Here is a 43,064-nt window from a genome sequence, read left to right as displayed (position 1 = left end):
CAATACAAGAAACTCGAATAGTGTCTTGTCGTCTGTTACCGTTTTTCCCCACTCTTCATCGTGGTATTTCATATACAGCTCGTCGGTTCCGCACCAGCCGCAACGTCCGTTTGTTATGTCTTGCATAAGCGTAATTAATATATGTAATGAAGTGCTAAGATATTGTTTTCATTGCGAACAAACAAATCTATCCATTCAGAATGGACAGTTCTCATATTCTTTCTTACTTTTGCAAAAAGGTAACGGGTCGTTTGAACGCCTGAAAAACAAGAAAATTAATAATAAAGAATGGAAAAGACTTGGAGATGGTTTGGCAAGAAAGACAAGATAACCCTTGCCATGTTGCAACAGATAGGAGTGGAAGGCGTTGTCACTGCCTTGCATGAAGTTCCCAACGGTGAAATATGGACGTTGGAAGCCATTGAAGATTTGAGGGATTATATTGAATCCTTCGGATTGCGCTGGTCTGTAGTAGAAAGTCTGCCGGTGTGCGAGGCTGTCAAATATGCGGGGAGTGAGCGTGACCGATTGATAGAGAACTATAAGATAAGCCTTGCCAATCTCGGCAAGGCAGGCATCCGGACGGTATGCTACAACTTCATGCCGGTGATTGACTGGATTCGCACGGACTTGCAACATCCCTGGGAAGACGGGACATCTTCTCTTTATTTCGACAGAATCCGTTTTGCCTACTTCGACCTGATGATATTGGAACGGGAGAATGCGGAAGCCGATTATTCTCCGGAAGAGCTGGACAAGGTGGCAGAACTGGATAAGGTGATTACGGAGTTTGAAAAGGCAGAGCTGGTAGATACGATTATCGTAAAGACACAAGGATTCGTAAATGGCAACATCAAGGAAGGTGACAAGGAGCCGGTAACCCTGTTCAAGCGTTTGCTGGCGCTATACAAAGGGATAGACCGGGAGGCTCTGCGCGAGAATATGCGTTATTTCTTGTCTGCCATCATGCCGGTATGCGAGGAATATGGGGTGAATATGTGTGTACACCCCGATGACCCTCCTTTTCAGGTATTGGGGTTGCCGCGCATTGTGACAGACGAGGCAGATATTGCCTGGATACTGAGTGCAGTGGACAATCCCCATAATGGCCTGACTTTTTGCGCCGGTTCATTGAGTGCGGGTGAACAGAATGATACCCGTGAACTGGCAAGGAAGTTTGCCAGGCGTACCCACTTTGTGCATTTGCGCAGTACGAAGGCAATACCGGGTGGAAACTTTATCGAAAGTTCCCATCTGGAGGGAAGGGGACACCTCATTGATTTGATTCGTATCTTTGAGAAAGAAAATCCGGGATTGCCGATGCGTGTGGACCACGGTCGCATGATGTTGGGCGACGAGGATAAAGGGTACAATACAGGTTATTCTTTTCATGGCCGTATGCTGGCATTGGCTCAAGTGGAGGGAATGCTGGCTGTGGTAGACGATGAATTGTACGGAAAATCTGTTTGATTGATTTTAAGTTAGGCACGGATTACGCGAAAAATCATGGATATTCTTCATTTATTATCCATGATTTTTCATGTAATCCGTGTCTAAAGAATCTATTAGTGTTGTAAATCCGGCTTAATAGTTGAAAGCCCTGGATTTTACGTAAACCTTGAAGTCTTTGATTCCACCCGGTACCTCGCTTTCCATTCTGGGTAGATATTGTATGCCGGTCAGGGTGCGGGTACTACCCAAGTCAATCACGACAGAATGCGGGTATGGAGTGTCTTTTGTTGTGCTCCAATAGGTTGATTCCTGGAGGTCGAAGATTTTGTCCGCAGAACAGTTGACGTGGGATACGTCTTCGCTGTCGGCATAATTGACAATCCAGGGTTCGCGTGACAGACGTTCCCCATTCTCATCCAGCAGATACATTTCGGCAATGCAAGCCAGGTCTTTTCCATCTTGTGCACTCAAGGCTTCCAGGCAGACATAACGTCCGGTGACGGGTTGGTCGAATTTGCGTTCCTGCCAACCGTTGCCGGGATTGAAGCTGCCGGAGAGGACGGGCTGCTCACCGGACAAGTCGAGATTTTCACCCTCATTGCGGTGCGTCAGCGGTTTGGTGACGAGCAACTGGTCCAGTAATGGCTCGCTCAGTCCTTCGGACTTAACTTCTTTGGGACCGATGATGTCGAAGACAATCACTTCATTCTCACCTTTCTTCAACCAGCATCCCGGGATGTAGAGGGTCTGTTGCGGGCCGATTTCCCAAATGCGTCCCATGGCGTGCCCGTTGACGTAGACAAGTCCCTTGCCCCAAGTCTCGAAGTTTAGGAATGTGTCGCTGGGCTTGTTCACCTTAAAGGTGGCACGGTAGCAACCCGGAATGCGTTGTCCTAACTCATCTTTCAGTGAGCCGATGGGCTGGAACTTCATGTTCTTATAGAAATCGTATGTATCTTCGAGATTATAGACTTCCCAATCCTTCAGGTTGCAGGTGAAAGGACGGCCGTCGATGTCTACGGTAAGTTCTACGCTTTGGGTGATACCCTTGAAGTCCTTGATGGCACGTCCAAAGTTGATGCGGCCCATGGCTTCTACCAGAATGTCGAGGCGTGCACCTTTGGGGCAGGCGGGGAATTCCAGTTGCTTTTCACCGTTGCGGCGGTCCAGTTTGCCGATGTATTTGCCATCCAGGAAAACTTGGGCATAATCGTGCGCATCGTTCACAGTGAGCAGGGACGGGGTTTTCATCTCGGGCAGTGTGGTGCGGTAGAGAATACTTCCGAATCCCTGGTTATATTCCTCCATGGTACGGATATTGCGGTCTTTCTTGGCAGCAGGAAGATTGTCGAACAAAGGAGCCATCTCTGTAAATTGGAAAGACGGAATACGGATGGGCTTGATTAAAGCGGGAACTTTAGCCTGCTTCTCGCCGTTCATGTATTTGGACAATGCTTTTCGCAATTCCCAGTATTTGGGAGTGGTCTGTCCCGATTCGCTGATGGGGGCGTCGTAGTCGTAAGAGGTTACGTCAGGGGCGAATCCGGGTGAGTTGGCTCCTGCCCAGTGTCCCCAGTTGGTCCCTCCGTGGGTCATGTAGAGGCTGAAGGAGATGCCTTTGGACAACATCTCGTCAATGCCGGCAATCATGTCGGCAGCCGGACGGGTTTCGTGGTTGGCTCCCCACTTGTCGAACCAGCCGCTCCAGAATTCGGAGCACATCAGCGGGCTATCAGGACGGAGTTTCTTCAGCGGTGCAAATTGTTGGTCGATGTTGGCTCCTGTACCGAAGTTCATGGTCCATACCAGGTCGTGGAGTCCGTTCTTGGTGAAGTTGGACGCCCAGTCGCATTGGAACAGTGCTACGCCGGGGTAGTTGGCGCGTACGATGTCGCGGATTTGCGATACGTAGCCTTTGTCTTCCCCGTAGGAGCCGTATTCGTTCTCTACTTGTACCATGATGATGGGACCTCCGTTCTGTATGGTCATACCAGCTACCTGCTCGGCAACGGCTTTTTCGAAGATACCTACACGCTCCATAAAGTAGGGGTCGGATTCGCGCAGGCGGATATCTTTTTTCTTGAGTAACCACCAGGGCAGTCCGCCCATTTCCCATTCGGCACAGACATACGGTCCCGGGCGCAGGATGACATACATGTCATTCTGCTGGCATAGGCGGCAGAATTCCGCCAGGTCATTCTGTCCGGTGAAGTCGAACACTCCCGGCTGAGACTCGTGGGAGTTCCAGAATACATAAAGGCAGATGGTGTTCATGCCCAGTGCCTTGCATAGCTTGATGCGTTGGTCCCAATAGGCTTTGGGGATACGTGGATAGTGCAGCTCTGCGGCTTTGATGACAAACGGCTTGCCATTCAATAGGAATGTTCCTTTGCCGGCAGAGAAGTCGCCTTGTTCTTCCCATTGGGTACGCGGGTCCCAGCTGTCGCGCCAGGGTATCGTGATTGTGCCGTCCTTGCCGAATTCAAGCGGGAGCCATACGTAGCGTGAGTCCTCAAGGTTTTTCTTTTTCCAGCGGTCGAACATGGCAATGTAGGCATTTCCTTTTCCGTATACTTGCTGCACGTAAGTGCTTTGTGCATAGAAGGTCTTATCTGCATCAGGACCGGTACACGGATTGCCGATGGTAGTCCATTGCCCCATGATGGAGTCGGCCACAGCCAGTTCGGCAACATTGGGATCCCAGCCGGTACAACCGGAAGAGAGCATATAGTACTTGCCGTTATACTTGAATACGGCGGGTGCTTCGCGGCTTTGCTTCACGAAATTGCGTGTATAGCGACCAGTGGGCTTCAGGTAGTCATCCGTTAGTTCGCTTATATATAAGGTAGCGTTGTTTTCCGACGAGTAGAACTGATATGCCTTGCCGTTATCATCAACGAACACTGTTTGGTCGCGGCTCATCGCACCGTTGGGACGGAAGCTGCCTACATAGGTGAATGTCCCGGTAGGAGAATCGCTGACCGCTACGCCGGCACATGCCTTACTGTAGTCGGCGCTTTCCACATGCGCCCACATGACGAATTTCTTTGTCTTTTCGTTGTAAATCACTTTGGGACGTTCCAACACCTTGCTGGGGTGCAGGTCGTGTTTCTCGTCATCTTTCACGGCAGGAAGTACAATACCCTCGAACTTCCAGTTCAGCAGGTCTTTTGAAGAGTAGCAGCTGACACCGGTTACGTCGGTGCGGTAGCATTCCCACGTAGCCCATTCGGGCAGGATGGTTCCCCCTTTTTTGTATTCGCCATACCAATAGTAGGTCCCTTCGTGGTAAAGAAGGCCGCCGCCATGGGCGTTGATGGGATTGCCGTCGGTGTCTTTCCATACTTCCCCGGGTATGATTGCGGCATTTTTCGTTTGTGCTTTTGTTTTTGCAGATGGCAGGCAGCAAAGGCAGGCCAGCAATGCAAAACTCCAAATAATTTTCCTTTTCATTTAAGAATTCGGTATTAGATAATTAATAAATCGTTTATGTTTTGGGCAAAGATATGCGAAAGTTGAGAAATGGAGGGTATGTAAATGTGTCAAAAAGGAGAGATTATAGCTCTAATCTCTCCTTTTTGTGATGTTTTTCGGTCTTTTCTATTTGGTTTGTACTTGTTTCATCACCCGGAGGAAATTTCCACCCCATATCTTGGCGATGTCTGTTTCTGTAAATCCATGTTCCAGCAGACGGACGGTGATATTGATGAAATCATTGTCCCCATTGCATCCTTTGACCCCGCCTCCACCGTCGAAGTCCGAGCCAATGCCCACGTGGTCTATGCCTGCCACTTCAACCATGTGCAGCAGGTGTTTCATGAAGTCCGTAAGGTTGGTTTTCTTGGCATCCGGGTTCAGGAACTCGTCTACCAGGCAGGCTTGAGCCACACCGCCATGTGCGGCAAGGGCGCGTAGCTGTTCGTCGGTCAGATTGCGGTCGTGTCTGTAGATGGCGCTTGCAGAGGAGTGGGAGACTATGACCGGTGCTTTTGAATATTTCAGTACATCCCAGAAGGTGCTTTCGGCTGCATGGGAAAGGTCTATCATTATTCCCAGCCGGTTCATTTCTTTCACCACTTTTCTACCGTAAGGACTTAAGCCGTTCCAACGGGCAGTCGTGTCCGAAGAACTGTCGCAGATGTCATTGTTGCGGGTGTGGCAAAGGGTGATGTAGGTAACGCCTGCATCATGGAAACGGGTGATATTCTTCAAATCCTTGCCGATGCCGTATCCGTTTTCGATGCCAATATAAAAAGCTTTCTTTCCTTCGGTCTTGAGCCTGGACAAATCATCGGGCGTGCGGGCTATGGCACATTGCTCCCCGTTCATCTCCACTTGTCGGTAGATGTGGCGTATCAACTCATCCACTCGGTCAATGGCTTTCAGACTGTTCTCTTCATCGCACGGGCCTTGGCGCACCCAGCATGCCAGGTATTGTCCATCCAATTTTCCTTCTCGCATCTTGGGCAGGCAAACCTGCGTTTTTTCGCGCGTACCTATATTATAGGAAACGTCAAAATCAAGTGGGGTGTCTGTATGCGTGTCGAGGGAGAGGATGCGGCGGTGAATCTCTTTGGCATGCCGGTAGGTAGCTGCCTTTTGAACCAGAAAATAGAAGAATCTGGCAGAGATGCTGTCGCCTGCCGTAGCCAGAGCTTCGGGATGGAATTGCACACCCCATATCGGATATTCGTGGGAAGACTCTATAGCTTCGGGAATACTGTCTGACGACCAACCCGTTACGCTGAATCCCGGGGCAACTTGCTTGACCGCCTGGTGATGGTGAGTATTGGTGAAAAGTTGTGTCTGTCCGGTTATGGATGCCATGGCAGAACCGGGAGTGAGGTGGACGGTATGAGTTGGTATACTGCTCGGTTCCTGCTGCTGGTGGCAGACAGTGGTGTCGGGATGCTGGGTAGGGATATCCTGATAAAGGGTTCCACCGAAAGCTACATTGATTAACTGTTCTCCCCGGCAGATGCCAAACATCGGAATGTTACGCCGGGTAGCCAGGCGGATGAGTGCCATGTCGTATACATCACGCAGGGAGTCCACCTCTCCCAGCTGTTCGATGGGCGATTCATTGAAATAGGAAGGGTGGATGTCTCCTCCTCCTATCAGAATGATACCGTCCAGCCGGTTGGCAATGTCTGTCAAGACAAGGCTATCGGTAGTGATGGAAATCAGTATAGGTGTTCCACCTGCCTGGATTACAGACTCGGTATACGTCATCTGTGTAGATGAGCTTCGGCCCGGATGTGAGCAGGAAATGCCGATGAGAGGGGCTTTCCTGGTTGTTTTTTGGTTGGACTGTCCCATTGCCCAATATGGACATAGAACGAGCAGTGCTGTTAACAGTAGTTTGTTCATGGTTTTCGGGGGGGATTCTTTTTCCTGCAAAGTTATAAGAAATATTTAAGCCGTCCAAGAAGTTGGATGACTTGTGAATTCGGGCAGTTTATTGGCAGAAGAACATTATATTCTTTGTTGGTGGAGGAAGTGTGTTATATAACATGCTTCCCGATGTTGCTTTTCTTTGAATTAATGCCTAATTTGCGCCTCACAAAAAGTTAACGGCATCATCGTATGTCAGGTTATTCACTTAAAATCTTAATATATCATGAAAGTATATCAGACGAATGAAATTAAGAACATTGCCCTCCTTGGCAATGACGGCTCGGGTAAAACCACTCTCACGGAAGCGCTGCTCTTTGAGAGTGGTATTATAAAACGTCGCGGCAGGATTACTGCCAAGAATACAGTCAGCGATTACTTCCCGGTGGAGCAGGAATACGGCTATTCTGTGTTTTCCACCGTTTTCCATGTGGAGTGGAACGGCAAGAAACTGAATATCATTGACTGCCCGGGTAGTGATGACTTTGTAGGGGCTGCCATGACGGCGCTCAACGTTACAGATACTGCCATTCTGCTGCTGAACGGGCAATACGGTCCCGAGGTAGGTACGCAGAACCATTTCCGCTACACCGAGAAACTGGGCAAACCGGTTATTTTCCTGGTAAACCAGCTCGATAATGAAAAGTGCGATTATGATATGGTGCTTGAGCAGTTGCAAACCATATACGGTCCGAAGGTGGTGCCCGTGCAATATCCGCTGGCTACCGGACCGAACTTCAATTCGTTGATCGATGTACTTTTGATGAAAAAATATTCGTGGGGACCCGAAGGTGGCGCTCCCATTATTGAAGAAATTCCGGCCGAAGAAATGGAAAAGGCTACAGAACTGCACAAGGCTTTGGTAGAAGCTGCAGCCGAACATGACGAAGGCCTGATGGAAAAATTCTTTGAGCAGGACTCTTTGACAGAAGACGAAATGCGCGAAGGTATCCGCAAGGGACTGGCTTCACGAGGTATGTTCCCGGTATTCTGCGTCTGTGCCGGCAAGGATATGGGTGTACGCCGTCTGATGGAGTTCCTGGGTAATGTGGTGCCGTTTGTGGACGAAATGCCACCGGTGCACAATACACGCGGTGAGGTGGTGAAGCCGGATTCTAACGGACCGACTTCCTTGTATTTCTTCAAGACTGCCGTTGAGCCGCATATCGGTGATGTTCAATACTTCAAGGTTATGAGTGGTAAAGTGCACGAAGGTGATGATTTTGCCAATGCAGACCGCGGTTCCAAGGAACGCATCGCGCAGATTTATGCTTGTGCCGGTGCCAACCGTATCAAGGTAGAGGAAATGGTAGCCGGTGACATCGGCTGTACAGTGAAACTGAAGGATGTACATACCGGCAATACATTGAACGGTAAGGGCTCTGAAAACCGTTTCAACTTCATTAAATATCCGAACTCCAAATACTCACGTGCTATCAAGCCGTTGAACGAGTCGGATACAGAAAAGATGATGGTTGCTTTGAACCGTATGCGAGAGGAAGACCCGACGTGGGTGATAGACCAGTCTAAAGAATTGCGTCAGACTATTGTACACGGACAAGGTGAATTCCATTTGCGTACCTTGAAGTGGCGTCTGGAAAACAATGAAAAACTGCAAATCAAGTTTGAAGAACCGAGAATACCGTATCGCGAAACGATTACCAAAGCTGCCCGTGCGGATTATCGCCATAAGAAGCAGTCGGGTGGTGCAGGCCAGTTCGGTGAAGTTCATCTGATTGTTGAGCCTTACTACGAAGGCATGCCGTTGCCCGAAACCTATAAATTCAATGGTCAGGAGTTCAAGATGAACGTCAAGGGTACTGAAGAAGTTCCATTGGAATGGGGTGGCAAGCTGGTATTCGTCAATAGTATTGTGGGTGGTTCCATTGATGCACGTTTCATGCCGGCCATCTTGAAGGGTATCATGTCACGTATGGAGCAGGGACCGTTGACTGGTTCGTATGCTCGCGATGTACGTGTCATCGTATATGACGGAAAAATGCATCCGGTTGACTCCAATGAAATCTCCTTTATGCTGGCGGGACGGAATGCGTTCAGCGAAGCGTTCAAGAATGCAGGCCCGAAGATTCTAGAACCCATTTATGACGTGGAAGTATTTGTTCCGTCGGACAAGATGGGTGATGTGATGGGGGACTTGCAGGGACGCCGTGCCATGATTATGGGTATGAGCAGCGAGGCCGGTTACGAAAAACTGAGTGCTAAGGTGCCTTTGAAGGAAATGTCATCCTACTCTACGGCACTTAGCTCACTGACCGGTGGACGTGCTTCGTTCATCATGAAGTTTGCCAGCTATGAACTCGTTCCGAGTGATGTGCAGGATAAACTGATTAAGGAATTTGAGGCAAAGCAAGCTGAAGAATGATTTTCAGGGGTTGGTAGTTTGGCTGTTGTAACTACCGGCTGCTAATATAACAATTGTTAAAGCCGTTGTTACTTCATGGCAAGTAATAACGGCTTTTTTCATTAACGTAGATTAAGAACATGCAGAATTGTGAATTGAATGATTAATTTTTTATTAAATTTGCAAACCAAAGGCTTGTGTTTTTGTTATAATGCTCATAATACAACCTAAAAAATGGTCTTCGGTTAATTTACGAGAACGTCCGGTTAAATCAGGTTAATTGGTTAGGAGTGTTAATTAGGGAGTGTTAATTTTGTGACTATGAAAAAGTCAACTATATGGATATTAGGTGTTGTTATGGGGCTTTCCTTCCTTAGTTTGCTGTATCTGCAGATAAGCTATATTGAGGAAATGGTGAAGATGCGTAACGGACAATTTGATGAATCGGTGAAGCGTGCGTTGATGGCTGCTTCGAAAGAGGCAGAGTCCGCAGAGGTTGTGCGTTGGCTGAATGAGGATATCTCCGAGGCAGAAAAGAAGGCGTGGGAACAATCGCAAAGCAGTAGCGGAGTGATGCGTACCCAGCGGTTTGTGATGACAGCTCCGGATGGCAGTGTCCGTTCTTCGGTGGAATTGAAAACTTTCAGTAACGAGCCTTCTGAATTGCCAAGAGCAATGATTTCACGCAAACACGGAGCAAAAACCATTCCTCAGACTTCACGCTCGCAGATAGAGATGCTTAAAAACCGCTATCTTTACCAGCGTGCATTGGTAGACGAGGTGGTGTTGCAGATGGTATACAATGCCAGCGACAAGCCGATTGAGGAGCGTGTTAATTTCAAAAGTCTGGACCAGTATCTAAAAGCAGGTCTGATAGAGAATGGTCTCGGTGATATGGATTATCACTTCAAGGTGATAGACCGGGAAGGTCGGGAGGTATACCGTTGTGCGGATTATAGCGATGCAGGGAGTGAAAGCTCTTATTCGCAGCCATTGTTTTTGAATGACCCACCAGCCCGTATGAGTATCGTCAAGATACATTTTCCGGGAAAGAAGGATTATATCTTCGATTCGGTCAGGTTTATGATACCGTCGATGATATTTACTTTTGTACTGCTGGTGACGTTCATCTTTACGATTTACATCGTATTCCGCCAGAAGAAGCTGACGGAGATGAAGAATGATTTCATCAACAATATGACGCACGAGTTCAAGACGCCGATATCGACGATTTCTCTGGCGGCACAGATGTTGAAAGACCCGGCTGTGGGCAAGTCTCCGACTATGTTCCAGCATATATCGGGTGTCATCAACGATGAAACGAAGCGCTTGAGGTTCCAGGTAGAAAAAGTGCTTCAGATGTCGATGTTTGACCGTCAGAAGGCTACTTTGAAGAATAAGGAACTGGATGCCAACGAGCTGATAGCGGGTGTTATCAACACGTTTACACTGAAAGTGGAGCGTTATAATGGAAAGATTGAATCGGAGCTTAAAGCTACCAACTCTGCCATTTTTGCCGATGAGATGCATATCACCAATGTGATTTTCAATCTCATGGATAATGCAGTGAAGTATAAACGTCCGGATGCGGATCTGCAACTGACGGTGAAGACTTGGAATGAGCCTGGCAAACTGATGATTTCCATCCAAGATAACGGCATCGGCATCAAGAAGGAGAATTTGAAAAAGATATTCGAGAAGTTCTATCGCGTGCATACAGGTAATCTGCACGATGTGAAAGGCTTCGGCTTGGGACTGGCTTATGTGAAGAAGATTATCATGGATCATAAGGGAACTATCCGGGCAGAAAGTGAACTGAACGTAGGAACTAAATTTATTATTGCATTACCTTTATTAAAAAATTGATTGATATGGACGAGAAACTGCGTATTTTATTGTGCGAAGATGATGAAAATCTTGGCATGCTTTTAAGAGAATATTTACAGGCAAAAGGTTACGCTGCCGAGTTATATCCCGATGGAGAAGCAGGATACAAGGCTTTCCTGAAGAATAAATATGACTTGTGTGTGTTTGATGTGATGATGCCGAAGAAAGACGGATTCACACTGGCACAAGAAGTGCGTGCGGCCAATGCCGAAATACCTATTATCTTCTTGACGGCAAAAACATTGAAGGAAGATATTCTGGAAGGTTTCAAGATTGGTGCCGATGACTACATCACCAAGCCCTTCAGTATGGAAGAGCTGACTTTCAGAATTGAAGCTATCCTGAGACGTGTTCGCGGAAAGAAGAACAAGGAGAGCAACATCTATAAGATTGGTAAGTTTACATTCGACACGCAGAAACAGATTCTGGCGACTGCCGAGAAGCAGACTAAACTGACCACCAAAGAATCCGAACTGCTGGGCTTGCTTTGTGCACATGCCAACGAAATTCTGCAGCGTGACTTTGCGTTGAAGACTATTTGGATTGATGACAACTATTTCAATGCACGTAGTATGGATGTATATATCACAAAGCTGCGTAAGCACCTGAAAGAAGATGATTCGATTGAAATCATCAACATTCACGGAAAAGGATATAAACTGATTACTCCGGAAGCTGAGTCTTGATGAGACTCGGCTCCTCTGGGGGAGAGAAAATAAAAAAGGCGGTTTGCATGTATATGCTAACCGCCTTCTTTATTTCTTTTCTTTTGATATTAGTCGACAATTCTCTTGTTGATGACAATGTAGGAAATCAATCCCACTACAACCAAAACGGCAGAACTGCCCAAGATGGCATTGTTGTTAACATTGCCGGTAAAAGAACATGCAACCAGGATTACAGCTCCTATTACGACTAATATCAATCCCAGATTTTTTAATAAGCCTTTCATGTGTGTGTATTTTAATTAGATTATTATATTCTTTCGTATTCTTGTCACAAAGAAAAGCATAATTCTTTAACAAGCGAAATTATTTTTGCAAAAAATCCATATTTTAATAAAGAATGGAAGATGAGGAATGAAAAATGACGCTTCATCCCCTTGTTTTCTCCTCCCTTAATCTCTAATCCTTAACCCCTCCTCCCTATATCTTAGTCCTTCGTATTGAAGAAAATCTTCCTCAGCACCTCCTGGCTCACACTGAGCTCTTCGATGGTGATGCCTTTCAAGGCTTCTTTGAGGGTCTGGTTGGCAATGACGCGCGCGCGTTCTTCCAGCTCCTTGCCGTCCTTGGTCAGATGTATCAGATTGGTTCGGCGGTCTTTCTTGTCCGATATGCGCACGACGAGATGCTGACGCTCCATATTGTCTATCAAGCGCGTCATGCTGGGCTTGTCTTTGAAAGTTGCATTACACAACTCTTGTTGCGTCACCCCGTCCTTTTCCCATAAGAAGATGAGGACGGTCCACTGTTCCGGAGTAATCTCCAAACCGTTCTGGCGGAAGTTGCGGGACAGCTTTCGGTTAATGGCAGCCGACACTTTACCGTTCAGTATGGCAAAGATAAGGCGGATATCAAAGTTGAATTGCTCTATCATGAAATTATTGTTTAAACAACTTTGCAAAGATAGTGCAAGCCGAAGACAATTCCTATATCCCTACACAAAAAAACATTAAATGTTTGTAGTTCAAAATAAAATGTCTACCTTTGCACCGCATTTTTAAAACGAATAATTTATTTATTTAATTAAACGAGTATGAATCAATACGAAACCGTTTTCATTTTGACTCCCGTTTTGTCTGATGTTCAGATGAAGGAAGCGGTAGAAAAATTCAAAGGCATCCTTACTGCTGAAGGTGCTGAGATTGTAAATGAAGAAAACTGGGGACTGAAGAAGCTGGCATATCCTATCCAGAAGAAGTCAACCGGTTTCTATCAGCTGATTGAGTTCAATGCAGAACCTACTGTCATTGAGAAATTGGAAATAAACTTCCGTCGTGATGAGCGCGTTATCCGTTTCTTGACTTTCAAGCAAGACAAGTACGCTGCTGAATATGCTGCGAAGAGAAGAAGTGTTAAATCAACTAAAAAGGAGGATTAATCATGGCACAACAAGTTCAATCAGAAATCAGATATTTAACTCCGCCCTCAGTAGACGTTAAGAAGAAAAAATACTGCCGTTTCAAAAAGAGCGGTATTAAGTACATCGACTACAAAGATCCCGAATTCTTGAAGAAATTCTTGAATGAGCAAGGTAAAATCCTTCCGCGTCGTATTACCGGTACTTCTTTGAAGTTCCAACGTCGTGTAGCTCAAGCTGTGAAGAGAGCACGTCACTTGGCGTTGCTGCCCTATGTAACTGACATGATGAAATAATAGGAGGAGGAAAGTATGGAAATTATATTGAAAGAAGACATCGTAAACTTGGGTTATAAGAACGACATCGTAACAGTAAAGTCTGGTTACGGTCGTAACTACCTCATCCCGACTGGTAAAGCTGTCATCGCTTCACCGGCTGCAAAGAAAATGTTGGCTGAAGAGCTGAAACAACGCGCTCACAAGCTGGAGAAAATCAAAAAGGATGCTGAAGAACTGGCTGCTAAGCTGGAAGGCGTATCATTGAAGATTGCTACTAAGGTTAGCTCTACTGGTACTATCTTCGGTTCTGTTGGTAATATCCAGATAGCTGAAGAGCTGGCTAAATTGGGTCACAACATCGATCGTAAGATTATCGTTGTTAAGGACGCAGTGAAAGAAGTGGGTAACTACAAGGCTATCGTTAAGCTGCACAAGGAAGTTTCTGTAGAAATTCCTTTCGAAGTAGTTGCTGAAGAAGCATAAGAAAAGACTTCATAATGATAAGGAAGCCCGGTTCTGATAAAGGACCGGGCTTTTCTATGTTCGGAGCGTATGTGTGTGGGCTTATTGAGGGATACGTAAAGCTGCGGTTTACGCATGCTGACATAGAGGTTTACGCGCGCGGTATAGAGGTTTGGCAAGAATACTCTTGTGTCTCTTTACGAGGTTACTAATGCAAAAAAGAGCATACCCACTCAGGGGTATGCTCTTTGCCTTATTGTCAGTCAACAATTTTTTAGTTTCTTGGCAATGCTTCTTTCACTACCATCTGGCGGCCTACATATTCTGCTCCATTCAGTTTGTTGATTGCTTGTTGGGCTTCAGCAGCTTCGGGCATCTCTACGAAGGCAAAACCTTTTGATCTGTTTGTATTACGGTCCATAATCAGTTTTACTGACTCTACTGTTCCATACTCTTCCATTACTTGTCTCAAATCTGATTCCCTAACGTTGTAGCTAAGGTTTCCAATGTACATATTCATAAAATACAAAAATAAAAAATTAATAATTCAATAAAGGAGTCTTAGGAAGTTGTAGTCAGAAATGAAAATTCTCAATGTGGCTAATCGAGGAGAAACATAGTGAAACGTAGATCGTAATAAACCTCTTATTGTTTTGTTGATGCAAAGTAACGGCTTTTATTTGGTATATGCACTATACTTTATCATTTATCTGCCATATAATACCCTTTTTTGTGAAATAAGACCAAGACTTAACAATTGGAAGGGAACAGAAGGAGAGGATAAGACATAAAAAAAGTCTGGTGTGCTTGTATGCACGTCAGACTTTCAATTCTCTCGAGTGTTGTACTGAAATTATTCAGCTACAACAGCTGCGCTATCTACTGCTACAGTGTCAGCTGCTGCGGCTGCTGCTGCGGCTTCAGCTGCTGCTGCTTCTACAGCTGCGATTGAGTCAGCGATACGGATAGAATCTGCAGTTGCTTGTTCAGCGTTAGCTGCTTTGTTGCCACAAGATGCGAAAGATACTGCTACGATAGCTGCAGCCATCAAAACTAATTTTTTCATTTTCTTTACTTTTAAAACGTAATACAATCAATTGCTTTATTAAAACGTTGCAAAGGTATGTACTTTTTGAATATGTTGTTCTCGAAACCCCAACTTTTTTTATATTTTTTTTGGAGCTTCGGCTGTTTTTACCCCTATCTATATGTTTTACAACATATTAATCTTCGGCAATGCTGTTGTATAAGTATCTCTTGATACTTCTTTTGGGCGTTTTCTCAAATTCAGTCGGATAAAGTTGGATTTGGCTTACTTTTTCGTAGGCTGCCACGCTGTTATTCAGATTTTTGAGATTCTCATCCATGATGGTTTTAAGGTTATCCGGCTGGTTTAGTCCCAAGGAATCCAGGGCTTCATAGTCGGCATAAACCAGTGCTACCAGTCTTTTATTCCGTTCGATGACAAGACTTTCCAGGACGAAAGGCATGTTGTTGAGCCGTGCTTCTATCTCTTCGGGGAAGATATTCTGTCCACTGGAACTGAGAATCATGGTCTTGCTGCGTCCGCGTATGTATAGGTTGTTGTCGTCGTCCAGTGTACCCAAGTCGCCGGTGCGAAGCCATCCGTCTTCGGTGAAGACTTCTTTGGTGGCTTCGGGGTTTTTGTAATAACCCGTCATCACGTTCTCGCCACGTACTTGTATTTCGCCGAGTTTGTCGTCCGGGTTTTCCTTGCAGATACGGGCTTCCATGATGTCGAGTACCCGTCCGGAGGAAGTCGGGACGAATTCATTCCAGGGAGCATAGCTGATGAGAGGGGCACATTCAGTCATGCCGTAGCCGATGGTGAAGGGGAACTTGATGCGGTGGAAGAATTCTTCCACTTCCGGGTTCATGGCCGCGCCTCCTATGATGACTTCCTTGAAACGTCCGCCCAGTGCGTCAATCAGTTTCTTGCGGATTTGCCCGTATATCTGTCCGTCGAGCAAGGGAATGCTGAGTGCCCATTTCATGGTCTTTTTGTTGATGATGGGCTGTATGACATTCTTGTATATCTTTTCAATGACAAGGGGTACGGTGATAATCAGGTTGGGTTTCACTTCCTCGAAAGCTTTCATCAGAATCTTTGGGGAAGGCACTTTTCCCAACAGTGTGACGTGTGTGCCGACGGCCGTGGCGGTAAGGAAATCGAATGCGCAGCCGTATGCATGTGCCAAAGGCAGGAAAGAGAGCACTTTGTCCCCTTTCTTCAGCAGCTCGGTACGTATGCCGAAGGTGACGTTGCCGGCCAGGTTGTTTCCCGTCAGCATGACGCCCTTACTGAATCCGGTGGTGCCCGAGGTATAATTCAGCAGCATGACCTTGTCGTTGGAAAGGTCCGTGTAAACGATGTCTTCCTTGCGGAACCCGTTCGGGTAGGTCGCTTCCATTTCATCGCCCAGATGCTTGAGGAAACGCTGGATGGTTTCGCCGTCCCGCTGATACAGACAGCGGAAGTCGCTCAGCGAGAACACACCGCGAATTCCGGTAAGCCGTTCTTCTTCCAGATGTTCCCAAATGGCATCGCTGGTGAAGAGGAACGTCGATTCGGAGTGGTTTACGATATGATGGACATCATTGGGGTTGAAGTCTTGCAGAATGGGGACTACGATACCGCCGTAGGTGATGGTGGCCATATAGGCGATGCACCAGCGGGCATTGTTCTTGCCGATGACGGCTATCTTGTCGCCGCGGCGCAGTTGGCAGTACTTGAAAATAAGGTGCAGTCTGGCTATTTCTTGTGCCACTTCGCCATAAGTATAGCTCTCGTTTTCTCCATAGTTGGTATAGCAGGGGAGGTCCCAATTCTCGCGGAAACTATGCTCGTATAGTTTGATAAAGTTCTCTTGTATCATTGCACAAATTTTAGTTGAGTGTGCAAAAGTAGGAAAAATAGATTAATAATGTATATATTTGCAGCATAAATGTGTTTATAAGCTCATGATAGATACCAATATATTTCAAGATAAGACGGCGGTTTACTATACGTTGGGGTGCAAACTGAACTTCTCGGAGACCTCTACTATCGGTAAAATTTTGCGGGAAGCGGGCGTACGTACGGCGCGCAAGGGTGAGAAAGCGGATATTTGTGTAGTGAATACCTGCTCGGTGACGGAAGTGGCAGACAAGAAGTGCCGCCAGGCCATCCACAAACTGGTGAAGCAACATCCGGGTGCATTTGTCGTGGTGACCGGTTGCTATGCCCAGCTGAAACCGGAGACGGTGGCAAAGATAGAAGGTGTGGACGTCGTGCTGGGAGCCGAGCAGAAGAAGGACCTGCTCCACTACCTGGGCAATCTACAGAAGCACGAGACCGGCGAGGCCTACACTTCCGCTTTGAAGGATATACGTTCGTTTGCCCCGTCTTGTTCGCGTGGCGACCGGACACGCTTCTTCCTGAAAGTGCAGGACGGCTGCGATTATTATTGTTCCTATTGCACCATTCCCTTTGCCCGCGGACGTAGCCGTAACGGCAGCATTGCTTCTATGGTGGAGCAGGCCAGCCAGGCGGCTGCCGAAGGTGGAAAGGAAATTGTATTGACCGGCGTCAATATCGGAGACTTCGGCAAGTCTACCGGTGAGACTTTCTTCGACTTGGTGAAGGCGCTGGACGAGGTGAAAGGCATTGAGCGTTACCGCATATCCTCCATCGAGCCGAATCTGCTGACAGATGAAATCATAGAATACGTGTCCCGTTCCCGGCGTTTCATGCCTCATTTCCATATACCGCTGCAGTCGGGCAGTGACGAGGTGCTGAAGCTGATGCGACGCCGTTACGATACCGCCTTGTTTGCCTCGAAGATAAAGAAGATAAAGGAAGTGATGCCCGATTCCTTTATAGGGGTAGACGTGATTGTGGGTACCCGTGGAGAGACGGAGGAGTATTTCGGGCAGGCTTATGAGTTTATCAAGAGCCTGGACGTGACGCAGCTCCATGTCTTCAGCTATTCGGAGCGTCCCGGCACGCAGGCCTTGAAGATAGACCACGTGGTGGCACCCGAAGAAAAGCACCGCAGGAGCCAGCAATTGCTGGAGCTTTCGGACGAAAAGACCCGTGCTTTTTATGCGCGCCATATCGGGCAGACGATGCCGGTGTTGCTGGAACGTCCCAAACCCGGACTGCCGATGCACGGCTTCACTCCCAATTATATCCGTGTGGAAGTCCCTCATGATGCTGCCTTGGACAACCAGCTCGTGTCTGTGCGCCTGGGCGATTTCAATGCCGACGGCACCGCACTCTTGGGAGTAATGGAATGAGGAATGCCGCCTTTGCAACAAATAACTCATAACTTATAACTCATAACTGACGAAGTGAAATCAAAAATTGTCTATTGGTTGACTTATGCGGGCATGTGGCTTGTGGCACTTCTGCCTTTCCGGGCGCTTTATGCATTGTCCGACGGGCTGTACTTCCTGATGCGCCACGTCGTGCATTATCGGAAGAAAGTCGTTCGCCGCAACCTTCGCAATTCCTTTCCGGAGAAGTCGGAAACCGAATTGATGGAGATAGAGCGCAAGTTCTACCATTATATCTGCGACTATATGCTGGAAGAGGTGAAGATGCTGCGCATGTCTTTCGAGGAGCTCTGCCGCCGGATGAAGTATGATAATAAGGAAGAATACCTTGCCATGATAGAGAAGCATGGAGGCATTGTACTGTTGATTCCCCATTATGCCAATTTTGAGTGGATTATAGGCATGGGGGCCATCATGCATCCGGGCGACATCCCGGTGCAGGTGTACAAACCGCTAAGCAATAAGTATCTGGACGAGATGTTTAAGCATATCCGCGCCCGGTTCGGAGGATACAATGTGGCGAAACATTCCACGGCACGCGAAGTGATAAAGCTTCGCCGTGAAGGCAGGCGGATAGCCATCGGCCTGATTACAGACCAGTCGCCCAACCGCAGCGAGGCCCATTATTGGACCACTTTCTTGAATCAGGACACCGTGTTCATGGATGGCGCCGAGCGCATTGCCAAGCTGATGGACTTCCCCGTCTTTTATTGTGAATTGGAACGGACATCCAGGGGATATTGCAAAGTGCTCTTCGATTTGGTTACCGAAACTCCCAAGCAGACGGCGGATGGCGAGATAACCGAGTGCTTCGCCCGTCGTCTGGAGCAGACCATCCGGCGCGAACCGGCTTATTGGTTCTGGTCTCATAAACGCTGGAAAAATAAACGAAAAGAATCTGTGCAACATGGATAAGATTGCTGTTGTCATATTGAATTGGAACGGATGTGATATGCTCCGTTCCTTCCTTCCCTCTGTTGTGCGTTTTTCGGGGGCGGATGGTGCTGTGGTGTATGTGGCGGACAATGGCTCTACGGATGCTTCTGTGGCAATGCTCCGTCGCGAGTTTCCTTCTGTGCACTTGATTCTGCTGGAAGAGAACCACGGTTTTGCCGACGGATACAATCTAGCATTGAAGCAAGTGGAGGCAGAATATGTAGTGCTGCTCAATTCCGATGTAGAGGTCACCGAGCACTGGCTTGTCCCGTTGGCAGAGTATATGGATGCCTATCCGGAGACGGCCGCTTGCCAGCCGAAGATACGCAGTTGGCGTAACAAGGGGCAGTTTGAGTATGCCGGAGCTGCGGGAGGTTTCATCGACCGCTATGGCTATCCCTTCTGCCGCGGCCGTATTATGGGCGTGGTAGAAGAGGACAAGGGGCAATACGACACGGTGATACCCATTTTCTGGGCTACGGGGGCGGCTCTGTTCATCCGTCTGGCAGACTACCGGAAAGCGGGTGGGCTGGACGGACGTTTTTTTGCCCACATGGAGGAGATAGATTTATGTTGGCGGCTTCGTGCCCGTGGCAGACAGTTGGCATGTATACCGCAGAGTGTGGTATTTCATGTGGGAGGGGCCACTTTGAAGAAGGAGAATCCGCGCAAGACCTTCCTCAATTTTCGTAATAACCTTGTCATGCTTTATAAGAATCTGCCGCAGGAGGACTTGGCGTCCGTGATGCGTGTACGTGCGGTGCTCGATTATGTGGCTGCGTTCAGTTTCATGCTGAAAGGCCAGTTACCCAATGCTTTGGCCGTATTCCGTGCGCGCCGTGCCTACCACTCCCTCCGCACTTCATTAGCAGCGTCCCGCAAAGAGAATCTGAAAAAAACTACGCTTGCCGTAATACCGGAACGGACAAAAAACAGTATATTGGCGCAGTTTTATCTGCATGGAAAGAAATTCTTTTCCCAATTGTAGGAACTGTTGCCTTTTATAATTGTTCAATCTATTAAAGGTTTTGAATTATGGAAAAACTAGTTAGAAAAATCGGATTAGTGGCACACGACGCCATGAAGAAAGACCTCATCGAGTGGGTACTGTGGAACTCGGAATTGCTGATGGGGCATAAATTCTATTGTACGGGTACCACGGGTACCCTTATCCTCGAAGCCCTCCGGGAGAAACATCCTGATGTGGAGTGGGATTTCACTATCCTTAAATCCGGTCCTTTGGGCGGTGACCAGCAGATGGGCTCGCGCATTGTGGACGGAGAGATTGACTATCTTTTCTTTTTCACCGACCCGATGACCCTTCAGCCGCACGATACGGATGTGAAGGCGTTGACCCGCCTTGCCGGTGTGGAGAACATCGTGTTCTGCTGCAACCGCAGTACGGCAGACCATATCATTTCCAGCCCGTTGTTTGTCGACCCGACGTATGAACGCACTGTTCCCGATTACAGCAACTACACCAAGCGGTTTGCAAATAAGCCGGTGGTGGCCGAAGCGGTGGAATCGGCAAAGAAGCGGAAACGGCAAAAATAAGGATGAAACTCGGTTCTACTGGGCATTCTTAATCTATCGCTACCCTTCGTTCATGGACAGCCCACACTGGTGCGATAGCCCACCCTTGCCGTTTGAAGTCATAGAGTTGCACAATAATGGTGTTGGTGAATCTGCCCATTCTATGTCGTTGAGGTATTGGTAGGGGAAGCGGAACTCTGTGAGGTTTATTTTCAATAGTTCATTCCTTCTGAAGTCTGCATAGTTGTATGGGTTTGTAAAGTCGTAAGGGGTGGGCAGGTAGAGGGCATTTCTCCAATGAAACTCGGAGCTGTATTTGATAGCAAGCGGCCGGTAGCAGGAAGAGAGCGACGATGGGGAGTAATGCCAGTCGTTGTATAGCGTTTCTCATTGACTTTTTGTTGATGATGGGGCAAAGGTACGGAATATTGGTATCAATGGTTGTATTCTACGGCAGAAAAGTTGCTGCATGCTCACTGCAGAACTTCTGTATACATTTTGCAGTGCTACTGCATATCTGTTGCAGCGTTACTGCAAAGCTGTTGCAGTACTACTGCAAATATATGTGCAGTGTTACTGCAAACCGTTTGCAGCGCCACTGCAAAAAGCATGCAGTGTCTTTGCAGTGGGAAGTGTCTGTGTATCAATAGTGAATGGGGTGATTCGGCAATCTGTCATTCTCCGCGGCGTTGGCATATTTCCACTCCTGCAGCCTCTATATCCGTGCCCATCGGTGGATTGCGCTTTGCCAGCTTGAGGGTTATTTCTTCTATCTGTGGGAAGTCGTGGAACAATCGGTTTATAATTCGCCCGCATACATGTTCCAATAGTTTGGAAGGAATGTCCATCTCTGCCTTCACAGCTGTATGTACATCGGCATAGCTCACGGTGTCGGCTACGTCGTCCGTTTCTGCCGCACGCCGGATATCAACTTGCAGGCGCAGGCTGACGGTAAACTCATTGCCTACCACGGTTTCTTGTTCACCCACGCCGTGATGGGCGAAGAAGCGAAGCGTGTCAAGGAAAATATAACTGGTCATTACTTGTAGATTGTTTTCTGCAAACTTACTGATATTTTGTGGTACGGGCAAATCAGTATCCGGTTATTACGATTCAGGTTGCGGATTGTATTCTGTAAAATATAAAAATAGCGCGAAATTGTTTTTTATAGAATACAATTATGTGAGGGTCGGAATAAACTTATCGAACTATTTTAGGCACGGAATTATACGGGTTATCACGGTTGCTTTCAATATTATCCGTGATTGTCCATGTAATCCGTGCCTAAAATAACCCTTTGTTAAGAATCCTTTCTTATCTTCCGGTGCTTTCTATCATGCTCCTTATTTTCTCGTTCAGGCTTTCTGCCTTCATCAGTTGTTCCAGTGTCAGGTGCATGCGCCAGCGCCAGTAGTGCCGCGGGTTGGCAGGAATATTGATGCGTTCTTCCTGCACGTTCGGGTTGCGCCATTTGCCGTCCATGGACATCCAGTCTTGCAGGGAGAGGATGCAGAGGATGGAGTTGCTATGGAGGTGATTGCGAACCACTTCTTCGCAGAGCTCCGGCGTGGCCGTTGCCGGTGCGGCACCGTAGTGCCCGAGCATGGTGTTGTAGTAACGCTGCGTCTGTTGGAAGTCTTCTTCCCACCAGCCGCGCAGGGTAGACATGTCGTGCGTGGAGATGGTGCAGACCGAACGGTATGGATACCAGTCTGTGTGGCCGAATTCTTGTTTCGGGTCTTTCGGCATACGTTGTATCTCCAGGGAAAGGATACGCAGGTCGTTCATCACCCATGCCACGCAATCGGGAATCATGCCTAAGTCCTCACCGCATACCAGCATGCGCGTGGACTGTGTCAGTTGCGGCAGTTTCTTCATGGCTTGCTGTCCCCAGAAGTCGTTGTGGCGGTGATAGTAGTACTGGTCATACAGCCGGTTGAAGGCAGCCTTTTCCCAATCGTTCAGTGCGCGGTAGATGTAGTCGTGCTGCACGCCGATGCGCGGATGGTATTCGTGCGGATTGTTGCGGTCGGGTACGAACAGCACATCGCTGATAAGGGCGTAAAGCCCGTCACGAATCCAGATGCTGTCATCGTCCGTTTTTCCGGCAAAGTAGGCTTCCACCTTGCGCTGGGTGTCGAACTCGGGACGCATGCGGTAAACCTCCCACGTGTCTGTCGGCTCTATGAAGGTCTGTTTCACATAGTCTGTATGCGGGCCGAAGATTTGTCCGAGGAAGTACTCATGGATATAGGGCTTCAGGAAGAAGTCTTCGCGGAATGCCAGCCCGTAGCTTTCTATCTCCTCGCGCGTCATGGGCAGGGCGGGGACGAATTGTCCCAACAGCCCGTGTACGGCGTGCATCGGTATCTCCCAAATGCGGAAGAAGCCGAGGATGTGGTCTATGCGGTAGGCATCGAAGTATTCTGCCATTTTGTGGAAACGTTTCATCCACCAGGCATAACCGTCTTTTTCCATGACATCCCAGTTGTAGGTGGGGAGGCCCCAGTTCTGTCCGTTCACGGAGAAGTCGTCGGGCGGTGCACCGGCTTGGCCGTTCAGGTTGAAGTAGTGGGGTTCCTTCCAGGCTTCCACACTGTTGCGGCTGATGCCGATGGGGATGTCGCCTTTCAGCACTACGCCGTTGGTGCGCGCATGTTCGGTGGCGGCAAGCAGTTGCAGGTGCAGATTGAACTGGATGTAGTAGTAGATGGCAATATGCGGATAGTCGGCAGAGTCCGGCCGGCACAATGTCTCTATCTCCTTGGCATCGTAGGTGGCATACTTGGGCCACTCGCGGAAATTCGGGGTCTTGTAGGCATCACGCAGGTAGCTGAAGACGGCATATGGCTGCAACCATTCCTTGTTGGCTTCGTAGAAATTACGGAAAGCATCCGATGCCAGCACCTTTTCCCCTTCCTGCTTGAAGATGAGGTGGAAGTATTCCCACTTTGTCTTGTTCACAGCTTCGTAGTCCACGGCGGGCAGGGCATTCAGTTCCTTCTGGCGTTTGTTGAATTCGGCCATCACCTTCTTGTCCTTCAAGCTGCCCAACTGCTTCAGGTCGGCGTACATGGGATGGAAGGCATAGATGGAGATGCTACTGTAAGGGTAGGAGTCTGTCCAGGTATGCGTCATGGTAGTGTCGTTGATGGGCAGAATCTGCACCGCCTTCTGATTGGTGGCAACTGCCCAGTCAATCATGCGCTTCAAGTCGCCGAAATCGCCTACACCGAAGCTTTTCTCGGAGCGCAGGGAGAATACGGGTACGGCTACTCCGGAACCTTTCCATGCAGGAAGATTGAAGTATACATAACGGTCGCCGACAGCCAGCGTTTCGTTGGCGGCTATCTGCGGGTCGGCCATATAACGGTTGGGATTGTTCTCCCAGGCCACGGCACGGCGCTCTTTCTTGTTGTAAAGGACGAATTTATACTCCAGCGGGAAGCTGATTTTACCGGCATCCACTTCTACCTGCCATTCGGGGAAGTCGATGTCGCTCATAAGGGCAGCTTTGTCCGGGTTCCAGTCACCCAGCGCCTTCTGGTTTCCGCAGAGTGCCAGGCAATGGTCGCTGTCTATGCAGGGGGCGTACGCCTTTATCAGCAACCCCTTTTTGTAGCTTTTCGGGGCGGCACTGCGTTCGCGATGCGCCAGCAGGGATTCTGTGAAAGCGGATGTATAAAAATACTGCTGCTCGGGCAGATTCTTCCAACAATCTTCTATGCGGTAAACTTTCTTCGGATTGTCTGCAACGTGCAGGATGCGTGGCAGGCTGTTCCACTCTGTCCGTATGGTTCTGCCATCTCGATAGATGTGGTAACTGTATTCGACGCTTCCATTACCGGGAATCTGGATATCCACTTCCGCGGTCCAGTGAATGCCGTCTACAGTGTGCAGGGGGGTGGCTTTGTTGGGCTGGTTGTTGCCAAGTTCCGGGATGGAACCCAGGACTCTGACTTCTTCACCCCAGCTGGTGCGATACTCGATATTGAATATTAGTGTCATATTATATTAGATTTAGAAATAGCAATAGCTGCAATGATTATGCAAGTATAGAAATTATTCCTCATAATCATGCAGCTACCGTTATCTAAGTCATTTAAATTCCTATGCAAACGTTTGTGCTTGCCGTGGGATTATCCACAGCGAGAAGCTCCGCACGTCTTGCAGATGAGGCAACCTTCTTGGTAAACCAGTGTTTCGTTACCGCAGTTGGGGCATTTCTTGCCTTTGGCTTCCGTGCCGTCCTGGATGTATTTCTTCAGGGCGCGTTCCACACCGTTCTTCCAGGTGTTGATGTTTTCGCTGTCCAGTTGCAGTGAACCTACCAGCTTGATGACCTGCTCGATAGGCATGCGGTAGCGCAATACACCGGAAATCAGCTTGGCATAGTTCCAATACTCTTTGTTGAACTTCTCGGACAGACCCTCGATGGTGACTTTGTATCCGCGCTTGTTCTCGAACTGGAAGTCGTAACGCTTGTTTCCGTGCTCATCCACATTCTTGATGATGTGGCCCGACACCACATTCTTCGGCAGGATGATGCCTTCATCATCATCCAGCACACCGGTGAATATTTCGTAGGGATGATTGTCCAGCAAGCCGACGAATGCCACCCATTTCTCCTTGTTGTTCTGGAAGCGGACAACGTCTGCATCCAATATTCTGGGACGTGTTTCAACGACCGTAGGCGGTTTGCACGGGGGAAGTTCGGACTTCTTGTCACTCTTGGTAGAGATGAGCACGCCGGAACGCGAACCGTCGCGGTAAACCGTACAGCCCTTGCAGCCGGATTTCCATGCTTCTACATACAGACGGTTCACGAGGTCTTCGTCTACGTCGTTCGGCAGGTTGATGGTTACGCTGATAGAGTGATCCACCCATTTTTGGATACGTCCCTGCATCTTGACTTTCATCAGCCAGTCCACGTCGTTGGAGGTTGCTTTATAATAAGGTGATTTCTCTACCAGGGCATCCACTTCTTCCTGCGTGTAGCGTTTGGCGGGGTTGTATCCTTGTGCTTCCATCCAAGTCACGAACTTGGGGTGGAACACGATATATTCTTCAAAGGCATCTCCGGTTTCGTCGATGAAGTCCACATGGACGTTCGTATCGTTGGGATTCACTTTGCGGCGGCGCTTGTACACGGGCAGGAATACGGGCTCGATACCGGAGGTGGTTTGAGTCATCAGGCTGGTGGTGCCGGTCGGGGCGATGGTCAGACAGGCAATGTTGCGGCGTCCGTACTTCTTCATCTCCTCGTACATTTCCGGGTCAGCTTCACGCAGGCGGTTGATGAACGGGTTGTTCTTTTCGCGTTCTGTATCGTACACCTCGAATGCGCCGCGTTCTTTGGCCATTTCTATGGAGGAGCGATAGGCGTTGAGTGCCACCGTCTTGTGTACTTGCTCCGAGAATTCGGTTGCCTCTTCAGTGCCATAACGCAATCCCAGGGCGGCAAGCATGTCGCCTTCTGCCGTGATGCCTACACCGGTACGGCGGCCTTGGGCGCTTTTCTTGTAAATCTTCTGCCACAAAACGCGTTCTGTATGTTTCACGTCTTCACTTTCGGGGTCGGCATCTATCTTGCTCATGATGCGCTCTATCTTCTCCAGTTCAAGGTCGATGATATCGTCCATGATGCGTTGGGCCAAAGCTACATGCTTCTTGAATAGCTCAAAGTCAAAGTAGGCGTCCGGCTTGAACGGATTGACCACGTATGAGTAAAGGTTGATGGCGAGCAGACGGCAGGAGTCGTACGGGCACAGTGGAATTTCGCCGCATGGATTGGTGGATACGGTACGGTAGCCCAGGTCTGCATAGCAGTCGGGCACGGATTCCTTTAATATGGTATCCCAGAACAATACACCGGGTTCTGCCGATTTCCATGCATTGTGCACAATCTTTTTCCATAATGCGGATGCGTCAATGTCTTTTTGAAATGCCGGCTCTGTGGCGTCAATCGGATATTGCTGTGTATATGGTTTGCCTTCGATAGCGGCCTGCATGAAGTCGTCGGTCAGTTTTACGGAAACGTTGGCTCCGGTCACTTTGCCCTCAGTCATCTTGGCATCGATGAAGGCTTCCGAGTCGGGGTGTTTGATGGATACGCTGAGCATCAGTGCGCCGCGGCGTCCATCTTGAGCTACTTCGCGTGTAGAGTTTGAATAGCGTTCCATGAAGGGGACCAAGCCAGTGGAGGTCAGTGCCGAGTTCTTTACCGGTGAACCTTTCGGACGGATATGGGATAAGTCGTGTCCCACGCCGCCACGGCGTTTCATCAGCTGTACTTGTTCTTCGTCTATCTTGAAGATGGCACCATAAGAATCCGCTTCGCCGTCCACACCGATAACAAAGCAGTTGGACAGAGAGGCTACCTGATAGTTGTTCCCGATTCCGGTCATCGGGCTTCCTTGCGGAACAATGTACTTGAAGTGGTCGAGTAAGCCGAAAAGTTCCTCTGAACTTAATGGATTGGGGTACTTGGCCTCAATGCGGGCTACCTCATTGGCTATTCGCCAATGCATGTCTTCCGGAGACTTTTCGTAAATATTTCCGAAAGAATCTTTGACTGCATATTTGTTTACCCAAACTCTGGCAGCCAACTCGTCGCCTTGGAAGTATTTTAAAGATTCTCCGTAGGCTTCGTCATAAGAATAATTTTTCTTTTCCACAATGTTGTATCTCTTAGGATTAGTTACAAATAAGTAAAGTTGTAGAAGTTGTACTTATCGTTAACAAATGCATTTGCAAAGCTATGAATGTTTTTCAACTTGGCAAAATTAAAATGAATGTTTTTATCAACCGATGTATAGTTTTCTATTGATTGCTATTAATTTATTGGTTTATAATGTTTTAATGATTTGAGTAAACGAATAAGTTTTCCAAAATGGAATTTATTAACAACTTGTTGGGCTGAAAGGTTCTCGGTTTAGTCGAACATAAGGTTACTTTTATCTGCTCGTAGAGATAATAATTGTTCATTTCTTGTTGAAAAGATGTATTTTATTCCGGATATATGATGATAAAAAAAGTGTGAACTCTTGAATGAATTGTTCGTGGATTACATTATCTTTGCAAAAAAAGAAAGAATGGAAAGCTTGAAACAAAGGAGAACAATCCGAAAATACCAGCAGAAGGATATTTCTGCTGATTTGTTAAATGATTTGCTTGAAACCTCTTTCCGGGCTTCTACAGTCGGGAACATGCAGGTTTATAGTGTGATTGTGACGCGTGATGCAGAGCGTAAAGCCAAACTGGCGCCTGCACATTTCAATCAGCCGATGGTTCGGACGGCGCCGGTAGTGCTTACTTTCTGCATAGATTTGCGCCGCTTCAGCAAGTGGTGTGAGCAACGTAAGGCTGAGCCGGGATACAACAACTTTGAGTGGTTTGTGACGGGGGCTGTCGATACCTTGCTGGTGGCACAGACTTTTTGTGTGGCTGCCGAGGAGAAGGGGTTGGGCATTTGCTATCTGGGAACTACCACTTACAACCCTCAGATGATTGTCGAAGCGTTGGAGTTACCGGAATTGGTGTTTCCCATCACGACAGTCACAGTGGGATGGCCTGCCGAACAGCCGGAACAAGTGGACCGTTTGCCGCTGGAGGCCATTGTACACGAAGAGGTTTATCATGATTATACTCCTCAGGACATTGACCGGTTGTATGCCTATAAAGAATCGCTTCCTGAGAACAAGCAGTTCATCTTGGAGAACAATAAGGAAACGCTGGCGCAGGTCTTTACAGATGTGCGTTATACGAAGAAAGACAGTGAGGCAATGTCGGAGAATCTTTGGAAGATAATGAAAAAGCAGGGATTTTGAAAATTAAGGATTAGGGATAAGGGATAAGGGATAAGGGGTTAAGCTAATGCATACTTAGCTGCATTTAATCCCTTATCCTTTATTCTTATCCTTTTTTCAGTGCGGCTTGAATCTCGTCGATTTCCGCACGGAATGATTTGTCCACCTCTTTCAGTTCTTTGATGGTTTTACATGCATGCAATACGGTGGCATGGTCTTTATGTCCAATTAGCGCACCGATTTTTGCAGTAGAGAAGTCTGTATGGTTTTTGGCTAAATACATGGCTATTTGTCGTGCTTGCACCACTTCCCGCTTTCTGGATTTTGTGTGGATGGTGGCAGTTTCCAATCCGAAGTGCTTGCATACGGTGTTGATGATTTCATCGACAGTCACTGCCTTGCTTTCGCTGTTCACTACCTTGCGGACGATACGTTGCGTCAGTTCCAGGTCTATTTCTTTATTGTATATGGTGGAATGCGCCATAATGGAAATGACGATGCCCTCCAGGTCACGTACACTGTCGCCCACGTTCTCTGCAATATAGTCAATCACTTCCTGGGGGAACTGCAGGCCGTCACGGTGTATCTTGTTGCGCAGAATGTTCTTGCGGAGTTCTACGGTAGGTTTCTCCAGCTCAGCCACCATTCCCCATTTAAAACGTGTAATCAGACGCTCTTCCATGCCCTGCAGCAATACCGGTGCACGGTCGGAAGTGAGGATGAGCTGCTTGCCGTTCTGATGCAGATGGTTGAAGATATGGAAGAATGTATTCTGCGTTTTGGTCACGCCGGCAAATTCCTGAATATCATCAATGATTAGAATATCAATGGTCTGGTAGAAGTTGATGAAGTCGTTAGTCGTATTGTTACGTACGGAATCGGTGTATTGCACTTGGAATAGGTGTGCAGATACATACAATACCCTTTTCTCCGGGTATAGTTCCTTGATTTTGGTTCCGATAGCATTGGCAAGATGGGTTTTGCCTACACCTGATGCTCCGTATAGGAACAGCGGATTGAAGATTGTTTTAGCCGGATTGAGAGCGACAGCTTCTGCAACGCTGCGCGACAGCTTGTTGCTGTAACCTTCGATGAAGGTTTCAAAGTTGTATTCTGGATTAAGGTGCGGGTCAAGTTCGGGGACGGGAATCTGCGGAATCCTTTTGTCCATCACTTGTTTTTGCGGTATGATGGTACGCTGTGTAGACTCCAGGTCGACGGTTTTCCGCGAGCTCTTGTCCACCATTACGTTGTACATCAATTTAGTTCCCTCACCAATGACCTTATAGAGAGTCTTGCGCAACAAATCAACAAATTTGTCCTCCAAAAACTCATAGAAGAACTGGCTGGGCACTTGTACGACCAGCGTTTTGTCTTCATATTTTAAAGGTATGATGGGAAGAAACCATGTTTTGTATGTCTGCTCCGGAACATTGTCTCTGATGATTTCAAGACAGCGGTTCCACAGCCCGACATGATCTATTTCACTCATAACGGCTATAAATACATTTATTAATTAAGCATAACTTCTACGATTGCAAAATTGGCAATCTTATTCGAGAAAAACAAATCCTTTTTTTCTTGCGTTTTTAGGGAAAGTAATAAGCTCTTTACTTTCAGCTACTTATCGGTTACTATGAGTATACTCCTTATATAAGGTGTCTTGCATTTATCTAATACTTTGTCATATAGTGGTTTATGTAGCTTTGCGTCTCTTGTTTTCCTTCTGTGCCCAGAGCAGGAAAAAGCCCTTTTTCGCTCCTTGTATAGAGCAAATGAGGGCTTTCCTTTTAATTCCTTTATAGACTTATTATTTAGACAAAATCTATATAACGTCCATCTTTTACTTATCTTTCTTGCCGAATAGGGAGAAATGGACGTATCGTTTCGGATGCGATTTCAAGTCTTCCAATAAACTTGCTGCGTTGGCAGTGGTGGCGTTCAGATTATTATATAGAGAAGGGTCGTTTAGCAAAAGTCCGACGGTATTGTCTTTCTGGTTCAATTTGTCTGTAATCATTTTTACATTGTTCAAAGTTGCGTCTACCTTTTGCATGGCGGCAGCATAATCTATCTCCTTTAAGTTGTTGGAAATGAGTGCAAAGTTGTCTCCAATGGTATTGAGCTTGCCGGTCAGTTGTGGAATATCATCCTTCATTAGAGTTTGCAATTGGCGGCTTGTGACGGCCATACTTGCTGTTAAATCTTGTACGTTATGCAAGGTTGCAGGGATGGCGGGGTCGGCTAGTATGACATTTAAGGATGCGAGGATGGAATCCAGCTTGGGCAGCATCTTCTCTACTTGCGGCATCATGGTGGCAACTTTTTCCATCATTCCGTTGTTCAGCACGCCGGGGATTGTGTCTCCAATCTGGTATTTCTCCCGTGGGTTATTGGCAAGCAGCAGGTTCATCTTTACGCCGCCAAGCATTTCGGCTGCCAGTTCTGCCGTACTTCCTTTGGGAATGCGCAGCTCTGGGTCAACATCTATTTCGGCAACGACTTTGCCCGGTTGGGTATAGTCGTAGTACAAGTCGCGGACAATACCCACACGAAAGCCGTCGGCAAAGACCGGGCTGGATTTTGTCAGCCCATTGACATTCTGGAATTTTACGTAGAAATAGCTGGAGGGCTTGAACATATTTATCCCTTTCAGGTAGTTGATGCCGTATACCAATATGCAAAGTGCAGCTATGCCTGCTATTCCTATTCTAACTTCTTTTGTAATATACTTCATGATGTATCTTTTGTTATTTATTTCTGTTCTTTTTAAATTCGCTGATGGCTGTGTTGACGTTTATCTTTTCTCCATTCTTGAACGCAATGATGAATGCGTCCTTGAATTTGTCCGTAATGCTACGTTTGCTGCGTAACACCTTGTTGTAATCGGGTGATGCGCCGTACGTATATTTGTAGATTCCGCCTTCTTTATAATAATCCACGTGTTTCAGCCCTTTCAGCCTTTTGTCATTCTTGGCCAGAGGACGTGAAGAAGTGAGTATCTGTATCTTAAACACGATGCCGCTCTGTTCTGTTTGGGAAACGGCTGCATTTTCTGACCTTTGCGGGCGTTGGGCAGCTTGGTTACTCTCTGCTTGAGGTACATTTTTCTTTTCCGGTGTCGCTGTAGTTGCGTTGCCTTCTTCTTGAACGGGCTCGGGTACATCCTCCGGAAGAATGGTATTGCTGCTTCCGTTCAACCGGATTTCCTGCTCGCGCTTGTAGGTGAGGAAAGCGCGGAAGATACCGTTGGCAAGTGAGGTGGTTCCTGCTTCAGTGTTCAGGTACCGTTCCTCTTCCGGTGTGGAGATGAATCCGAGTTCCACCAGTATGCTTGGCATGGCACTGGCCTTCAATACCAGAAAACCTGCCTGGTGCACGCCCCGGTCTGTACGTTTGCAGGTTTGGCGGAAATGCTTTTGTACGAGGGAGGCGAGGTGCACACTCTGTGACATGTATTTGTCTTGCATGAATTCGAAGATGATGTAGGACTCCGCCGAGTTGGGATTGAAGCCGGCATACCGCGTCTTGTAGTCGCTTTCGTAGAGGATAACGGCATTTTCGCGCTTGGCTACTTCCAGGTTGGCATCCGATTTTGCCAGACCCAGTGTCCAGGTGGAGGCTCCTTTGGCCGTCCGGTTTTTGGCCAGGGCATTGGTATGTATGGAGATGAACAAATCAGCTTTGGCGTTATTGGCAATTTCAGCGCGCCGGTCCAGGGGGATGAATATGTCCCGGTCCCGCGTATAGATAACTTTTACATCAGGGCAGTTCTTCTTGATTTGTTTGCCAAGTTTGAGTGCTACATTCAGGTTGATATTCTTCTCTTTGGAAATTTTTCCCACTGCACCCGGGTCGTGTCCACCGTGTCCGGGGTCTATAACGACAACAAAGTCTTTCGCTTCAGCGCTGCCACTGCAAAAGGGGGAGATAAGCAGCCCTAAGCATATACTTATATATAATATGTATCGTCTGTATAGTTTCATATAATTGTAGCAAAGACAATGCTTCCTTTTCGCTTGGCAAATGTAGTGGAAATTTATAGAAAACTAATGGATTATGTTCAGTTTTATTGTTCTTCTTCTCATTTTTAGTGTAATTAATGTCTGTGTTTGAGTAATTAGTGGCTCAATGTATTGATAATATGCGTAACTTTGCGGCAGATAATTAAAATAGCAAATCAAGTATGCTGGTTCGTTTTATAAAGAACTGGACGTTGCCTTTGGCAATGCTTGCCGGTACTTTGGGATATTTCTTTTTTGCAGACATTCCTTTTGTGGCGCCTGCCAAACCTTATGTGAATGGGTTAGTGGCTTTCTTGACTCCGCTTTTGATTTTTTCCCAACTTCTGCTCACTTTTTGCAAGGTGGAGGTGCATGAACTGAAACCCAAATCGTGGCATGGATGGTTACTGCTGTTCCAGACGGTTTCTTGCTTGATTGTTGCGGTATTGTTGGTGTGTTGCCCTATGGAGGAGGTCTACCGGGAAGTGTTTGAAGGTGCAATGGTCTGTCTCATTTGTCCCACTGCAACCGCTGCGGCTGTCATTACCGGTAAACTGGGTGGAAGTGCATCCAGCCTGACGACCTATACGTTGTTGTCCAATCTTTTGGCGGCTGTGGCTGTTCCTTTGGTTTTCCCGTTGGTGGAGCCTCATGCTGACATTACTTTTTTTGTTGCATTCTTGAAAATTCTGAGTAAAGTCTTTCCATTGCTGCTTTGTCCTTTCTTGCTGGCATGGTTTCTGCGTGCGTTTGTGCCGAAGGTGCATCATTTTCTGTTGGGTTTCCATGATGCAGCCTTCTATTTGTGGGCGGTAGCTCTTGCCATTGTCTCAGGGCAGACGGTACGTTCATTGGTCAATAGTGATGCACCGGTATTTGTTGAACTGCTGATAGCCCTGGCGGGACTGATAACCTGCTGTATACAATTCTATTTGGGAAAGAGAATCGGCGGTCATTATGGTGAGCGCATTAGCGGAGGGCAGGCGCTGGGGCAAAAGAATACGGTGCTTGCCATCTGGATGGCATATACTTATCTTAATCCGTTATCTTCCGTCGGTCCGGGATCGTATGTGCTGTGGCAGAATATAATCAATAGTTATCAGCTGTGGAAGAAAAGGAAAAATGAGACGGAATAACTACTGAGTATTTTACATCTTATTTGCTTTATGGACATAGAGGGTGGTTGCAACAATTATCAGTACAAATGCCATAATGAGGAATATTATCCGGATAAGACGATGTTTTGAAAATAGGTTGGCCATGCAGGCAGAAGCCACGCTGAAACGGGCTATTATAGAATCAATTGTGACGTTTTCGAAAAAGACTGATGCAATACTCCATAGTGCAATAATGGTTAATATTGCATTGGCTGATAAACAAAGAATTTTATCAAGTGGCATTCTAAATACTTTTCTTGTTCTCATATATAGGACTCTATGTTTAACTCCTTTCATTCTTGCCTTTCGCTGAATCAGCCAAAGGATAGGGCAAAAATAAAAGAGAACTTCCTGACAGAATCAATATTATCTTGGAATATTGTTAAAAGGTTGAATTTCTAAACCTATGTTTATTCTTTGCTGTCAAAACTCAGTTTGTGTCTGATGCGGCTCATGTGAATAGGGGTTATTTTCAAGTAAGACGCAATTTCTTTTAGGGGTACCATTTGTAGGATTTCTGGACATTTTTTAAGAAGTTGGAGATAGCGTTCTTCCGATGTAAATCTGAACAAATCCAAGTAACGTGAATACGACTGAAAAAATAATTGTTCGGCTGCAATACGGGCTATTCGTTGATTTTCTTTGTTCTCTTCAAATTCTTGTAGAAGTAATTCGGAAGAACAGATGTAGATTCTACATGGGGTTATTGCTTGTATATTCAATTCAGATTTTATGTTATATAAACAATTGGGATAATCAGAGATAAATTCATTGGCAAAAGAAAAACCTACATTATATGTTTTGTTTTCAGTTTGGTTGATGCAGGTATATTTGATTACACCGGATACAATAAACCCGAAGAAAGAACCGACTTCTCCCTCTCGGAGGATAAACTCATTTCTTTTATAATACCGTAGTTCTCCGTTTCTTAAACACAGTTCCCTAAAAAAATCAGTGTCTATATTGCCCATGTATGAATTAAAATCTGTCATTTACAACACATGTTTTTCGAAAGGTACAAAATTATTGTTTTATTCCTGATTTTCTGTCATTGTTGGTAAGCTGGTCGTGGACTCTCTCATTATAATACTTTAAAAATTTAACTTCACCTACGTTTTTTAAAAGCTTTTGGTTTTCAATGAAGTTTTGTCCGTATTTTAGCCAACGTTTGGTAAATCTTTTGAATTTAGTACATGGGAAATCAGAACATTGGAAACAATGTGTTATTCCTTTTTCCAAGCAACATAAATGGAATGTTTTACATTTTTCACAGCGAGAGCCATTCTGTTCTGCTCCTTTGCAGGGACTTTTTTCTCTTGTGTATATGGGACAACCACCACAAAAGACACCACAAGCAGGAATACGTCCGTTATACGATTTCATTCAGCCAGCCTTTTCTCCATCCAAAAATTGGTGAGATAAAGTTGGTTGGCTTTGCGTTTCTGTTCCACTTCTACTATATAGCCTCTTTTCTCAAAGAATGGACGGGCTGTCAGGCTTACTTCTGATGTAATTCGCATGATTCCTCTTGTGGTTGCATACCGTTCTATCTCATTTAGAAGTATGGTAGCAATGCCTTTACCTTGAAAATCTTTATGAACAAACATAGAATGCAAATATCCTTGGTGGGTAATGGATGAAAAGCCGACAATCTGTGACTGTTGATTGGTTGCCACAATAAAATAATGTGTCTTAATCATGTCTTTTATGCGGGAGAGGTCGTTTCCACACGATGCCCAATCTGCCACTTCTGCTTCTGAATAGTCACGCTTGTTTATATGGAGGACTGTCTCTTGAAACAAACTCATAAGTTCAAGGGCATCAGACCGTTGGGCAATTCTAATTGTAAAATCTGTATTCATGTTTTTAAGTGCTAAAATGTATGCTTTTAGATGTTCCATGTTCTAACAGAAAGTCTTTCAATGTATTTATTGTGTTTGCAAAGATAATCTTTTCATTTCTAATTTATTGGTTTAGGAAAATCAAGTTGTTGATTCTCTGCTTCGAATATAAAAAGCATGCGAATTTTTTATGAAGCATGGAAATCTGCTTTCAATCGCCAGCCAATGGCTGATGAGTTTAACCGGGTAGATTTCTTGCCAATTGGTTTCAGACCTGCTTATAAGAACAATTTATAACAAAGTACTCCCAATAAAAGCAAGACTAAAGCACATGCTGCAAGAATCGTCTTTGCCCTGAATAGATGTTCTTTATCTGACAATTCCTTTTCAGTAGTATTTCTTCGGATTTTTTCTATTTCCTCAATGGTTACATCGGCTCTCTCAGGACCTTTTCTGTCTACAAGGTATTTGTAGTGTTCCCGCATCCGTCCTCTGCTCAGCTTGCGAAGAGCACGGTTCTCTTTATCCCTTTGTAGCATGTCATTGATGCAGCCTAATGTTCCCATAAGCAGATTTTTATCATGTGTAAGCAAAATGGTTTGCTTGCACGTGTACTAAGATACGGCATTTATGTCGCTTTCGCAAGCGATTTGGTGTCTTTTTGATGTAAACTGATGTGACGATACGATTTTGATGGTTATGTTAACTCATTGTCTGCTAGAGAGTAATTTTGCCAACCCATTGCCATGCTTTTGGCAAACTTTTGCCATGCCTATGGCAAAGTTTTGCCAACGCGGTGGCAAATCTCTGGAATAGTCGCAGAAAAAGGGAGAAAATGCACTGAATGGCTTAGTATAAAAGCGTTTATGAAGCCAAACAGTGCCAAACGAAAAAATGAGGTAACGCAAAGGAAAGCGGAATATTGAAAGAGAACGGTCTCCAAATCATTACCCGCCGGAAAGTTATTTTTAACACATGGCACTGAAAGTTTCTCCGTATGGCTTCGATTGGCTTACATGGTCTAACTCGTTGAGTAATAACTTTGCAAACAAAAAACGAGTATGGCAAGAAGTACATTCAAGGTGCTGTTCTACGTGAACGGTAGCAAGGAGAAAAACGGCATTGTCCCCATCATGGGACGAGTGACAATCAACGGGACTGTGGCGCAGTTCAGTTGCAAGCAGAGTGTCCCGAAAACGCTTTGGGACATCAAGGGCAACCGAGCCAAAGGCAAGAGCAAGGAGGCACGGGACATCAACCTCGCTTTGGACAACATCAAGGCGCAAATCATCAAGCACTACCAACGCCTGTCCGACCGTGAAGCGTTCGTTACGGCAGAAATGGTGCGCAATGCCTATCAGGGTATCGGTACGGAATATGAGACTTTGCTCGGTGCATTCGACCGTGAAAACGAGGTGTTCAAGAAGCGTGTCGGCAAAGACAGGGTAATGGCAACCTACCACTCAAGAGTGAGGGCAAGAAACCATGTGGCAGCGTTCATCAAGTCTTTCTACAGACGGACGGATATGTCCATGCTGGAGATTACGCCCGACTTCATCAAGGAGTTCGCAGCCTACCTCTCAACGGAAGCAGGACTGCACAACGGGACGATATGGGAAAAGTGCATGTGGCTGAAAGGTGTAGTCATGCGTGCGCACTTCAACGGACTGATACCGAGAAATCCGTTTGCCCAATTCCACATCAGCCCGAATGTAAAGGAGCGTGAATATCTGACGGAAGACGAACTGAAAGCGTTGATGACGCACGAGTTCGGGGATGCCAAACTGTCCTATATCCGTGATATTTTCGTTTTCGCCAGCTTCACCGCCCTCTCTTTCGTGGACATCAAGGAACTGACCACCGATGACATCGTGGAAGTGAACGGAGAGAAGTGGATATTATCGAAACGGCACAAGACGAAAGTGCCGTTCCAAGTGAAACTGCTGGATATACCCTTGCAGATAATAGAGCGTTACCGCCCCTTGCAGGTAGATAATCTCGTATTCCCCAATCTCAACTACTGGTCTATCTGCAAACCGCTGAAAAAGGTGATGAAAGAGTGCGGGATAACAAAAGACATCTCGTTCCATTGCTCAAGACATGGGTTCGCGACCCTTGCTTTGAGTATGGGTATGCCGATTGAAAGCGTGAGCCGTGTTTTGGGGCATACGAACATAGTCACGACCCAAATCTATGCCAAAATCACAACACAGAAATTGGATAACGACCTTACCATGCTCGGCAACAGGCTGAACCAATCGTTTATCAATGTATCAATGGCAGGACAATGAAAAGGAATATCATCAAAATCACAGAACACGGTACGATAACTATACCGAGTGAAACGGTATGGATGAGCGAAGCGGAACTTGTCAGCCTGTTCGGTGTCATTGCTCCATCCATCCGTGCAGCAATTAAAGCAGTATATAAAAGCGGAATACTGAAAGAGCATAAAGCGCAACGGCATATCCATCTATCGGACAAAATCGGTGTGGATGTTTACAGCCTTGAAATGGTTGTCGCTCTCGCTTTCCGCATCCACTCATACGGAGCGGAACGGGTGCGCAATGCCATACTTGAAAGGCTGTACTTGCGAAAAGAGAAAACAAGCATCTTCTTTTCGCTGGTTAAGAGCATAAAATCATCTGAATATCAAGCGTGAAGTGTATTGATATGGCGACATGAAGTAATGAAACCGATGTGTATTCCCATTGCCGACAATGTAGCTATACACATAATTGAGTAGGCGTATTGCCATTCATACGAATACGACAATCCCGAAGAAGCAGCCATTAAAGTGGTTTTTCTTCGGGATTTTTTATGGTTATACTCTCCAATATGCTGAAAGTTTTTCATTCCGTGTGTTTTTTGCACCGTTCTGCGGTGATTTGCGTATCAAGGGTTCAAGCGGCTCACTCTAACTTTGCATACAATTATTTATCAACCATTTAAGCGTATGAATAATGAGTGAACCAGACATCTGCAAGGAGGAGTTTATCCGGGTGGGTACGACCCTCTACAAGTTAGTGAACCAGCCCCGGTTGAACGGCGGCTATGTGAAGAAACGCATCGTGTGGAACAACGAGACCCTGCGGCAGGACTATGGCAAGCACTTTCTCGCCACTGTCCCAAAGTATGACGGCTTCTGTACCGTACCCGAACATGTAAACTATCGTCCGGTGGTGGACAAGTTCCTGAACCTGTATGAACCGATAGACCACCGACCGCAGGAGGGCGATTTTTCGCACATCCAATCTTTGGCACGGCACATCTTCGGGGAGCAATACGAATTAGGCATGGACTACCTGCAACTGCTATATCTACAACCTATCCAAAAACTGCCTATCCTGCTGCTGGTATCAGAAGAACGCAACACGGGCAAAAGCACGTTCCTGAACTTTCTGAAAGCCCTGTTTCAGAACAATGTCACATTCAACACCAACGAGGACTTCCGCAGCCAGTTCAATTCCGACAGGGCTGGCAAGCTGCTTATCGTGGTGGATGAAGTGTTATTGAGCCGCAGGGAGGATAGCGAGCGGTTGAAGAACCTGAGTACCACGTTATCCTACAAGGTTGAAGCCAAAGGCAAAGACCGTGACGAGATAGCATTCTTTGCCAAATTCGTGCTGTGTTCCAATAACGAGTATCTGCCCGTCATCATAGACGCAGGGGAAACACGCTATTGGGTGCGCAAGATAGACCGCTTGCAATCCGATGATACCTGCTTCCTGCAAAAGCTGAAAGCGGAGATACCTGCTTTCCTCTATCATTTGCAGCACAGGCAACTATCTACCGAAAAAGAGAGCCGCATGTGGTTTGCCCCGCCATTGCTGCATACCGAAGCCTTGCAGAAGATTATACGCAGCAACCGCAACCGATTGGAGATAGAAATGTGCGAACTCATCCTTGACATCATGACAAGCACGGGTATCGACATTTTCTCTTTTTGTTGCAACGACATTCTCACGCTGTTGGCAAACACGTATGTCAAGGCGGAGAAGCACCAAGTGAGAAAGGTATTGCAGGAGTGTTGGAAACTGACACCTGCCCACAATACCCTCACATATACCACCTACCAAGTGGACTACAACCGTGAATGCCGTTACTCCCCGCTGCGCAGGACGGGAAGGTTTTATACCGTGACAAGAGCCTTTTTAGAGGCACTATGATTATTTTGATGAAATGATGAATAAGTATATAAAAATATTGGAATACAGACTGCTACGCTCTCATCGACCTTACATCAAAGACATTTTGCTGATGAAAAGAGAAAGAAACTACCGACATGCTTTCTCTTTCGGTGAATGTTTTGATGAAGGCGTGATGAGAGGCTATTATGTTGATATACAATAAGAATACAGTCCCATTCATCAAATCATCGTTTTATCAGCCATCATCAAATCCATAGGAATATACATTATGAACATTCAAGAAGCAAAAACAATCAGACTGGCAGACTATCTGCAAAGTTTGGGCTACTTGCCCGTGAAGCAGCAAGGAAACAACCTTTGGTACAAATCCCCGTTCCGGCAGGAAACAGAAGCATCGTTCAAGGTGAGCATGGAACACAATCTGTGGTTCGATTACGGACTGGGCAGAGGCGGCAACATCATCGCATTGGCGCAGGAACTTTACTGTTCGGACTATGTACCCTATCTGCTTGGTAAGATAGCGGAGCAAATGCCACACGTCCGACCTGTATCTTTCTCTTTTCACCAGCAGGCATCCGAATCGAGTTTCCAACATCTGGAAGTGAAAGAACTTTCCCATCCGGCATTGCTCCGTTACTTGCAGGAACGGGGTATAGATACCGCCTTGGCAAAGCCGGAATGTAAAGAATTGCACTTCACCTATAACGGCAAGCCCTATTTCGCCATCGGGTTCCCGAATGTGGCAGGAGGCTATGAGGTGCGCAACCAATTTTTCAAGGGCTGCATCGCCCCGAAGGACATCAGTCATATCCGTCAGCAGGGAGAGCCGAGGGAGAAATGCCTCGTGTTCGAGGGCATGACGGACTATCTTTCATTTCTCACCCCGCGGATGAGGAACTGCCCTACCATGCCCAGCCTTGACGGGCAGGATTACGTCATTCTCAATTCGGTGTCCAATGTCTCCAAAGCCATTGACGTGCTGCATGGATACGGGTGCATCCACTGCCTGCTTGACAATGACGAAGCAGGGCGGAAAGCGTATTGGAAACTGGAAAAAGAGTTTGCCGGGCGTATTAGGGATTTCTCCCAAAACTACAACGGATATAAGGATTTGAACGATTACCTGTGCAACAAGCGACAGAATTTAACCGTCAATCCACCGCCACGAACCATCGTTAAACCCAAGAAAAAAGGGTTGGGACTATGACATTCCAAAAGGGAAAAAACGGGAGCTGCCCGAAATTCATCCGATGGAATTGGAGAGGTAGCAAGTTTGTGTTTCGGGTGTCCCGAAACCGCTTGCTACCCGTTACGGACTTTTGTCCATAACTCAATCCCGTCGGTCTATACAGTATAGTCAGGAACATAATTAGAAGAAATGAAACATGGAGCAGAATAAGAAACACAAGGAACGTAACAAGGGCGGTCGCCCCAAGAAAGAGGAGACCGAAAAATTGAAATACCGTGTCGCAGTGAAGCTGGCGACAGCCGACTACTTCCGTCTGCTGATACAGGCGCATGAAGCCGGAGTATCGCCGAGCGAGTATATGAGGGAATGTTTCCGAAACGGTCATGTAAAGGAACGGCTGTCGGAAGAACATGCCGGATACATTCGCCAACTTTGCGGCATGGCGAACAACCTCAACCAGCTTGCACACAAAGCGAATGCCGGAGGTTTTTTAGAAGCCCGGTGGGACTGCAAGGTGGCAGTGGCAAGGATTCACGAACTGATAAGCAAGATAGGGATATGATGGCAAAAATCGTAAAGGGAAGCGACTTCAAGGGTGTGGTGGACTACATCCTTGACAAGAGCAAGGGTACGCAGGTGGTGGCACACAACGGCTTGTTCATGGAAAACAAGGAAACCATCGCAATGAGTTTCAATGTACAGTCACAGATGAACGGCAAAGTATCGAAGCCTGTCGGGCACATTGCATTGAGTTTCTCCAAAGAGGATGAAGCACGGCTGACCAATCGTGTAATGGCAGGTATCGCACTTGAATATATGGAAAAAATGGGAATCCGGAACACACAGTTTTTCATCGCCCGTCACTTTGACAAGGAACATCCGCACGTGCATATTGCCTTCAACCGCATTGACAACAACGGCAACACCATTTCGGACAGGCACGAGCGGTTTCGTAGCACCCGTATCTGTAAGGAGCTTACCTTGAAATACGGTCTGCACATGTCGGAGGGCAAGGAAAATGTCAAGCGCAACCGCCTGAAAGAGCCGGACATGACAAAATACGAGCTTTACGACATTCTCAAAAGGGAAGTCGGCAGATGCGGTAACTGGAACGTGCTTGTCGCCAACTTGCAACGTCAGGGTGTGGAAGTCAGTTTCAAGCACAAGGGGCAGACGAATGAGGTACAGGGTGTCGTATTCACTAAAAATGGCTACCATTTCAACGGTTCAAAAGTGGATAGGCGTTTCAGCTATTCCAAGATTGACGCAGCATTGCAGCGCAACAGATACAATGAGCGTATGGGAATAACAGCCAAAGTACATGAAGTTGCCATGCCAAGCGCACCATCCGGCACGGCACTCGGCGAGTTATTCAACGGTTCGTTGGGACTACTGAACGGCAACGGCTCATCTTTCAACGCCGCTGATGCGGAAGCCAATCAGGAAATGGCGGAGATATTGCGGAGAAAAAAGAAAGCCAAGCGCAGACGAGGCATGAGGCTATAAATCTTATTTGTTAATAGGCAAAGCCATATCTTGAAAATTCAGCATATTCAAATAGAGTACACAAAATTTCAATTCAATATCAAACGATACTAAAAATAATGTGAAATCCGTTGTCTATATAAGACGCATACGTAAACCTATCTCCACGGCTGCGGCAGTATTGGTAACGCGCAGCCGCGTGAGAATATCTTGGCGGTGGCGGCTGACCGTGTTGACGGATATGGAGAGTTTGTCCGCAATCTGTTTGCTGCCTTCGCCTTTTGCCAACAGGGAAAGAATTTCTATTTGACGGCGGCTGAGCAATCGGCTGTCAAACTGTTCCAAGCAAACGGTTTCACCGGTACGTGTGTTGATAATACAGCCTTCCATGACTTCATTAGTTTGCGGAAAAGGTGCATAAGTACAAAGTCCTAACCATATACTGCCATTGGCATGGCAAAGCAAATATCGGGTAGTGTGGAGTACGGATAGGGGCGGCATTCCTTGCCTTTGAAAATGAACGACGCAAGTGGCATTGAAATCGGGCTTTTGGGTTGCCGGGACAGATTCCAAGAAACGGAAAAAACGGAGTTCGAGAATATGGCGTTCCACCAATTCCTCATCGGGGATATTGTCAAACACTTCATGCTCGAAGACGGAATTCTTGTTCTCAGTATATTCCGGCAATCCTAATGTCTGCCCGAA

General features: G+C 46.8%; 39 protein-coding genes (1 of these 39 running past the window's edge). 19 read left to right on the top strand and 20 right to left on the bottom strand.

Annotation, left to right across the window (positions count from 1 at the left end):
• Positions 1–126: DNA-3-methyladenine glycosylase I (locus tag DWZ03_RS07685; RefSeq protein WP_165859852.1), on the bottom strand; the 126-nt coding region annotated here is incomplete at its 3' end.
• 162 nt (positions 127–288) lie between these two features.
• On the opposite strand from DWZ03_RS07685, the gene uxuA reads away from it, so the two are divergent.
• A complete protein-coding gene (gene uxuA, locus DWZ03_RS07680; RefSeq protein WP_005833251.1) occupies positions 289–1,470 on the top strand; it encodes a mannonate dehydratase in 1,182 nt (393 codons plus the stop codon).
• A gap of 114 nt (positions 1,471–1,584) precedes the next feature.
• Here uxuA and DWZ03_RS07675 read toward each other — a convergent pair whose 3' ends face one another.
• Positions 1,585–4,905 carry a beta-galactosidase gene (locus DWZ03_RS07675; RefSeq protein WP_005833249.1) on the bottom strand — a complete coding sequence of 1,107 codons (3,321 nt, stop codon included), beginning with the start codon at positions 4,903–4,905 and terminating at the stop codon, positions 1,585–1,587.
• A gap of 147 nt (positions 4,906–5,052) precedes the next feature.
• Positions 5,053–6,822: a gamma-glutamyl-gamma-aminobutyrate hydrolase family protein gene (locus tag DWZ03_RS07670; RefSeq protein ID WP_098032138.1), complete on the bottom strand. Its 1,770-nt coding sequence runs from the start codon at positions 6,820–6,822 to the stop codon at positions 5,053–5,055.
• A 250-nt stretch (positions 6,823–7,072) separates the two neighbouring features.
• Between DWZ03_RS07670 and DWZ03_RS07665 the strand changes: the two genes are divergently transcribed.
• The 3 genes from DWZ03_RS07665 (at position 7,073) to DWZ03_RS07655 (ending at position 11,781) form a co-directional block, all read left to right on the top strand.
• Entirely contained in the window at positions 7,073–9,229 is a 2,157-nt protein-coding gene (locus DWZ03_RS07665) for an elongation factor G (protein ID WP_057087180.1), read from the top strand.
• 300 nt (positions 9,230–9,529) lie between these two features.
• Positions 9,530–11,074: a sensor histidine kinase gene (locus tag DWZ03_RS07660; RefSeq protein ID WP_005830174.1), complete on the top strand. Its 1,545-nt coding sequence runs from the start codon at positions 9,530–9,532 to the stop codon at positions 11,072–11,074.
• Between the two features lie 5 nt (positions 11,075–11,079).
• On the top strand, positions 11,080–11,781 hold the full coding sequence (locus tag DWZ03_RS07655; RefSeq protein WP_005830176.1) for a response regulator transcription factor: 702 nt from the start codon (positions 11,080–11,082) through the stop codon (positions 11,779–11,781).
• A gap of 89 nt (positions 11,782–11,870) precedes the next feature.
• Here DWZ03_RS07655 and DWZ03_RS19965 read toward each other — a convergent pair whose 3' ends face one another.
• Positions 11,871–12,047 (bottom strand): hypothetical protein, encoded by a 177-nt coding sequence (locus tag DWZ03_RS19965; protein ID WP_005830181.1) that lies wholly within the window; start codon positions 12,045–12,047, stop codon positions 11,871–11,873.
• 200 nt (positions 12,048–12,247) lie between these two features.
• Entirely contained in the window at positions 12,248–12,694 is a 447-nt protein-coding gene (locus tag DWZ03_RS07650) for a MarR family winged helix-turn-helix transcriptional regulator (protein WP_005830183.1), read from the bottom strand.
• Positions 12,695–12,853: 159 nt separating this feature from the next.
• On the opposite strand from DWZ03_RS07650, the gene rpsF reads away from it, so the two are divergent.
• Genes rpsF through rplI form a run of 3 tightly spaced genes read left to right on the top strand, consistent with a single transcriptional unit; the run spans position 12,854 to position 13,938 of the window.
• Positions 12,854–13,198, top strand: a complete 345-nt coding sequence (gene rpsF, locus DWZ03_RS07645; RefSeq protein WP_005657357.1) for a 30S ribosomal protein S6 — start codon at positions 12,854–12,856, stop codon at positions 13,196–13,198.
• A 2-nt stretch (positions 13,199–13,200) separates the two neighbouring features.
• Positions 13,201–13,473, top strand: a complete 273-nt coding sequence (rpsR, locus tag DWZ03_RS07640; RefSeq protein ID WP_004288442.1) for a 30S ribosomal protein S18 — start codon at positions 13,201–13,203, stop codon at positions 13,471–13,473.
• 15 nt (positions 13,474–13,488) lie between these two features.
• Positions 13,489–13,938 (top strand): 50S ribosomal protein L9, encoded by a 450-nt coding sequence (rplI, locus tag DWZ03_RS07635; RefSeq protein WP_005830185.1) that lies wholly within the window; start codon positions 13,489–13,491, stop codon positions 13,936–13,938.
• A gap of 253 nt (positions 13,939–14,191) precedes the next feature.
• Here rplI and DWZ03_RS07630 read toward each other — a convergent pair whose 3' ends face one another.
• The 3 genes from DWZ03_RS07630 to DWZ03_RS07620 form a co-directional block, all read right to left on the bottom strand.
• The gene (locus DWZ03_RS07630; protein ID WP_005830186.1) at positions 14,192–14,437 is read right to left on the bottom strand and encodes an RNA recognition motif domain-containing protein; all 246 of its coding nucleotides are present in this window, start codon (positions 14,435–14,437) and stop codon (positions 14,192–14,194) included.
• Between the two features lie 333 nt (positions 14,438–14,770).
• Positions 14,771–14,983 carry a hypothetical protein gene (locus tag DWZ03_RS07625; protein ID WP_005833237.1) on the bottom strand — a complete coding sequence of 71 codons (213 nt, stop codon included), beginning with the start codon at positions 14,981–14,983 and terminating at the stop codon, positions 14,771–14,773.
• Between the two features lie 157 nt (positions 14,984–15,140).
• Entirely contained in the window at positions 15,141–16,814 is a 1,674-nt protein-coding gene (locus tag DWZ03_RS07620) for a long-chain fatty acid--CoA ligase (protein WP_117599982.1), read from the bottom strand.
• A gap of 85 nt (positions 16,815–16,899) precedes the next feature.
• Between DWZ03_RS07620 and mtaB the strand changes: the two genes are divergently transcribed.
• Genes mtaB through DWZ03_RS07600 form a run of 4 tightly spaced genes read left to right on the top strand, consistent with a single transcriptional unit; the run spans position 16,900 to position 20,745 of the window.
• Positions 16,900–18,216, top strand: a complete 1,317-nt coding sequence (gene mtaB, locus DWZ03_RS07615) for a tRNA (N(6)-L-threonylcarbamoyladenosine(37)-C(2))-methylthiotransferase MtaB (protein WP_120129457.1) — start codon at positions 16,900–16,902, stop codon at positions 18,214–18,216.
• Between the two features lie 54 nt (positions 18,217–18,270).
• Entirely contained in the window at positions 18,271–19,170 is a 900-nt protein-coding gene (locus DWZ03_RS07610) for a lysophospholipid acyltransferase family protein (RefSeq protein ID WP_005833230.1), read from the top strand.
• On the top strand, positions 19,163–20,179 hold the full coding sequence (locus DWZ03_RS07605) for a glycosyltransferase family 2 protein (protein ID WP_120129454.1): 1,017 nt from the start codon (positions 19,163–19,165) through the stop codon (positions 20,177–20,179). The genes DWZ03_RS07610 and DWZ03_RS07605 overlap by 8 nt, the downstream gene beginning before the upstream one ends.
• A gap of 47 nt (positions 20,180–20,226) precedes the next feature.
• The gene (locus tag DWZ03_RS07600) at positions 20,227–20,745 is read left to right on the top strand and encodes a methylglyoxal synthase (protein ID WP_005830204.1); all 519 of its coding nucleotides are present in this window, start codon (positions 20,227–20,229) and stop codon (positions 20,743–20,745) included.
• 653 nt (positions 20,746–21,398) lie between these two features.
• On the opposite strand, the gene folB is transcribed toward DWZ03_RS07600, so the two are convergent.
• From folB to DWZ03_RS07580, 3 genes are all read right to left on the bottom strand, one after another.
• Positions 21,399–21,764: a dihydroneopterin aldolase gene (folB, locus tag DWZ03_RS07590; RefSeq protein ID WP_120129452.1), complete on the bottom strand. Its 366-nt coding sequence runs from the start codon at positions 21,762–21,764 to the stop codon at positions 21,399–21,401.
• Positions 21,765–22,038: 274 nt separating this feature from the next.
• Positions 22,039–24,732, bottom strand: a complete 2,694-nt coding sequence (locus tag DWZ03_RS07585; RefSeq protein WP_120129450.1) for a 4-alpha-glucanotransferase — start codon at positions 24,730–24,732, stop codon at positions 22,039–22,041.
• A 131-nt stretch (positions 24,733–24,863) separates the two neighbouring features.
• Positions 24,864–27,401 (bottom strand): adenosylcobalamin-dependent ribonucleoside-diphosphate reductase, encoded by a 2,538-nt coding sequence (locus tag DWZ03_RS07580; protein ID WP_005827290.1) that lies wholly within the window; start codon positions 27,399–27,401, stop codon positions 24,864–24,866.
• A gap of 417 nt (positions 27,402–27,818) precedes the next feature.
• Here DWZ03_RS07580 and DWZ03_RS07575 point away from each other — a divergent pair, with 417 nt between their 5' ends.
• Positions 27,819–28,553 carry an NADPH-dependent oxidoreductase gene (locus DWZ03_RS07575; RefSeq protein WP_044468986.1) on the top strand — a complete coding sequence of 245 codons (735 nt, stop codon included), beginning with the start codon at positions 27,819–27,821 and terminating at the stop codon, positions 28,551–28,553.
• A gap of 85 nt (positions 28,554–28,638) precedes the next feature.
• On the opposite strand, the gene dnaA is transcribed toward DWZ03_RS07575, so the two are convergent.
• From dnaA to DWZ03_RS07560, 3 genes are all read right to left on the bottom strand, one after another.
• A complete protein-coding gene (gene dnaA, locus DWZ03_RS07570) occupies positions 28,639–30,024 on the bottom strand; it encodes a chromosomal replication initiator protein DnaA (RefSeq protein ID WP_005827286.1) in 1,386 nt (461 codons plus the stop codon).
• Positions 30,025–30,375: 351 nt separating this feature from the next.
• Complete coding sequence (locus DWZ03_RS07565; protein ID WP_005827282.1) at positions 30,376–31,269, bottom strand: MlaD family protein; 894 nt, start codon at positions 31,267–31,269, stop codon at positions 30,376–30,378.
• Positions 31,270–31,282: 13 nt separating this feature from the next.
• Positions 31,283–32,518, bottom strand: coding sequence for an N-acetylmuramoyl-L-alanine amidase (locus DWZ03_RS07560; protein WP_120129447.1), 1,236 nt, complete (start codon positions 32,516–32,518; stop codon positions 31,283–31,285).
• A gap of 200 nt (positions 32,519–32,718) precedes the next feature.
• On the opposite strand from DWZ03_RS07560, the gene DWZ03_RS07555 reads away from it, so the two are divergent.
• Entirely contained in the window at positions 32,719–33,672 is a 954-nt protein-coding gene (locus DWZ03_RS07555; RefSeq protein WP_035449132.1) for a transporter, read from the top strand.
• Between the two features lie 12 nt (positions 33,673–33,684).
• On the opposite strand, the gene DWZ03_RS07550 is transcribed toward DWZ03_RS07555, so the two are convergent.
• The 5 genes from DWZ03_RS07550 to DWZ03_RS07530 form a co-directional block, all read right to left on the bottom strand.
• Complete coding sequence (locus DWZ03_RS07550; protein ID WP_226791215.1) at positions 33,685–33,960, bottom strand: hypothetical protein; 276 nt, start codon at positions 33,958–33,960, stop codon at positions 33,685–33,687.
• Positions 33,961–34,103: 143 nt separating this feature from the next.
• Positions 34,104–34,685, bottom strand: coding sequence for a Crp/Fnr family transcriptional regulator (locus DWZ03_RS07545; protein WP_117599996.1), 582 nt, complete (start codon positions 34,683–34,685; stop codon positions 34,104–34,106).
• A 31-nt stretch (positions 34,686–34,716) separates the two neighbouring features.
• The gene (locus tag DWZ03_RS07540) at positions 34,717–35,076 is read right to left on the bottom strand and encodes a DUF3795 domain-containing protein (RefSeq protein ID WP_117599997.1); all 360 of its coding nucleotides are present in this window, start codon (positions 35,074–35,076) and stop codon (positions 34,717–34,719) included.
• Positions 35,073–35,555, bottom strand: a complete 483-nt coding sequence (locus tag DWZ03_RS07535; RefSeq protein WP_117600074.1) for a GNAT family N-acetyltransferase — start codon at positions 35,553–35,555, stop codon at positions 35,073–35,075. Before DWZ03_RS07535 ends, DWZ03_RS07540 begins: the two co-directional genes overlap by 4 nt.
• Positions 35,556–35,812: 257 nt before the next feature.
• Entirely contained in the window at positions 35,813–36,100 is a 288-nt protein-coding gene (locus DWZ03_RS07530; protein WP_044467809.1) for a hypothetical protein, read from the bottom strand.
• Between the two features lie 495 nt (positions 36,101–36,595).
• Between DWZ03_RS07530 and DWZ03_RS07525 the strand changes: the two genes are divergently transcribed.
• The 6 genes from DWZ03_RS07525 to DWZ03_RS07500 all read left to right on the top strand — a co-directional run bounded on the left by DWZ03_RS07525 (position 36,596) and on the right by DWZ03_RS07500 (position 42,380).
• Complete coding sequence (locus tag DWZ03_RS07525) at positions 36,596–37,825, top strand: site-specific integrase (RefSeq protein WP_120129441.1); 1,230 nt, start codon at positions 36,596–36,598, stop codon at positions 37,823–37,825.
• Positions 37,822–38,196 carry a hypothetical protein gene (locus DWZ03_RS07520; protein WP_120129438.1) on the top strand — a complete coding sequence of 125 codons (375 nt, stop codon included), beginning with the start codon at positions 37,822–37,824 and terminating at the stop codon, positions 38,194–38,196. The genes DWZ03_RS07525 and DWZ03_RS07520 overlap by 4 nt, the downstream gene beginning before the upstream one ends.
• Positions 38,197–38,497: 301 nt before the next feature.
• Entirely contained in the window at positions 38,498–39,703 is a 1,206-nt protein-coding gene (locus DWZ03_RS07515; RefSeq protein WP_120129435.1) for a primase-helicase family protein, read from the top strand.
• 250 nt (positions 39,704–39,953) lie between these two features.
• On the top strand, positions 39,954–40,892 hold the full coding sequence (locus DWZ03_RS07510; protein ID WP_120129432.1) for a toprim domain-containing protein: 939 nt from the start codon (positions 39,954–39,956) through the stop codon (positions 40,890–40,892).
• A 178-nt stretch (positions 40,893–41,070) separates the two neighbouring features.
• Positions 41,071–41,436: a MobC family plasmid mobilization relaxosome protein gene (locus DWZ03_RS07505; protein ID WP_120129430.1), complete on the top strand. Its 366-nt coding sequence runs from the start codon at positions 41,071–41,073 to the stop codon at positions 41,434–41,436.
• The gene (locus DWZ03_RS07500) at positions 41,433–42,380 is read left to right on the top strand and encodes a relaxase/mobilization nuclease domain-containing protein (protein ID WP_120129427.1); all 948 of its coding nucleotides are present in this window, start codon (positions 41,433–41,435) and stop codon (positions 42,378–42,380) included. Before DWZ03_RS07505 ends, DWZ03_RS07500 begins: the two co-directional genes overlap by 4 nt.
• A gap of 114 nt (positions 42,381–42,494) precedes the next feature.
• Here the strand turns inward: DWZ03_RS07500 and DWZ03_RS07495 are convergent, their stop codons facing one another.
• A protein-coding gene (locus tag DWZ03_RS07495; RefSeq protein WP_120129424.1) for a response regulator transcription factor crosses the window boundary here: on the bottom strand, positions 42,495–43,064 show its 3' portion. Its footprint extends 183 nt past the window's final position; only the last 570 of its 753 coding nucleotides appear in the window; the start codon falls outside the window, past its right edge; it ends in the stop codon at positions 42,495–42,497.

The sequence above is a fragment of the Bacteroides sp. AF29-11 genome, from assembly GCF_003602895.1.
GTDB classification, from domain to species: domain Bacteria; phylum Bacteroidota; class Bacteroidia; order Bacteroidales; family Bacteroidaceae; genus Bacteroides; species Bacteroides uniformis.
The sequence above is the reverse complement of the archived record's forward strand: the minus strand, read 5'-3'. Positions and strand labels throughout refer to the sequence as shown.

Bases quoted from the DNA above. Each gene is read 5' to 3' on its own strand.
- rpsF (WP_005657357.1), top strand. From the start codon at position 12,854: ATGAATCAATACGAAACCGTTTTCATTTTGACTCCCGTTTTGTCTGAT.
- DWZ03_RS07655 (WP_005830176.1), top strand. From the start codon at position 11,080: ATGGACGAGAAACTGCGTATTTTATTGTGCGAAGATGATGAAAATCTT.
- DWZ03_RS07535 (WP_117600074.1), bottom strand. From the start codon at position 35,555: ATGAATACAGATTTTACAATTAGAATTGCCCAACGGTCTGATGCCCTT.
- DWZ03_RS07675 (WP_005833249.1), bottom strand. From the start codon at position 4,905: ATGAAAAGGAAAATTATTTGGAGTTTTGCATTGCTGGCCTGCCTTTGC.
- DWZ03_RS07500 (WP_120129427.1), top strand. From the start codon at position 41,433: ATGATGGCAAAAATCGTAAAGGGAAGCGACTTCAAGGGTGTGGTGGAC.
- DWZ03_RS07620 (WP_117599982.1), bottom strand. From the start codon at position 16,814: ATGATACAAGAGAACTTTATCAAACTATACGAGCATAGTTTCCGCGAG.
- DWZ03_RS07585 (WP_120129450.1), bottom strand. From the start codon at position 24,732: ATGACACTAATATTCAATATCGAGTATCGCACCAGCTGGGGTGAAGAA.
- DWZ03_RS07555 (WP_035449132.1), top strand. From the start codon at position 32,719: ATGCTGGTTCGTTTTATAAAGAACTGGACGTTGCCTTTGGCAATGCTT.
- DWZ03_RS19965 (WP_005830181.1), bottom strand. From the start codon at position 12,047: ATGAAAGGCTTATTAAAAAATCTGGGATTGATATTAGTCGTAATAGGA.
- DWZ03_RS07670 (WP_098032138.1), bottom strand. From the start codon at position 6,822: ATGAACAAACTACTGTTAACAGCACTGCTCGTTCTATGTCCATATTGG.
- DWZ03_RS07600 (WP_005830204.1), top strand. From the start codon at position 20,227: ATGGAAAAACTAGTTAGAAAAATCGGATTAGTGGCACACGACGCCATG.
- dnaA (WP_005827286.1), bottom strand. From the start codon at position 30,024: ATGAGTGAAATAGATCATGTCGGGCTGTGGAACCGCTGTCTTGAAATC.
- DWZ03_RS07505 (WP_120129430.1), top strand. From the start codon at position 41,071: ATGGAGCAGAATAAGAAACACAAGGAACGTAACAAGGGCGGTCGCCCC.
- DWZ03_RS07660 (WP_005830174.1), top strand. From the start codon at position 9,530: ATGAAAAAGTCAACTATATGGATATTAGGTGTTGTTATGGGGCTTTCC.
- DWZ03_RS07525 (WP_120129441.1), top strand. From the start codon at position 36,596: ATGGCAAGAAGTACATTCAAGGTGCTGTTCTACGTGAACGGTAGCAAG.
- DWZ03_RS07540 (WP_117599997.1), bottom strand. From the start codon at position 35,076: ATGAAATCGTATAACGGACGTATTCCTGCTTGTGGTGTCTTTTGTGGT.
- DWZ03_RS07515 (WP_120129435.1), top strand. From the start codon at position 38,498: ATGAGTGAACCAGACATCTGCAAGGAGGAGTTTATCCGGGTGGGTACG.
- DWZ03_RS07575 (WP_044468986.1), top strand. From the start codon at position 27,819: ATGGAAAGCTTGAAACAAAGGAGAACAATCCGAAAATACCAGCAGAAG.
- DWZ03_RS07520 (WP_120129438.1), top strand. From the start codon at position 37,822: ATGAAAAGGAATATCATCAAAATCACAGAACACGGTACGATAACTATA.
- mtaB (WP_120129457.1), top strand. From the start codon at position 16,900: ATGATAGATACCAATATATTTCAAGATAAGACGGCGGTTTACTATACG.
- DWZ03_RS07530 (WP_044467809.1), bottom strand. From the start codon at position 36,100: ATGGGAACATTAGGCTGCATCAATGACATGCTACAAAGGGATAAAGAG.
- DWZ03_RS07550 (WP_226791215.1), bottom strand. From the start codon at position 33,960: ATGAGAACAAGAAAAGTATTTAGAATGCCACTTGATAAAATTCTTTGT.
- DWZ03_RS07560 (WP_120129447.1), bottom strand. From the start codon at position 32,518: ATGAAACTATACAGACGATACATATTATATATAAGTATATGCTTAGGG.
- uxuA (WP_005833251.1), top strand. From the start codon at position 289: ATGGAAAAGACTTGGAGATGGTTTGGCAAGAAAGACAAGATAACCCTT.
- rpsR (WP_004288442.1), top strand. From the start codon at position 13,201: ATGGCACAACAAGTTCAATCAGAAATCAGATATTTAACTCCGCCCTCA.
- DWZ03_RS07565 (WP_005827282.1), bottom strand. From the start codon at position 31,269: ATGAAGTATATTACAAAAGAAGTTAGAATAGGAATAGCAGGCATAGCT.
- DWZ03_RS07650 (WP_005830183.1), bottom strand. From the start codon at position 12,694: ATGATAGAGCAATTCAACTTTGATATCCGCCTTATCTTTGCCATACTG.
- rplI (WP_005830185.1), top strand. From the start codon at position 13,489: ATGGAAATTATATTGAAAGAAGACATCGTAAACTTGGGTTATAAGAAC.
- DWZ03_RS07665 (WP_057087180.1), top strand. From the start codon at position 7,073: ATGAAAGTATATCAGACGAATGAAATTAAGAACATTGCCCTCCTTGGC.
- folB (WP_120129452.1), bottom strand. From the start codon at position 21,764: ATGACCAGTTATATTTTCCTTGACACGCTTCGCTTCTTCGCCCATCAC.
- DWZ03_RS07545 (WP_117599996.1), bottom strand. From the start codon at position 34,685: ATGACAGATTTTAATTCATACATGGGCAATATAGACACTGATTTTTTT.
- DWZ03_RS07605 (WP_120129454.1), top strand. From the start codon at position 19,163: ATGGATAAGATTGCTGTTGTCATATTGAATTGGAACGGATGTGATATG.
- DWZ03_RS07630 (WP_005830186.1), bottom strand. From the start codon at position 14,437: ATGAATATGTACATTGGAAACCTTAGCTACAACGTTAGGGAATCAGAT.
- DWZ03_RS07510 (WP_120129432.1), top strand. From the start codon at position 39,954: ATGAACATTCAAGAAGCAAAAACAATCAGACTGGCAGACTATCTGCAA.
- DWZ03_RS07625 (WP_005833237.1), bottom strand. From the start codon at position 14,983: ATGAAAAAATTAGTTTTGATGGCTGCAGCTATCGTAGCAGTATCTTTC.